Here is a 57671-nt window from a genome sequence, read left to right as displayed (position 1 = left end):
ATTGCGGTGGCCTCGACCGCGGGCCTCAAAGGCTATGGCTATGTCAGCCATTATTGCGCGGCCAAGCACGGGGTCGTAGGCCTGACGCGGGCCTTGGCGCATGAGCTTGGCCCCTCGGGCGTCACCGCCAATGCGATCTGTCCCGGGTTTATCGACACGCCGCTGCTACAGCACTCGCTGGATGCGATTACCGATAAAACCGGCATGTCCCACGATGAAGCGGCCAAAACCCTTTTGGCCGGCAACCCGCAAAGCCGCTTTGTCACCACGCAAGAGGTTGCAGGGGCGGCGCTGTGGCTCTGCTCGGACGCGGCCGCATCCATGAACGGGCACGCCATGGCCCTGTCGGGAGGTGAGATTTGACGAACACGCCCGCCTCAAAAGAACGCCTGCGGCTGTGGCTGCGCCTGATCAAGACCCAGCGCCGGATCGAGGCCGAGCTGCGCGAGCGCCTGCGCACCAGCTTCAACACCACCCTGCCCCGATTTGACGTGATGTCGGCGCTGTATCGCAATCAGGACGGGCTGAAGATGTCGGAACTGTCGCGGATGCTGATGGTGTCGAACGGCAATGTTACCGGGATCGTCGACCGGCTGTGCGATGACGGGCTGATGCAGCGCGAAACGGTACCGGGCGACCGGCGCGCCAACCGGGTGCGCCTGACCACGGCGGGGGTGGATGAGTTTCTGAAACAGGCGGCGGCGCATGAAAGCTGGGTCAGTGAGCTGCTGGGCGGGCTGGATGCGCAGACCAGCGCCCAGATCGGGCTGCTGCTGAACGGCGCGCTGCCTGATGCCGGGGAAGGGGCACAAGATGACTGAAACACCAAAGCACTTTATGCTGAGTTGCGAGAACCGGATCGCCACGATCTGTCTGGACCGCCCCGACCGCAAGAACCCGCTGACTTTCGACAGCTATGCCGAGCTGCGCGACTGGTTCCGCACCCTGCCCTATGGCGACGATGTGGATGTGGTGGTCTTTGGCTCGAACGGTGGCAATTTCTGCTCGGGCGGCGATGTGCATGACATCATCGGCCCGCTGACCCGGATGAGCATGAAGGAATTGCTGGCCTTCACCCGCATGACCGGCGATCTGGTCAAGGCCATCGTGAACTGCGGCAAGCCGGTGATTGCGGCCATCGACGGCGTTTGCGTCGGCGCAGGTGCGATCATCGCCATGTGTTCCGATCTGCGCATCGCGACGCCCGGGGCCAAGACCGCGTTCCTGTTCACCCGCGTCGGGCTGGCGGGCTGCGACATGGGGGCCTGCGCGATCCTGCCCCGGATCATCGGACAGGGCCGCGCGGCGGAACTGCTTTATACCGGGCGATCCATGTCGGCCGAGGAAGGGGCGGCCTGGGGGTTCTTCAACCGTGTGGTGCCCGCATCCGATCTGGCCGATGCCGCGCAGGAGATGGCAGCGCGCATCGCCGCAGGACCCAATTTCGCCCATATGATGACCAAGACCATGCTGGCGCAGGAATGGTCCATGTCCATCGATCAGGCCATCGAGGCCGAGGCGCAGGCGCAGGCAATCTGCATGCAGACCGGCGATTTCAAACGCGCCTATGACGCGTTCGTCGCCAAGGAAAAACCGGTGTTCGAGGGCGATTGATGGCAGATCAAAGCTTCCTCAACTGGCCGTTCTTCGACGACCACCACCGCACCCACGCCGCAGCGCTGAATCGCTGGGCCGACGATGCGCTGGCACAGATCGACCACAGCGACACCGATGCCACCTGCCGCACATTGGTCAGGGCGCTGGGGCAGGATGGCTGGCTGCAGCCCACCGCTGCCATCGGGGATGAGGGTCTGGATGTACGGACCCTGTGCCTCAGCCGCGAGATACTGGCGCGTCACGACGGGCTTGCGGATTTTGCCTTTGCGATGCAGGGGCTGGGGACCGGTGCAATCTCGCTGTTTGGCTCGGCCCAGCAGCAACAGGAATGGCTACCGCTGACGCGCAGCGGGCAGGCGATCTCGGCCTTTGCCCTGACCGAGCCGCAATCGGGTTCGGATGTCGCCAACGCGACCATGACCGCCACCGAGGATGGCGACGCCTACGTGCTGAATGGCGAGAAGACGTGGATCTCGAATGGCGGCATTGCGGATGTCTATACCCTTTTTGCCCGTACCGGAGAGGCCCCCGGCGCGCGCGGGCTCAGCGCTTTTGTGGTCACACCCGATATGCCCGGGTTCGAGGTGGTTGAACGGCTGCACACCATCGCCCCGCATCCGCTGGCGACCCTGCGCTTTACCGATATGCGGGTGCCGAAATCGGCGATGATCGGCGCGCCCGGCCAGGGGTTTCGCATCGCCATGTCGGTGCTGGACGTGTTCCGCTCGACCGTCGCGGCGGCGGCGCTTGGCTTTGCCCGCCGCGCGCTGGACGAGGCGCTGGCACGCGTGACCACCCGCCATATCCAGAACGCACCGCTGTTCGATCTGCAGATGGTGCAAGGCCATGTGGCCGATATGGCGCTGGACGTCGATGCCAGCGCCCTGCTGATCTATCGCGCCGCCTGGACCAAAGACAGCGGCGCACCGCGCGTGACACGCGAGGCGGCGATGGCCAAGCTGTTTTCGACCGATCAGGCGCAGAAGGTGATCGACCGGGCGGTGCAACTGCATGGCGGCGACGGTGTCCGGACCGGTAGCAAGGTTGAGGAATTGTACCGCGACATCCGGGCCTTGCGCATCTACGAAGGGGCCTCGGACGTGCAACGGGTGGTGATCGCACGGCAGACGCTTGGGCAATATCAGGGAGGAGACTGATGGCGCAGTATACCGGACATATCGACACGTTCGCGCAGGATAACCTGCCGGCCCCCGAGGCGCAGCCTGATTTCCTGCTGGACGGGTTCGACTATCCCGCCAGGCTGAACGCCGCTGTCGAGCTGACGGACCGGATGGTCGATCGCGGCTTTGGCGATCACACCGCGCTGATCGGCAACGGACGGCAACGCACTTATAAAGAGCTCAGCGACTGGACCAACCGGCTGGCGCATGTGCTGGTCGAGGATCTGGGCGTGAAGCCCGGCAATCGTGTGCTGATCCGGTCGGCCAACAACCCGGCCATGGTCGCCTGCTGGCTGGCGGCGACCAAGACTGGCGCGGTGGTGGTCAACACCATGCCTATGCTGCGCGCCGGCGAGTTGACGCAGATTGTCGACAAGGCCCAGATCACCCATGCGCTGTGCGACACGCGGCTGATGGATGAGCTGACGAAATGCGCCAAGTCCTCGGAGCATTTGAAATCGGTGGTGGGCTTTGACGGCACCTCGAACCACGACGCCGAACTGGATCGTCTGGCGCTGGAAAAACCGGTGCGCTTCGACACGGTCGAAACGGCGCAGGACGATGTGGCCTTGTTGGGCTTTACCTCGGGCACGACGGGCGATCCCAAGGCCACCATGCACTATCACCGTGATCTGCTGATCATCGCGGATGGCTATGCCAAAGAGGTGCTGGGCGTCACGCCCGAGGATGTGTTCGTGGGCTCTCCGCCGCTGGCCTTCACCTTCGGGCTGGGCGGGCTGGCGATCTTTCCGCTGCGGTTCGGGGCGGCGGCGACCTTGCTGGAGACCGCAACGCCACCCAACATGATCGACATCATCGAGAAATACAAAGCCACCGTCTGCTTCACCGCCCCCACCGCCTATCGCGTGATGATGCGCGCGATGGACGACGGGGCCGACCTGTCCAGCCTGCGCGCCGCCGTCTCGGCGGGTGAGACTCTGCCCGCGCCAGTTTACGAGGAATGGATCGAAAAGACCGGGAAACCGATGCTCGATGGGATCGGTGCGACCGAGATGTTGCATATCTTCGTGTCGAACCGGTTCGACGACCACAAACCGGCCTGCACCGGCAAGCCCGTTACCGGGTATGAGGTACGTATTCTGGACGAAACAGGCACCGAATGCCCGCCGGGACAACCCGGGCGCATGGCCGTGCGCGGCCCGACCGGGTGCCGGTATCTGAACGATGACCGGCAGGCGGGCTATGTGCAGAATGGTTGGAACATCACCGGCGATACCTTTGTGCGCGATGACGAAGGGTACCTGCATTTCGCCGCCCGCAATGACGATATGATCGTCTCGTCCGGCTATAACATCGCCGGACCCGAGGTCGAGGCCGCGCTGCTGTCGCACCCCGCAGTCGCCGAATGCGGGGTGATCGGAGCACCCGACGACATGCGCGGCTCGATTGTCGAGGCCCATGTGGTCCTGTCCCAGGGGCATCAGGCCTGCGATGCGCTGGCCCAACAGCTTCAGGATCACGTCAAGGCAGTGATTGCGCCCTACAAATACCCGCGCTCGATCGTGTTCATCGACCAATTGCCCAAAACCGCAACGGGCAAGATTCAGCGCTTTCGCCTGCGCCCGGCGGGTTGAGGCGAGCGCATGTTCACTTGCCCACAGAAGGTCTTGTTCAAGCATTGCGACCCCGCCGGGATCGTCTTTTACCCGCGCTATTTCGAGATGATGAACGATTGTGTCGAGGCGTTCTTCGCCCATATCGGCCACCCGTTCGAACAAATCCACGGTTCCGGCGCGGTTCCCACCGTGAATATCGAGGCGCGCTTTCCCCGGCCCAGCCGGCATGGCGACCGCCTGACCCTGAACCTGCAGGTGCTGCGGATCGGGACTTCGAGTCTGAAATTGACCATCGACGCCCGCTGCGCAGATGAGCCCCGCATGAGCTTTATCGCGACGCTGGTTCACATCGACGATAAGGGCAAACCTGCCCCTTGGCCCGCCGCGATGCGCAGCGCCCTGACCCCCTGTCTTAAAGACGAGGACTAAATGGCCCATACTGAGATTTTCCCCGACGGCTGGGCTCCGGCCAAAGGCTATGCCAATGGCGTTCTGGCCCGCGACGGGCAGTTGTTTGTCGGCGGCCAAATCGGCTGGAACGCGCAGCAGGTGTTCGAAACCCATGATTTCATCGGCCAAATGGAACAGGCCCTGCGCAACATCGTGGCCGTGGTCGAAAAGGCCGGTGGCCAGATCGAAGACATCACCCGCCTGACATGGTACGTCACCGACAAGCGTGAATATCTGGCCCGCCAGCGCGAAGTCGGGCAGGCCTATCGCCGCGTTCTGGGACGCCACTTCCCTGCGATGACCATGGTTGTCGTCGCCGGTCTGATCGAAGACGAAGCCCTGGTCGAAATCGAAGCCACCGCGATTTTGACGTCATAGGCCGCGCGGCTGTTGCTGAACGGCAGGCTCTGTTCGGGTCAGAAATCAACCTCGACAGCAACCCCCTGCTGCACCGCGATATCCACCACCGCCGAGGCGACCGCGAGGTCCTGAAGGCCGACGCCGGTGCCGTCGAACAGGGTGATTTCATCCTCTGACCTACGGCCCGGATGGTCGCCGTTGATGACCGCGCCGATCTGAGTGACATCACCCTCGGCGATCAACCCGGCGGCGATGGCGTGCTGGCATTCGCCGATGCTGATCGACTGGGCGACCTCATCGGTGAACAGCGTGGCGCGGGTGATTAGGTCGGTACCGACCTCTTGCTTGCCCTTGGTGTCGGTGCCCATGCAGGCCACGTGGGTACCCGCTGAGACGTGATCCGCCATCAGCGTGGGCGCAAAGGACGAGGTGATGGTGACAATCACATCGGCCTCGGTCATTCCCTCAAGCTCGACCGCCTCAAAGGGCAGCCCGGCCTCTTGGGCGACGTTTTCGATATTGGGCAGCATCTCGGGATGCATGTTCCAGCCGATGACCTTGTCGAAATCGCGCTGTTCCAGCGCAGCGCGCAGTTGGAATGTGGCCTGATGGCCCGCGCCGACCATGCCGATCACCTTTGCATCCGCCCGCGCCAGCCGATTGATCGACACCGATGAGGCCGCCGCCGTGCGCAGCGCCGTCAGAAGGTTGCCGCCGACAATGGCCTGGACCCGGCCCGTATCAGGATCGAACAGAAACACCGTCGACTGGTGGTTGATGATGCCCTGTGTCTCAAGGTTGTTCGGCCAGTATCCCCCGGCCTTCAGACCAAGTGTCATCCCGGCCTTGTCAAAGCCGCCCTTGAACCCATACAGCGCATCGGCATGGCCGATGGCTTCGCGTACCACCGGAAAGTTGTAGGCATCGCCCGACGCCATGGCCGCGAAGACCTTTTCAACGGCATCATAGCTTTCGGGCCGCCCCAGCAGCGCGCCGATTTCCTTTTCCGGAACGATGATCATGAACGTGTCTTTCTTGAGGGGAGATTGCGGATATCCGGATCAGTACGCCTTGCCGCGGGCCGAGACCGGCCACAGCGCTTCGACCTTGCCGTTTCGCACGCCCACATACCAGTCGTGCACGTTGGCGGTGGGGTCGCAATGGCCGGGCACCAGCCGCAGCTTATCGCCCACTTTCAACGCGCCGCTGGGATCGGAAATCACCCCATGCTCGTCCGAGCATTTGATGTATTCCACATCGTCGCGCCCATAGATGACGGGCAGGCCGCTATCGACCGATTGCGCCTTGAGGCCCGCATCGCAGATGGCCTTGTCCGCCTTGGCGTGACTCATCACTTGCGTCAGGATGAAGAACGCGTTCTCCCACTCGCCCTGATCGATCCGCTTGCCGTTCTGGTCCAGAATCCGTCCGTAATCGGCATCCATGAAGGCGTAGGAACCACACTGGAGTTCGTTGTAAACGCCCGAGTTTGATTCAAAGTAGTAGGACCCGGTGCCCCCGCCCGAGACCAGCTCGCAGTCGATCCCTTCGGCCTTGAGGCCATCAACCGCGTCCCTGACCATCCCGATGGCAACGTCCAGCTTTTCCTTGCGATCCTCATAGCTGTCCATGTGTTGCATCGCGCCCTGATAGGCCTGAATGCCGGTGAATTTCAGGTTTGGTGCGACCTCGACAGCCTTGGCGATCTCGACCACGGCAGGGGTGGTGGTCACACCGCAGCGACCCGCGCCGCAATCGATTTCCACAAACACTTCCAGCTCGGTGCCATGTTTCACCGCTGCCGCCGACAGGTCGGCCACGTTAGCCGGATCGTCGACGCAGACGATGGTACGCGCGCCCAGTTTGGGCAGGCGGGCCAGACGGTCGATCTTGGCCGGATCGCGCACCTGATTGGATACCAGCACGTCCTTGATGCCGCCACGGGCAAAGACCTCGGCCTCGGACACTTTCTGGCAGCAGACGCCGACCGCGCCGCCCAGTTCCTCTTGCAGCTTGGCCACGTCGACCGATTTGTGCATCTTGCCATGCACCCGGTGGCGCATCCCATGCGCCTTGGCATAATCGCCCATCTTCTTGATGTTACGTTCCAGCGCGTCCAGATCCAGCACCAGACAGGGGGTCTGAATCTCGGCCTCGTCCATGCCAAGCGCGGCGGGGATGTCAAAGCCAACCTCAAGCTCGTCGATGTTCAGGGGTTTGTTCATTGTCTTGTCTCCTTACGCCTGCATCCAGGGAAGTTTATCCAGATCCACGTTGCCGCCGGTGATGATAACGCCCACTCGCTTGCCTTTGAACGCGGCAGGGTTCTTGAGAATGGTTGCCAGCGGCACCGCTGACGAGGGCTCCATCACCACACGCAGATATTTCCATGTGATCTTCATCGCTTCGATGATCTCGGGGTCCGAGGCGGTGAAGATATCGGTCACGTTGTTTGAAACAAAATGCCACGTCAGATCCTTGAGCGGCACCAGCAGACCATCCGCAATCGTCTTGGGTGCGTCATCGGCAATGATATGGCCCGCCTTGAAACTGCGATAGGCATCATCGGCCTGTTCGGGTTCGGCAGCGTAGATCTGCGTCTCGGGGGCAAGATTGGACAGCGTCAGGCAGGTGCCCGACACCATGCCGCCGCCTCCGATGGGCGCAACCACCGCATCCAGACCCCCGGTCTGTTCCAGCAACTCGGCCGAGCAGGTCGCCTGCCCCGCGATCACACGCGGGTCGTTATAGGGATGGACGAAATCGCCCCCGGTTTCGGCCTGCACCCGGGCAAAGGTCTCCTCGCGCGATGAGGTCGAGGGTTCGCACTCCGTGATGATGCCACCATAGCGGCGCACCGTGTCCTTCTTGGCCTGCGGCGCGGTGCGCGGCATCACCACGTTGCACGGAATTCCCCGGAGCATGGCGGCATAAGACAGGCAGGACGCGTGGTTGCCAGAGGAATGGGTCGCCACGCCTTTGGCCGCCTGCTCATCGCTCAGCCCGAAGACCGCGTTGGTGGCACCGCGCACCTTGAAGGCCCCGGGCTCTTGATAATTCTCGCATTTGAAGAACAGATCGGCCCCGGTCAGTTCGTTCAGATAGTCCGAACGCATCACCGGCGTGCGGCGGATGTGGGGCTTGATCCGGTTCTGCGCCGCGCGCATGTCCTCAATGGTGGGTATGATCATCTCGGGCCTCATTCTGCCGCCAGTGCCGGGGCCGCGGTGGTCTGGCGGTAATGCTCCTGCGCGGCGGCAACCCCCGATCCCAGACGGATGCCAAGGCCCAGATCGGCCATGCACATCTCGGCCGTGGCAATGCCGGACAACGCCATCACATCGGTCAGGCTGCCCAGATGGCCGATGCGGAACAGCTTGCCCGCAACCTCGCCCAGACCCACGCCGAAGGCCACGTCATAGACATCCGCCGCATGGGTCACGATGTCGGTGGCGTTGAAGCCCGGCGGCGTCAGGATCGCCGACACCGTGTCCGACTGCACATCCGCCGTCTGCGCGCACAGTTGCAGCCCCCAGGCCTCGACCGCTTTGCGCACGCCCGAGGCAATGCGGTGATGGCGGGCAAAGACATTCTCAAGCCCCTCGTCCAGCAGCATCTGGCAGGCCATGTTCAGCCCGTTCATCAGACCCACTGGCGGGGTGTAAGGATAACCGCTGTTGGCATAGCTGTTGGCCATGTCGCGGATGTCGAAGAACGTCCGCGGCAGCTTGGCGGTTTCAACGGCGGCCAGCGCCTTGGCCGAAAAACCGGTGATCGCCAGACCCGCAGGCAGCATGAACCCCTTTTGCGAGCCGGTGACGGCGATATCCACGCCCCATTCATCAAAGCGGAAATCCATCGACGCAATCGAGCTGACCCCATCCACATAGAGCAACGCCGGATGCCCAGCCGCATCCATCGCCCGGCGCACCGCCGCGATGTCGCTGCACACGCCGGTGGCGGTTTCGTTATGGGTGGCCAGAACCACCTTGATTTCATGCGCGGTGTCGGCGGTCATAATCTCTTCGTACCGATCCGCCGGGATGCCCTGCCCCCACGGGGTTTCAACGATCTGCACGTCCAGCCCATGGCGCTGGCACAGGTCGATCCAGCGATGGCTGAACATGCCGTTGCGCGCCATCAGCACCTTGTCGCCGGGGCTGAGCGTGTTGGAAATCGCAGTCTCCCAGCCGCCGGTGCCGCTGCTGGGGAAGATAAAGACCTCGGCGCTGGTGCTTTTCAGAACCTTGCGCACCCCGTCGCGCGCAGGGTGCAGAATGTCGGCAAATTCGGCCGAGCGATGGTCCATCGTCGGCATATCAACGGCACGGCGCAGCACCTCGGGCATGTTGGTGGGGCCGGGGATGAATACGGGGTTCTGAAAGCGCATATTGGTGTCCTCATGACGGTGACCGGCAAACCCTACGCAAGGGTCCTGAAAAAGAAAATTTTTTTGAAAACTGGTTATTTTTCTGAAAAATCAGTAATTAGTTAATGTTTACAGCGTGTTGTATTTTTCACTATCCAGAAGTGTTTTTCACTATCCAGAAGTGTTTTTCATTATTAGAATTTTTTGAAACCGATCTTGTTGAATCAGAGGGGATCATGGACCGCAAACCAAGGCGTCTGGGACGCCCCAAAAGCTTTAATGCACCCGCCGCAAAGACCACGATTCAGGCGCTGGACCGGGCCGTCGATGTGCTCGAAGCGCTGGCCGGTGCCGATGGGCTGACCCTGACCGAACTAGCGCGGCAGCTGGATCAGTCTCCGGCGACGGTGTACCGGGTTCTGTCCACCCTCGAGGCACGGGAATTTACCGAACTCGACCCGCCGACGCAGTCCTGGCATATCGGGCCACTGGCCTTTCGCTTTGGTTCGGCTTTCCTGCGCCGCAGCGGCATCATCGAGCGCAGCCGCCCGGTGATGCGGACCCTGATGCTGGACACTGGCGAGACCTCGAACCTCGGGATCGAGCGCAAGGGCGAGGTGATGTTTGTCAGCCAGGTCGAAACCAACGAATCCATCCGGGCGTTCTTTCCGCCGGGCACTTCGTCTCCGATGCATGCCTCAGGCATCGGCAAGGCGCTGCTGAGCTGTTACACGCCCGATCAGATCAAGGCCTATATACGCGGGGCCGGTCTGCAGCCATTCACCGACCGCACCATCGCCAGCGCCGAACAGCTTGAGGCCGAACTGACCGCAATTCGCGCCCGGGGTTGGGCACTGGATGATGAGGAACGAACCGAAGGAATGCGCTGCATCGCAGCCCCGATCCGCAATATGTACGGCGAGGCGGTGGCGGGAATCTCGATTTCGGGCCCGACCAACAGGCTGCCCGACGGCAAGGTCGATCAGGTCAGCGCTTCTGTCACCGAGGCAGCACAACAGATTTCCCACAGCATCGGCTTTTCCGGCTGAGGCGCAGCGCATTCGGGCCGCCTTTGAAAAGGTTGGTTTATGTCCGGATTTCTGCTAAGTTTTTTTGGGTAATTTGTAGGCTGCGAGATCAGCATGTTTTATTCTGCAAGGCATTTCTTTTCGTTAGGACGTATCGCCGGTTTGTCGGCGCTCATCCTCTCACATGTGTTGGCGGGTCCGGTTTCCGCGCAGACTTTGTCGGCCCAGGCAGGGCGCGCAGTATCGGTCGACCCGATAGCAGCGGCGAATGATCTGTCGATGCAGAACGCCTATGGACGGGCCCTGTTTCAGTTCCTGCGGTCCAATCCGGGGCACCTAAACGATCAGCAATTCTATGTAAATCTTGTCGCCTATCTGGTCTCGACCAAGCTGGACAATAACTGTCAGGACGCGTTCGCCAATGAATTCGAACGGCGGGATTTCTTTACGCGCTCATTGCAAATGGCACCGCAACTGCAGCAGGTCATCGCGGGTAAGACGATCCCCGAACGCTTTGAAGTCAGCTATCAGATCATCACCGGCGAGTATGACTTTACCACCGGCAGTCTGCCGTTCAGCCGCCTGAAAAGCGTCGGCGAACAGCTGGGGCACTCCATCAGCGCCAATCAGGCGCGGAACTGTGCGGCGCAGATGCTGCAGGGCGCACAGGTCGATACCAACAGCTTCCCCTGGAATTTCAGGGTGGTAAACGAAGCCGGGCAAAACGAAACCCCTGGCTTTCCCTTTGCCAATGCGTTGCAGGTAAATGCCGCCGACGCGCGCACCTTGTTCGAACAGTTTGGCAGACAGCTTTATTCCATCGTCGGCTATCAGGTCCTGGCGGCCAACGATGGCACCCACCGGGTTCAGGTCATCCCGACCGACGCGCAGTTGTTCGGGCTGTCCGACAATGCCGTCGTCCGTGTGCAAACCTTTGCTCACCCCACGCTCAGCCAGCCGACCTATCTGGATGTCGCCAATAATTTGGAGCTGATATCGGAACGTCTGGGTTTGGACAGTGCCGTGACGCTGGAACAGCAGGGTTTTCGTGCAGTTGCCATCGGCACCGCGCAGGGTCGTGGCACCGGCGTGACAGCCGGCAGCACCTACAAGGTAACCGGTTCGGCGGCAGTCGGCGCCACCAGTTTCATCATGCGCATCGCCGCGCCCCAGCTTGATCTTCAGGTGCCCGAACTGCGCCACGTCCCGGGCGCAAAGCGGTACCTCACGTTGTATGGCGAGGTTGATTTCAACAACGTCACGAACACATCCGCGCCTGTCATCGGGCGCGCCGTGGTGCTGCAGGTCAATCCGGACGGGCAGCTGAGCGAAACCAACGCCTACCCCGTTGGAGGCCAATTCACCATCTCACAAGAGCAAGCCGCCGCCCCGGCCGGAAGCGACTGAGCGGCACCCCGGCTGAGACCAACGCGCAAGACTGATGCCCCGTCTGATCAGATATCGCAAATCGCCCCGGAATAGCGCGAAAGGGCCGCCGGTTCGCAGTACCGACGGCCCTTCCTGCTCGACCGCTGCGTTCACTCGATGAACGTGCGCGCCAAACGGTCCCGCAACGGCTGTGCCAAATAGCTCAGCGCGGTGCGTTCACCGGTGTTGACGAACAGATCGGCGGGCATCCCCGGCACCAGTTCCAGCGCGGCGACCTGTTCAGGCTGCGCCTGATCCAGCTTGACCTGCGCCAGATAATAGGGCTCGCCGGTGCGGTCGTCCTCAAGGCTGTCGGCCGAGATATCAGTGATCCTGCCCGTGGCCTCGGGCACCTCACCCTGATCAAAGGCGGACAGGCGCACACGGGTCGACTGACCGACATAGAGCTTCTCGATATCCGCCGTGTTGACCTTGGCCTCGACAATCAGGGGCTGGTCGGCGGGAACGATGTCCAGAATGGGCTCACCCGGGCGCACCACGCCGCCTGCGGTAAAGACCGTCAGGCCAACAACACGACCGCTGACCGGCGCGGTCACGGCCACCCGCTTGCGGCGCTCGGAAGCGCCCACATATTGCGGCTCGAGCGTGGCCAGCAGAGCCTCGACCTGCGCCAATTCGCCCGACACCGCCTCGGCGCGTTGAGTTTCCTGACCGATACTGGCCAGCTTAAGCTCACTGATCTGATTGCGGGCCTGCGCCTCTTGCGTGGTCAGCGAGGCATCGACGCCGGTCAGGCGCTCAATCTCGACCCGGCGATTATTGACCCGGTTGGCGGCCACCAGCCCTTTGGCCTGCAGGGTTTCCAGATTGCCAAGCTCCTCGCGCGTGATCTCCATCTGGCGGGCATTGGCCTGACGCTGCGCCTTCAGCCCCTGAATCTGGTCCTGAAGGTTCGCGATTTGCTGGTCCAGCAGGTTGCGTTCTGCTGCGCGGGTGCGGATTTCGGCGTCGAACAGCAGTTTCTGGGTCAGAAAGGCATCCTCCCATCCCTGACGGTCCATCCGAACGCGCATCATCTCGGCGACGTCCCCGCGCCGGAACTGATCCTCGCCCCTGATCTGTGCCACCAGCCGCGCGCGGCGAACGGTCAGCTCGCCCAACTGGCTTTTGATCACGTCAAGATTGACGTCCAGATCGGTGCTGTCGAGTTCGACCAGAACCTGCCCCGCCTCGACCAGATCGCCGTCGGCCACCAGAATGTCGCGCACGATGCCGCCGTCCAGATGCTCCACCGTTTTGCGGTTGCCTTCGACCACGAACGAGGCCGGAGCCACCACCGCCCCGTCCAGCTTGGACGACGCGGCCCAATAGGCCGTTCCGCCGACGAATCCGGCCACGATCAGACAGCCCAGCAGGACGAAACCCTTGATGCCTGAACCGGCAACCTTCTGTTCAACCCGGTTATAGTCTTCCAGACGCAGGACGCTCTGATCGGGTGCGTTGTAAACTGCAGGTGTCATTGAGCTGCTCCTTTCTGAGCGGGCGGCTGCGTATCGCGCGCCGCGATCTGAGTGTGTTTCTGCGGCGGCAGACCGGTCTGCCGGGGACGCAGCATATCTTCCTTGTTGCCAAAGCCGGTCTGCGCCCCTTTGCTGAGGGTCAGGACCTTGTTCACAGCCTCCAGCGTGCTGGGGCGATGGGTCATGACAAAGGTGATCGCCCCGCGCGCACTGGCACCCCGGATCGCGTTGCGCAGAGCCAGCTCGCCTTGCGCGTCGAGGTCCGAGTTCGGCTCGTCCAGCACCAGAATGAAGGGATCCTTATACAGCGCGCGGGCCAGAGCGATACGCTGACGCTGACCGCCGGACAGGTGAAACCCGTCGCCCAGCTGGGTGTCATAGCCATCGGGCAGGTTGCTGATCAGGCCGTGCACATCGGCGGCCACGGCGGCCTCGAACACCTTGGCATCGTCGACCGAGGTCGAAAAGCGGGCGATGTTTTCGCGGATGGTGCCGTCGAACAGTTGCACGTCCTGCGGCAGATAGCCGATCATGTGGCCCAGATCCTGCGGGTCCCATTTGGCCATGGGCGTGCCGTCCAGCCGGATTGCGCCACGCTGCGGCGTCCAGATACCCGCCAGCATCCGCGCCAAGGTGCTCTTGCCCGAACCGCTGTGACCGATCACGGCCATCACGTCCCCTGCGGACAGCGCAAACTCGATCCCGCCGATGGTCGCGTTGCGCGCCAGCGGTGGCCCGGCCTGCGTGATCATCGTGTTGATCGAGAATTGCGGACGCGGCAGCGCCAGACGTTTGGGCTGCACCGGGAACGCCTCATCCAGCGCCCGCAGGTTCTTGTAGGACCCCCGCGCCGCCAGAAAGCCGCGCCACTGGCCGATCAGTTGATCAATCGGGGCCAGCGCGCGGGCCAGCACGATGGTGGCCGCGATCATCACCCCGGCGGTGGCCTGACCGGTGATGGCCAGCGCCGCGCCAAGGCCCAGCATACCCGACTGCAGCGCCATGCGGATCGTCTTGGACAGAACCGAGAAACTGGCGATACGGTCGGCCACGCGGGTTTTCAGCGTATGTGCATCCTGTTGCAGAGCTGTCCAGCGCCGGGCGAGATCACCATTCATCCCCATGGCGTGGACAAGCTCTGCATTTTGCTCACTTGCGGTGAACAAAGCATCGGACCTGCTGCGCGCGCGGGATGCATCCTGCATGACGCCGGCGGCGCGCGAATTGTTGATCAGGGCCAGAATTGTAAGGGTCAGCGCTCCGGCAAGGCCAAGCGCGCCCAGATAGGGGTGCAGCATGTAAAGCACCGCCAGATAGATCGGAATCCACGGCGCGTCGAAGAATGCGATCAGCGTGGGTCCCGAGATAAAATCGCGCAGACCGGTGATATCTGCGGCCGGGTTGTCTGTGGCGTTCGATTTGCCCTGCAGGCGACGACGGATCGAGGCCTGCAGCAGCGGCGCGCCGATCTTCAGTTCGAACCGCGCGCCCAACCGGTTCAGGATACGTACCCGCATCAGGTCCAGCAGGCCGGTGACGATGAACACGCCTCCCAGCAGCAGCGTCAGGGCGATCAGGGTGTCCATGTTCTGGCTGGTCAGCACGCGGTCATAGACCTGCAGCATATAAAGCGGACCGGCGAGCATAAGGAGGTTGAGAACAAGGCTGAAAAAGCCGATTGCGAAAAAGCCGCCTCTCAGTGAGGCCCAGGCTGTTTTGACGGATGATTTTTTCTGAAACATGACGGTGATCTCTTTTCAGGGTGAATGGGTGGCGACCTGCGCCGCCACCCTTTGGTCTCTTGATCAGGCGACGAAGTCGTCGTCTGTCAGGTCGCTGGCATTGACGCCCGCCAAACGGACCGAGTTGTCCGAGGAGAACGACAGAACCACGTCGGCCCCATCCTGGCTGACGTTCAGCGGGCCCTCGAAGTCACCGAATGCCAACTGGTCGAAGCCAGCCTGGAAGTCCTGAATGACGTCGTTGCCGAAGTCGCCCTCGAAGACGAAGGTGTCGTTGCCTGCGCCACCGATCAGGATGTCATCGCCACCCTCACCGTTCAGCACATCGTCACCCGCCTGACCGTTCAGGGTGTTGGACCCCGAGTTGCCCGACAGAATGTCGTTGCCGCCATTCGGGCTGCCTGCGTTGTTCGAGCCGTTGATGTTCTCGAACCCGAAGACCTGATCCAGCGTAGCCCCATCCGGCGCGTTGACCTGTGCAACACCGTTGCCATCCTCATCGAGGTCCAGAACAACGCCCGGCCCTGCGGTGAACAGCGCGGTATCGATGCCTTCACCACCGATGATGATGTCTGCACCACCGAACGAGTGGATCGCGTCGTTTCCGGCACCGCCGTCGAGGATGTTGAACTCGTTGTTACCAAGCAGCAGATCATTACCGCTGGTGCCGATGACATTCTCGAAGTCATCGATTTCAGCAACGATCACACCGTTCTGGATGATGGCACCGTCCTGCGGACCCTCATCCCCATTGCCAGCCGGGTTCGGGGCAGGACCGCTGAGGTCCAGATCAACGGTGACACCGTTGAAGCCCGACACATCGATGGTGTCGCTGTCACCCGAGCCCACTACCCGTTCGATCGAGCTGAGGATGTCGGTTTCGATCTGGTTGTCGATGACATCGAGGCCCGACACACCGGTGTTGGTCGCAGGATCGATCTCTGCACCGGCATCCACCAGCGTATCGCGAACGATCGGACCATTGTTGCCACGCGGCGCATTGTGCAGGTGGATCGCCGAGGCAACGCCTGGGACCGGTGTCTGCAGGTCAGCTTCGTTCAGGCCAACAACAGACAGGGTGGACGAATAGCTCACCTCGCCCGTGTGCAGGTTCTGCGTGATCACCAGCGTACCGGTTCCGGTCGCGTCGCTGTCAGAAACCGGCCCCGGCTCCTGTGCCGCGTCCAGACCGCCCGACAGTTCGATGGTCCGAATGCCGTTCACCGTCTGGTCGGACACAAGGTTGTCCAACTGCCCGCGAATTTCCCCGCCGGGGAAGTCCGAGGTATGCACGTTGAAGTACAGGTTCCCGGCCAGAGCTTCGGACACGAAGGTTGCGCCATTGTCGACTGCCGTATCCTGAAGCGAGGCACCCGCCTCATCATTCGGGATCAGCACGTCTTCGGTCACAACGCTGAAGCCAGTGTCGCGCACCGCCGTGCCGTTGCCATTGGCATCCAGGCTGACCTTGACCGACACGTCCAGATCCGAGAAATCGGCTGTGTCGAACCCTTCACCCCCTTCGATGAAGTCATTTCCAAGGCCACCGACGATCACGTTGTCACCGTCACCGGTGATCAGAACGTCATCCCCTGCTCCGCCGTTGACGACACCGTTGATCTGACCGAGGTCTACAACGATGTCGTCTCCGGCACCCAGCAACACGTTACCATTTACTACACCTTCGTCATCGTTAACGAATGTCACTGAGCCTGCCTCGGTCGCGTCAATGGCGTTGACCTGACCCGAGATTTCACCTTCGTTGATGATGGCACCCAGAAGTTCGAGCCCACCATCGATGCGGATACCCGCCGCTGCGTCGCTGTCTTCCGACCCCGCGATCACACCGCTGTTCTGCACCAGCCCGGCAAAGCTGGCGTCTTCGACATTGCTGAACAGACGCAGACCGTCGCCAACCTGATTGCCTTCGGTCGCATCGCCGCGACCCTGGAAGGTGCCTTCGTTGAAGATCGCAGCCGAAACCACGTCTCCGTCCACATCACCGGTTTGCAGCGATACTGCCGATCCGTTGTTGCCAAAGCCCGCATCCACCAGACCGGTGTTGGTGAAGGTATAGTTATCGGCGGTGCCATCGGCATAAACTGTGCCGTTGCGCTGATCTCCGGTGCCCAGAATGTCGCCTTCGTTGCGCACATCCAGACCAAAGCCGTCAATGTTCAGCGCGCGGCTATCCGAGGTCACAGTGCCCGTGTTCAGGAACGACCCGCCCGAGTGATCACCCGTGCCGAAGTAAACACCGTTCTGCACACCTGCAATCAGGCCCGAGTTGGTCAGCGTGCCCTTGAAGTTCACGTTGTTGACCACGCGCACACCTGCGACAGTGCCGTTAGCGCCTTCCGACAGGATGGTGCCAGTGTTGGTAATCGTCGCGTCAGTCGTGCCCGAGTTACCTGCATTGCCGACCCGCACACCGTCACCGGCCAGACCAACATTGGCAGCGGCATTGCCACGGCCGATGATGATGCCGTCATTTTCCAGCGTGAAGGTGTTTGCACCGTCCTCGGCCCCGCCGATTTCGGCACCAACGCCCGAACCCTGATTGCCGTCGCCTGCATCGATCAGACCATTGGCCAGGTTGCGGACCGAGAAGTCATCCGCAGTGCCATCGGCATAAACCGTGCCGTTGCGCTGATCATCGGTGCCCAGAATAGTGCCGCCGTTGGTCAGATCAACTCCGGTGCCGTCGATGTTCACCGCGCGGCTGCCCGACTGGATGGTTCCAAAATTCAGCACGTCCAGATCATGCTCGGCCTCACCGATATACAGACCATTGCGCACCCCTTCGATCACACCAGTCGAGGTGTTCAGGATACGGCCCTCAGCCGCTGCGCCGTCGGCGATGCGGATGCCACCGGCGGTGCCCTGATCGCTTTCGGATGAGATCAACCCGCTGTTGACGATGTCGGTTTCCGAAATGGTGCCCTCGGCCCCGTTGTTGATGCGGATACCATCACCGGCGCCTGGTGTGTTCGACGCTTCCTGGCCACGGCCCTGAATGGCCGCGCCGAAGCCGTTGAACAGGGTGTTCGACACCCGATCACCAACCTCATCGCCCACCTGCAACGAGATACCGGCGCCGTTGTTGCCCGCACCCGCGTCGATGGTGCCACCCGAGAAGTTCGAGATGCTGACATCTTCGGCGGTCGAGTTGGTGTAGATCGTGCCATTGCGCTGATCGCCGGTGCCGATGATGTCACCAAAGTTGCGAACGCTGACACCTTCGCCCTGAATATCGACCGCGCGGCTGTCCGAGGAAATCACGCCGCCCCGGAAGTTGTCCAGAGTACCCGAGCTGCCTGCGCCTGCGAACTGAACGCCGTTGAACTCACCCGCGATCTCGCCAAAGTTGCGAATGTCGGCGCTGCCGGTGACCTGAACGCCGGTGGCCAGCGCGTCGGGGCCCGAGTTCGCCTCGATGCTGCCCGAGCGGAAGTTGAAGACCTGCGCGTTTTCACCTTCAACCGAAACGGCTGCCACGGCGTTGTTGGTGGTGATCTGGCCAAAGTTCAGAAGACGCGCGAAATCATTGTCCAGAACAAAAGCCGGCGTATTGTCAACCACTGTGTTCTGGAAGAAGCCGTTGGACAGTGTCTGCCCGTCACGAACGGTTTCCTGCGCCAGTGACGAGGTCGTCAGCAATCTGGCGCGCAGGGATGCGAGAAAATCGGAAAGCATTGGAATCTCCGTGCTTGAGTTAAAACTAGGCGGAGATCCAACCGGGGGGCCGTCTGTCCGCTGTCTCAACAAGGGCGCTTCCGCTGATGTTTTTGAAATTTTTCCTTTGAATAGGGCGCATAACCAACGCGAATACTCACGCAGATCGTGAGGCGAGGGCGGTTTGAAATATTTCTAAATCAATATCTTATCGGTATCGCCCGACCTGCCCGATCCTATTCACTGACACCGTTTCACAAAAAAGTAGGCTCTGGTTATGCAAGTTTGCGGCATTGCAGCAGACAAAAACCAGCCGATTGGGCGGGGGCATCACGTCCCGACCAGCGGCTGCCGTTGTTTCAGCTATGTGTGGAAACCGGTTTGCGCAGGATATCGGCGTTGCGCGAAGCAACAGTGCCGTTCGGGGGCGCATTGCAGATGTGGGCGACCATCGCCTCGATGATCTCGGCGTTGGGATATTGCGGGCGGGTGATCACCCCAAGCTCGCGCATATTGCCCCGGTCGTCGAAGGGGATGAAACTGAGCCCGAAACCATCGCGTTTGAACTGTTCGGCAGCGATTGCGTTGACCATCGTGCAGGCGTCGCTTTGCGCCACATAGCGGCAGACGGTTTCAAACCGCGCGGTCTTTACATCTATGCCGGTTGCTTCGGCCACAGCCTCCGAGGGTTCCGGCAGGTCGCGTTCCAGGTCATAGCCGAACGATATCGGAAACCGGATCAGCTGAGCCGCCGGGACCTCATGCGCCCAGATGCTGGTCTTGCGGCTGAGCGGATGGTCCGACCGGACACCCAGATAAAGCGGCTCAAGCCAGAGCGATGTGAAATCCATCGAGCATTTCGAGTTACGGTAGATATGATCGAAGCTTTTGCGCGCGATGAACGCCATATCGACCGAGCGGTCCTCGACCATCTTGGCCAGCGCAACCGGGTATTCCTCGACAAAGACGATTTTCCGGTCGGTGGCCGCCTGCGCGAACAGATCGCGGAAATAGGACGAAAGATATGCGGCCAGCGTCGGGGTCATCCCCAGACGGACCGGCGGCAGGTCGGTCGTCTGATACCGCTGGGCCAGATCCCCGATGGTATCGACAATCTCGACGATCTGCCCCGCATGTGTGATCAGTTCCTGCCCGAATTCGGTCAGGGCCACCCCGTCCTTGCCGCGTTCGAAGATCGGAACGCCCAGCTCTGCCTCGAGCTTCTTGATCTGGTTCGACAAGGCGGGCTGGCTGACCGCAACCGCCTGCGAGGCGCGGGTAAAGTTCTGATATTCGGCAACGGCGAGGACGTATTGAAGATCTCGTAGGTTCATGCTTTCGGGCGAATGGCGAATGGTGATCCGCCAAGCCTGCGCCGATTTGGGCGGTTAGGCAACGCAGGCGCGCCCAAATCCCGGATTCGTGAAAGGTCGTGTATTGGCCGGGGCCCGGGTGCGATGCCTGCGCCCGGGCCGTCAGCTTTACAGAACCTCGGCGAACAGCTTTCTCACATTGGTTTCGGTAAGTTCGACAGGATTCCCGCCGCAACTCGGGTCCGCAAGGGCCCCCGCCACCAGCCGGTCGATATCCGGGTCGGTGACGCCCAGATCGCCCAGACGTCTTGGAATGCCCAGTTGCGCGTTGAACTGGTCCACGAAGGCGCAGAACCCATCGAAACCGCCCTCGATCCCCAGATACCCGGCGGCCCGGTCAAACCGGTCCCGGATGACCCCGGCGTTCAGTTGCAGAACCGCAGGCATACAGACGGCATTGGTCGTGCCGTGATGCGTGTGATGCATGGCACCGATGGGATGGCTGAGCGCGTGGATCGCCCCCAGCCCCTTTTGAAACGCCGTTGCCCCCATCATCGCGGCGGACATCATATGGGCCCGCGCCTGCAGATCGTCAGGCGTCTTGTAGGCCAGGGGCAGGTTTTCGATCACCAGGCGCATCCCTTCCAGCGCGATGCCCTGGCTCATCGGGTGATAGTGCGGCGACGAGAACGCCTCGACACAATGGGCGAACGCGTCCAGCCCGGTGCCTGCAGTGATCGCCGGTGGCATTCCCACCGTCAGTTCGGGATCGCAGATCACGACCGAGGGCAGGACCTTGGGGTGAAAGATGATCTTCTTCTCGGCGGTCTCAGAATTGGTGATGACGCTGGCGCGCCCGACCTCGGACCCGGTGCCTGCGGTGGTTGGCACCGCGATATTGGGATAGATCGCATCGGCATCTGCCCGCGTCCACCAATCGCCGATATCCTCGAAATCCCAGACCGGGCGGGTTTGACCGGCCATGAAGGCAACCATCTTGCCCAGATCAAGGCCCGACCCGCCGCCAAACGCGATCACGCCGTCATGACCCCCGTCCCGGAAGGCCGCGACACCGGCGGCAAGGTTCTTTTCGTTCGGATTGGGGTCGACCTCGGCAAACAGCGCGCGGCCCATGCCGTGGGCCTCCAGCACATCCAGCGCCTGCGCCGTGATGGGCAGATTGGCAAGACCCCGGTCGGTGACCAGAAGCGGTTTTCTGATCCCGCTGGCGGCACAGGCATCGGCAAGTTCGCTGATGCGGCCTGCGCCAAAGCGGATGGCGGTTGGATAGGACCAATTGGCAGTTGGGCTCATGAGGTGACTTTCTTCAGATGATAGGATTTCGGGCGGGTGAGGTTGTGAAAGCCGATAACCGACAACCCTCCGCCGCGTCCGGTGTTCTTGCAACCCGTCCAGCACAGGCCGGGGTCAAGGTAATCGGCGCGGTTCATGAAGACCGTGCCGGTTTCGATCTGATCCCCGACCCGCGCCGCGCGGTCGGGATCGCTGGTCCAGAGGCTTGCGGTCAGGCCGAAATCGCTGTCATTCATCAGCCGGATCGCCTCGGCATCATCCTTGACGGGCATGATGCCAACCACAGGGCCAAAGCTTTCGTCCCGCATCACCCGCATGTCATGGGTCACGTTGGTCAGGATCTGCGGACTTAGATAAGCGCCGCCGTCATCGGTGGCAAAGGGTTCGACATGGGGCGTGGCCCCATCGGCCACGGCCTCGGCTATCTGGGCGCGCACCTCGTCGGCAAAGCGCTTATGCGCCATCGGGCCAAGGGTTGTGCCGGGGTCCAGCGGGTCGCCCAGAGTGTAACCTTTGACAATCGCCACGGCCTTGTCGACAAACGCCTCGAACAGGGTTTCGTGCACATAGATGCGTTCGATCCCGCAACAGCACTGGCCGGAATTGAACATCGCGCCATCGATCAGCGTATCGACCGCAGCATCAAGATCGGCATCCTCCATGACATAGCCCGGGTCCTTGCCGCCAAGTTCCAGCCCCAGACCGGTGAACGTGCCCGCCGCCGCGCGCTCCATCGCGGCACCGCCGCCGACCGAGCCGGTGAAGTTGATGAAGTCAAAGCTGTTGGCCGCAATCAGGTCGGCGGTGGCGTCGTGGTCCAGAAAGACGTTCTGGAACACATCCTCGGGCACACCGGCGCTGTGGAACGCGCGGGCCATGCGTTCCCCCACCAAAAGCGTCTGGGTGGCGTGTTTCAGCACCACCGCATTGCCGGCAATCAGCGCAGGCGCAACGGTGTTGATCGCGGTCATATAGGGGTAGTTCCATGGCGCCACCACAAAGACGACGCCATAGGGAATGCGCCTGATATAGCGTTTGAAGGTCGCATCCTCGCCAACGGCGATATCGGCAAGCCCTTCCGCCGCGATCGAGGCCATATGACTGGCGCGTTCCTCGAACCCGCCAAACTCGCCGCCGTATCGCACGGGTCGGCCCATCATACGGGCCAGTTCGGGCACGATCTCGTCATTCATCGCGCCGATGGCCGCGACCCCGGCCATCACCAGATCAATCCGGTCCTGCAGGGGCCGCGCCGCCCATGCCGACTGAGCGGCGCGCGCGCGGCCCACCGCCGCCTTCGCCGCCTCGGGTGACAGGGTTTCGCGCGTGGCAAAGACGCTGCCGTCGACGGGTGAGATACAGGTTAGTGTGCTCATGCTTTTTCGAACCCCCGTGCAATCTCGTAATCTGTGACGACCCGGTTGAATTCCTCGATCTCCCACTCGGTGGCGCGGGCGTAATGGGTCACGGTTTCATCGCCGAACGCCGCGCGCAGCATATCCGACGACAACAGCGCGTCGCGCGCATCGCGCAGGGTGCGCGGAATATGGTTGGCCTCGTCATTATCATAAGCGTCGCCCTTGAACGGCTCGGGAAGCGGCAGCTTCTCCTCGATGCCTTTCAGCCCAGCAGCCAGCAGAGCGGCCAGTGCAAGATAGGGGTTCATATCCGCGCCGGGGGTACGGCATTCGACCCGCACGCCCCTTGTGCCATCGCCGCAAAGCCGGAATGCCGCCGTGCGGTTGTCGACCGACCACACCGTCTGTGTCGGCGCAAAGCTGCCTTTAGCAAAGCGTTTATAGCTGTTGATATACGGGGCCAGAAACACCGTGATATCCGCGGCGTATTTCAGCAGCCCGGCCATGTAGTGATCCATCAGTTCAGACTTGGCCAGCGGGGCGGCGGCGTCGTGAAACGCGTTGTCGCCATCCTTCCACAGCGACTGGTGCACATGGGCCGCCGACCCGACGCGGTCCTGATGCCATTTGGGCAGGAAGGACGCGGCATAGCCCGCCTGATGCGCGATCTCTTTGATGCCGTGCTTGGCAATCGTGTGGTGATCCGCCGTCGCCAGAGCGTCGGCATATTTGATGTTCAGCTCTTCCTGCCCGGCCTCAGCCTCGCCCTTGGAGCCCTCAACCGGGATGCCCATCGCCCGCAGGTGATTGCGGATGGGGCGCATGACCGGTTCTTCCTTCGAGGTCTGGAAGATGTGGTAGTCCTCGTTGTAGCGGCTGATCGGCTTCAGATCGAAACCGTTTGCTGCGATCTCGTCATGTGTGCCCTGAAACAGAAAGAATTCGAGCTCGGTCGCCATGATCGGGGTCAGGCCAAGCGCTGCGGCGCGGGCGATCTGGCGTTTCAGCACCTCGCGCGGCGCAAAGGGTACGGGTGAATGGGTGTGGTGATCCAGCACATCGCACAGCACCATAGCCGTACCGTCCAGCCAGGGCACCGGGCGCACCGTACTCAGGTCGGGTTTCATGACATAGTCGCCATAACCCGCCGACCATGAGGTCGAGGCATAACCGTCCGGCGTCGCCATCTCGAGATCGGTGGCCAGCAGGTAGTTGCAGCAATGGGTTTCACCATCGGCCATTTCCAGAAACGCCTCGGCATGAAAGCGTTTGCCCATCAGGCGCCCCTGCATGTCGACGATGCAGGTCAGCACCGTGTCGATCTCACCCGCGGCGATCTGCGATTTCAGCTCATCGAATGTCATCATGCGGACCCATTCCTTCTGATTGCATACGCACCCCCGGAGACGAACCCCGGAGGCGCGGTCTTTTTGTTTAGCCGTAGCGGTAGGGCCGCCCGGCCTTTTGCATATCGGCGTTATACTGGCGGAAGATTTCCACGACTTTCGCCTGAACCGGGCCTTCTGCGGCGATCTCGTCCCAGAACGCGACGGCAGCGGTCTCAACCTGTGCCCATTCCTCGTCGGGGATCGTGGTCAGCTCCAGCTTGGTGCCGTTGACCCGCAGATTGGCCTCGCCGCCCCAATACCACCACTGGCGGTAATAATGCGACTGATCACAGCAGACGCGGAACAGCGTTTGCAGATCCTCGGGCAGCTCATTCCAGCGGTCCATGTTGGCAAAGAACGACCCGGCCCACGCGCCCGAAACATTGTTGGTCAGGAAATAGTTCGTCACATCGGCCCAACCGACCGTGTAATCCTCGGTGATGCCGGACCAGGCGATGCCGTCAAGCTCGCCGGTCTGCACGGCAACCTCGATGTCTTCCCAAGGCAGCGATACCGGCACAACACCGAACTGGCTGAGGAACCGGCCCGCCGTCGGGAAGGTAAAGATGCGCTTGCCCTTCATGTCTTCCAGCGAACGGATCGGATCCTTGGTGGCGAAATGGCAGGGATCCCAGGCCCCGGCGCTGATGTGCTTGACGCCCACCGCCGAATACTGTTCGTCCCAGATCTCGTTCAGGCCGTACTGGTTGAACAGCACCGGCACATCCAGCGAATAGCGCGAGGCGAAGGGGAAGTAGCCGCCAAAGACGGTCACATCCGTGGGCGAGGCCATCGAGTCGTCATCGGACTGCACCGCATCGATCGTGCCCTGTTGCATGGCGCGGAACAACTCTCCGGTCGGGACCAGCTGATCGGCGTAGAACAGCTCGATCTGCATCCGGTCGCCGGCGATCTTGTTGAACATCTCGATCGCCGGGTCGATCACATGCGCGGCCAGCGCCGGGCCCGCATAGGTCTGCATCCGCCACTTGATCGTGGACTGCGCCAATGCTGGCGTAGCCAGCGGCGCTGCGGCCGCGCCAGCGGCGGCTGTCGTTAGGAACTTGCGTCTTGTTGTCATGACTTCTCTCCTTGTTGACATGCCTCCTGCAGGAGGTCTTGGTTAATTTCCGTAAACATATTCCGGCAGCCACAGGGCGATCTGCGGGAAGACCATAATGGTTGCCAGCGCGATGAGCATCACGCCCACAAAAGGGATGATCGAGCGATAGATGTCGCGCAGCGTGACCTCGGGCGGGGCCATCGCGCGCATAAGAAACAGGTTATATCCGAAAGGAGGGGTCATATAGGCAATTTGCGTGGTGATCGTGTAAAGGACCCCGTACCAGATCAGGTCAAAGCCCAGCTCTCCCACCAGCGGGACATACAGGGGCGCCACGATGACCAGCATGGCGGTGTCATCCAGAAAGGTGCCCATCACGACAAAGCTCAGCTGCATCAGGATCAGGATGACCCAGGGCGACAGGCCAAGTTGCTCGGTGAACAGGTTGTCGATGGCCTTGACCGCGCCCAGTCCGTCGAACACCGCACCGAACCCCAGCGCCGCAAGGATGATCCACATGAACATGCACGAGATCACCAGCGTGTGCTTGGTGCAGGTGTGAAAGATGGCCCAGGTCATGCGCCGTTTGAGGATCGAGGCAGCCAGCGCAGTCAGCGCCCCGATGGCCGAGCTTTCCACCAGCGAGGTCCAGCCGTTCACGAAGGGCACCATCATCGCCGCGAAAATCACCAAAGGCAGCGCCCCGGCCCACAACAACTGCCGCTTTTCCTGCGGCGTCACCTGATCCAGATCGTCGGCCACCGGCCCCAGTGCGGGGTTTATGCGGCAACGCAGCCAGATATAGAAGACAAACATCGCGGCCATCATCAGCCCCGGCAGGATACCAGCCAGCCAGAGCTGCCCAACCGGCTGCCGCGCGATCATCGCATACAGAACCAGCACCACCGAGGGCGGGACGAGGATGCCCAGCGACGACCCCGCCTGAATCACCCCGGTCACCATCTGCTTGTCATATCCCCGGCGCAGCAGTTCGGGCAGCGCGATCGTGGCCCCGATGGCCATCCCCGCCACCGACAGGCCGTTCATCGCCGAGATCAGCACCATCAAACCGATGGTGCCCATCGCCAGACCGCCATTCACATTGCCGAACCAGACATGGAACATGCGATACATATCATCGGCCAGTTTGCTTTCGCTGAGGACATAGCCCATGAAGATAAACATCGGCAGCGTCAGCAGCGGATACCATTTCATCAGCTTCATCGCCGCCGAGAACGGAATATCCTGCCCACCGGTTCCCCACAGCGCCAGCGCCGCGATGGCGGCGATGGCTCCGATCGCGCCAAAGACCCGCTGTCCGGTGAACAGCATCAGCATCATGGCCGCGAACATGAAAAGGGCGATGTGTTCCTGGCTCACGTCCGGGCCTCCGCAATGTCGCGGCCGGTGGCGCGGGCGATGTCCTTGATCAGTTCCGACAGGGCCTGCAACAGCATCAGGAACAGGCCAAGGATCATGATCGCCTTGATCGGCCAGACATAAGGACGCCACGCGGTCGAGGACCGCTCCATCCGGCCGACCTCTTCGCTGCCGGTGATCAGCCCGGCGAAGAATTCGAACGGTGCGGTGCCCCAATAACCAAGGGAATAGGCGGTCGAGCCAATCGCGCCATAAAGCAGGACCCCCAGATAGAAGATCAGAAACAGCACGGTGATCGTGTCAATCGTCGCTTTTCGGCGCAGCGACCAGTTGCCATAGAACAGGTCCATCCGCACATGACCGCCCGCCAGAACCGCATAGGGCCCGCCCAGCATATAATAGGCCACCATCGCAAACTGCGCCATCTCGAGCGTCCAAAGCGAGGGCAGGAAAAAGGTCTTGGACACCGACGACCACAGCAGAATGCCCATCAGGCCAAAGATCCCGTACATCACGATCAGGCCGATCACGCGGTTCAACCCGTCGATCAGACGGCAATAGGCCAGCAGAACCGTCAAGACGCCTCCTCCCGCTGACCGAAGCTTTCCCAAGTGCGCCCGATCCAGTCCGAAAGGTAGGTTGCCATCGCCTCCTGATCGGCGGCGGTTGCAATCAGGTCGTTGCGAATTTCGATCATCACATTGCACAGACCGTTCTGCGCGCCATGCAGATCAAGCGTATGCGCCACTCCGTCGCGCGCGGCGTAGGGTTCGTTCAGACGTATGTGATAGGGGGCATCCGCCGGTGCCGTTTCGAGCATGGCCCGGGCAAAGCGCGTATCCTCGCCGTGCAGGATGCCAATCTCAACCTCGCGCGGGACACCGTGAAAGACCGGTGTGAAGCTGTGGATCGTGACCATCAGAGTCAGCGTGCCGCGATGGGTCGCGATCTGCTCAGATAGCGCCCGGGCGAAGGGGGCATAGACACTGGCAACCCGTTGCGCGCGCGCATCTGCGGTCAGATCCCGATTTCCGGGGATCTCAAATATCTCGCTACGCTCGGGAATTGCGCTGGCCGCCTCGGGCGGGCGATTGCAGTCGTAAACCAGCCGGGACACTGTCCCCTCGACCAGAACTGAGGAAAGACGCCCGGCCATGGCCCGGGCCACGCCAAGCGCACCGGGGTCCCACGCAACATGACTATGCGCGACCTCTTCCGTCACGCCCAGATTGTTCAGTTCAGCCGGGATGTGACGGGATGCATGTTCGCACACGATCAGCACCGAGGGCGTGGGCGAGGCAACAGTCACCTTATAAGGATCGCCGAAACTCATCCGCTGGTCTTCCGCCCCCGATTCCACATCTGCAGTCACAGGAAAAGAATTGACAAGGCGATGTCACCTGTCAATAATTTTTCGTACAAAATTGTTCGGGGCTTCCCGATACGTCCAGATTTTGACACTCATGCCGACGGGGCGCGGGATATGACCGTTTCAGACAAGCTGATGATGCACCGCGACCAGATGACGCCGTCCGAACGGCAACTGGCCAACACCTTGCTGGACGACTATCCGATTGTCGGGCTGGGCAGCATCACCGAACTGGCACAGGCGGCATCTGTTTCGACCACGACGGTGGCGCGGATGCTGCAGAAGACCGGGTTTGACGGCTTCCCGCAGTTTCAAGCCGCCCTGCGGTCCGAGCTGAAAGAGATGATCTCGGACCCGGTGTCCAAGCGGAACCACTGGCAAAACGATCTGCCGGACGAGCACATTCTGAACCGCTATTCCCATCAGGCGCTCGAAAACCAGCGCCGCAGTCTGGACGAGGTCAGCCCCGACGACTTTGACAGCCTGTGCAGAATGTTGAGCGACCAGAACCGGACCATCTTTATTGCCGGCGGGCGGATTACGGGGACGCTGGCGCGGTACCTGTTTCTCCACCTTCAGATGATCCGGCCCAATGTCAGGCTGGTCGCCGATGGCGGGGCGTGGCCGCATGATCTGCTGGACGTGCGGGACGGAGACGTGGTGATCGCGCTGGATGTGCGCCGCTATGAAAATACCACGTTGCAGATGACCCAGATGTGCCGCGACAAAGGGGCCAAGGTCGTTCTGTTCACGGATCAGTGGCGCTCGCCCATCCACCGCATCGCGGCGCTGACATTCACCGCGCGGATCGCGGTGCCGTCGGCCTGGGACAGCTGTTCGCCCCTTTTGCTGCTGATCGAATGCACTATCGCCGCCTTGCAAGAGACGATGTGGGACACGGTAGAAGCCCGCATGGAAGCGCTGGAGGACGCCTTCGATCAGACCAAGCTGTTCCGTAAGTTCACCTGAGGCGTTCCGACGGCCCCGGGTCAGGCATAAAGGTTCAGACCCGTGCCATCAAAAACCAGCGGCGATTTGCAATGTACCCGCAGCGGAACCTGATCGCCCGGTCTGGCCTTCACCTGCCCCGACAACTGAACCGTGGCCGCCTGACCATCAGGCAGGCGCGTATACAGCAACGTGGTGTCGCCAAGTTGCTCGACCACCTCGACCTTCGGCGACAGGCTGGGGTTTTCGGCGTCCAGCTCAAAGAAATCTGGCCGCAACCCGATCTCGACCGGAATGCCGCCCGTTTTGTCAGGCAGCGGCAACGTAACCGACGTGTCCGAGAACTGTACGGTCAGCCCCTGCGCCCCGAACTCGTACCCATCCAGCCGCACGAAGATCGCGGGTGGCTGCCCCAGAAACCCGGCCACGAACTTGTTGCGTGGACGGTTGAACAGGTCCAGCGGGCTGCCGATCTGCTCGATGACGCCCTCGTTCATGACCACGATCCGGTCGGCCAGCGTCATCGCCTCAACCTGATCATGGGTCACATAGATCATCGTGGCATCGAGCTGATTGTGCAGCCGCGCCAGTTCGACCCGCATCTCGACCCGCAGGGCGGCATCCAGATTGGACAGAGGTTCGTCGAACAGGAAAATCTTGGGATCGCGCACGATGGCGCGCCCGATGGCCACGCGCTGGCGCTGACCACCCGACAGGGCCTTGGGCTTGCGGTTCAGATAGCTTTCGATCTTCAGAACCTTGGCGGCGGCCAGTACCTTTTCCTTGATCTCGGCCTTGGGGCGTTTGGCGATTTTCATGCCAAAGCCGATATTCTCGGCCACTGTCATATGCGGATAGAGCGCATAGGACTGGAACACCATCGCCACGTCGCGTTCCTTAGGCAGCAATCCGGTGACCGACCGCCCGTCGATTTTCAGATCGCCCGAGGTGACTTTTTCCAGCCCAGCTATCGTGCGCATCAGGGTGGATTTGCCACAGCCCGAGGGGCCGACGAGCACAATGAACTCGCCCGGCTCAACACTCAGGTTGATGTCTTTCAGCGCGTGGAAGTCGCCATAGTGCTTGTCCAGAGAAATAGCTTCGAAAGCGGTCACTTGGGTCGGTCCTTACTTCACGGCGCCCATGGTCATGCCCGCGATCATCTTCTCGGACAGGATGGCATAGACAAGGATGGTGGGGATGATGACGATGGTCACACCGGCAAACAGGCCGGGCCAGTCGCTGGTGTATTGCATCGCGTTCTGCAGCGAATAGAGGCCCAGCGGCAGGGTCCGGTTCTCGGGGCTGTTCAGGATCACCAGCGACAATTGGTATTCATTCCACAGCCAGATGAAGTTCAGGATCGCCGCTGTCGCCACGCCCGGCATCGCCATCGGCAGCATCACATAGCGGAAGGTCTGAAAATCGCTGCACCCGTCCAGCAGGGATGCGGCCTCAAGCTCGGACGGGAGCGAGGCAAAGAACCCGGTCAGCAGGTAGACGGTGAAGGGGATCGAGATCGCCACGAACACGATGGTCAGACCGGTCAGACTGTCGGACAGGCGCAGCCATGCGAGGATGCCGAAGATCGGGATGAACAGCATCGGGATCGGGATGCCCATGCCAATGACAAACAGGTTGGTCAGCGCCTCGCGGCCGCGGAACTTTGCTCGGCTGAGCACATAGGCCGCCGGGGTCGAGACCACGAGGATCAGCAGCACCGACAGGCAGACGATGACGACCGAGTTCGAAAAGAACTCGCCCAGACGTCCGACATTCCATGCGGTCTCGAAGTTTTCCCAGCGCAGTTCCGCAGGGGGCTTGAGGCCGGATCGCAGCACCTCGCGCTTGGATTTGAAGGCGCTCATCACCACCCAAAGGATGGCGGCGACGGTGAAGGCGACCCAGGCCCAGATGGCAATGTAGGCAGGCAGGCGGCGCAGAAGGGTCATGGCTCAGAACTCCAACTGATCGCGGCGCATCAGGCGGCGGACAAGGACAATCAGCGAAAACGCCAGCACCAGCATCACCACGCCGATCGCGGTGGCATAGCCCAGCTGATAGATCGGATCACGCTGACCGAAGCCCATGATGTAAAGGTAGATCCCCAGCGTATAAAGCTGCTGCGGCACCTGCAGAAAGCCGAACGCAAAGGGAAACTCGAACATCTTCACCGCGTTGATGATCCAGATGACAAAGGAAATGGTCATCACGTCCCAGATCATCGGCACGGTGATGTACCAGAACTTGTGCCACAGGCTTGCGCCCTCCAGATCGGCGGCCTCGTACATATCGGGCGGGATTTTATCGACGCCCGCCAGCAGCAGGATCAGGAAAAACCCGGTGAACACCCAGACCAGCGCGGCCAGCATCGCCCAGAATATGTTGTCGGGCGAGGTCCAGAGCGTGCGGCCCATCTCATCCAGACCAACAGCCTTGAGCGATGAATTCAGCAGCCCATAACGCGGGTTGTAGATATAGGCCCACATCGCCGACAGAGCGACGACCGAGACTACGTTGGGCAGGAAGAACACCAGCCGGAACAGCTTTTTGCCCCAGATGCCCGAGTTGATCAGGATGGTGTAGAGGAAGGCCAGAAAGAAGACGAAAAACCCGCCGACAAACAGCAAAGCCAGCGTGTTGCGGAAGCTCAGCCAGAATGTCGGATCGTTCCACAGGCGGCGATAGTTGCCAAGGCCGATGAACTTGGCCTCGGTCCCGAAACCCGACCATTCGAACAGGCTGAAGTAGAAGGTGAAACCGGTGGGGATCAGGAAAAAGCAAAGATAAACGATCAGAGCGGGCGCTACGAAGAACCCGATAAGTCTCTTGCCGATCATATGCTCCACCCTGTCCTTTGATTGACCGGCCCCGGTGTCAGGGCCGGTCAGATGCTGAAATCAGCGGTTTTCCCAATAGCCTTTGGTTTGTTCGACCATACCGTCGATGAACTCATCAACGGTGATCTGGCCTAGGAACACCTTGTTGTGCATCGCCTCATAGATGTTGCTGGAATAATCCGCATAGGCAACCTTGAGGCCCAGGTTTTCGGACAGCAGGCTAGTCGCATTGGCCACCGCCTCGCGGCTGTCTGCGATCACGTCGGCCCATTCGACCGAGGCATTGGCCACACCGATCAGCGCGTCGTCCGCCATCTTTTGCTGCGCCGATTTGCTGAGCGCGAATTTGATGAAATCCTGCGCCGCTTCGGCATCTTCGGCACCTTCGGGGATGGCAAAGCTGACCGCGTAGATGATGGTGTCGTTCACGTCACCCTTCCCGCCCTCGACCATGGGGAAGTTCATCGCGCCCCATTCAAAGCCCTCTTCCACCTGATCGGCCAGTTCGATGGGCAGCCACGATCCAACCAGTTCGGTCGCGGTTTCGCCAAAGGCCAGCGTCTGCTGACCGGCGGGCCACTGATAGCCTTTGCTTTCCTCGGGGATCAGGCCATCGGCCCACAAGGCGGCCTCAAGCTCCAGCGCCTGACGCACAGCGGGGTCGCGCCATGTTTCACCGGTCTTGTCCTCAGCCGCTTTCAGCACGAAATCAGGGCCTGCGATGCGCGCCAGCAGGTAGTTGAACCAGTTGATGTTGTAGAACGCGATGTCGCTTTCCACCGCAATCGCGTTCACACCGCTGGCCTGAACCGCCTTCATCGCGTCCACATATTGCGCCCAGGTAGAGGGGGTCTCGGTCACACCGGCGTCGCGCAGTTGGGCTGCGTTGTAGAATATCTGATAGGTATAGAAGGCGTAAGGCATCTGCCCGACCGAGCCGTTTAGCTCGGCATTAGCCAGCAACGCGGGGTAGATCGCCGCACCCACCGTGCCGCCATCGGGGGATTCTGCCGCGACCAGACCGTCCAGCGCAACCGCCGCGCCCTGCCCGACCAGACCGCCGTTCAAACCATCCATGTCCGCATCCATCAGGTCGATGCTTGTGCCGCCGGCCAGCGCGTTCCGCACGGTTGTCTGGTTCTGGCGTCCATTCCAGACAACATTGAAGGTCACATCCGGGTTGGCCGCGCTATACTCATCCATCAGCGCCTTCAGAACCTGCGCCTGCGGCTCGGGCTCGTTCCAGAACGACCAATAGGTGATTTCGGTTTCCGCAAACGCCACGCTGGCGGTCAGGCTGGCGATCAGGCTCAAGCCGGAAAGTTTGATGTGAGACACAAGAATTCCTCCCTCAAGGTTGCGCCAGAGACGGCGATTTCGAATCAGACCTTACGACCCGAAATGTAGTTTTGCAACATTTCTTGAGTTTTACCCACTTTTATGGCCCAGAATTGGGAGTTGTTTTCTTTCTGAGTTCCAGTAATGTAGTTTTGCTGATATCTCGCAGAGCATGAAGGACACGCATTTGGCTGACAAGGCTGACATTCTGAACCAGATCGAAGGCGACCTGCCGGAATTGTCGCGCGCCCTGCGCAATGTGGCAGAGTTCCTGCTGGCCAATCCCACCCAGTTCATCCGCCAGCCTCTGCGCGAATTGTCAGAAACCATCGGCGTGAGCGAGCCCAGCCTGATCCGGTTTGGCCGCCGCTACGGCTTCAAGGGCCTGCCCGATCTGCGCATCGCCGTCGCCATGGCCACCGCCGCCGGAGAGGGCGGCAACAGCGCCGAGTTCGAGCCGACCATCCGCGACAAGGAAGTCGTCAACAAACGGGCCAAGCGCGCCGTGGCTGCCCTGGCGGCCGAGTTGATCGCTGACGACCACTCGATCCTGCTGGATTCGGGGTCGACAGTGCAGTTCATGGCCGAACATCTGCGCGAGGCACCGGCCAAGATCCTGATGACCACGGGCCTGAACCTGATGCTGGCCTTGCACGAATGCCCACAGCACGAACTGATGCTGACCGGGGGTGTCCTGCGCCAGAACGCCATGTCGCTCAGCGGGCGGCTGGTTGAAACCACGCTCGAGACGATGTCTTTCGACACGGTGCTGATGGGGGCCGACCGGATCGATCCCGCCTTCGGCCTGTCGACCTTCAGCGAAGACGAAGCGCATCTGAACCGCGCCATGATCCGCGCCAGCCGCCGGGTGATCGTGCTGGCCGACGCCAGCAAGTTCGGCCCAACCAAACTGCACCGCATCTGCGATCTGTCCCAGGTGGACGCCATCGTCTCGGACAGCTCGATGCCGGCTGACATGCAACAGGACCTGCGCAGCAGGAATGTCAGGCTTTACCTCGCCGACATTCCCGAAGCTGCGGCAACACCATCAAAAGAACGGACGTAATTCATGAGCGCGAAGATCTGGGCAACCGAAACGGAAATTGCCGCACAGCCGGACATCTGGCAGGCCTGGTCGCACATTCTGCCCGGTATTGCGGCGGATATCTCGGGCTGGATCGCGGCGCGCAAGCCGGATGTGATCTGGCTGACGGGGGCGGGAACCTCGGCCTTTATCGGCGATGCGCTGAGCGTCTATTTGGACGGGCTGCTGGGCATCCCGGTCCGCGCCGTGCCCTCGACCGATCTGGTGGCGCGCCCGGCGGATTATCTGAAACCGGGGCTGCGCCCGCTGGTCGTGTCCTTTGGCCGGTCCGGCAACAGTTCCGAGACCTTGGGCACGCTGGACCTGCTGGACCGGGACTGCCCGGCGGCGGACCGGTTGAACATCACCTGCAACGCCGATAGCGCGCTGGCCACACGCGCCCATCCGGGACCGGGTGAGCAAAAGGTGATCGTGCTGCCCGACGCCTGCCACGATCAGGGTTTTGCGATGACCTCCAGCTATACCACGATGCTGCTAACCGCGCTGGCCTGTTTGTCAGGTGCAGAAGAGACCGCGATTTCCGCCAACCTCACCACTCTTGCCGACGCCGCGCGCGGTCTGCTGCAAGACGCGCCGGACCTGCCGCGCCCGGCGCGCGCGGTGTTTTTGGGCTCGGGGCCGTATCTGGGCACCGCGCGGGAATCCGCGCTGAAGGTTCTGGAACTGGCTGCGGGTCAGGTGGTGACGGCCTGGGACAGCACGCTGGGCTTCCGGCACGGCCCCAAGGCGATCACCGATGACGAAACGACCGTGTTCGTGTTCCTGTCCTCGGACCCGCTGACCCGTAAGTATGACGACGACATCGTGGCCGAACTGCGCAGCCAGTTCCCCGCCACACGCACCCTCAGCATCGGCGATCCCACTCACGGAGCCGTCCCGGACCTGAGCCTGTCCACAGGCCTGCCGGATGTCTGGAACACCGGACTTTATGTTCTGGTGGCGCAGATGCTGTCGGTCGCGTGGTCCAAGTCGCTGGGGCTGAACGTGGATAACCCGTTCGAAGGCGGCAACCTCAGCCGGGTGGTCAGCCATGTCCGCCTCTATGTCTGAGCCGGCCTGCGGCGGCCTCGATCTTGGCGGCACCAAGATCGAGGCGACGCTGTTTGATGGCGACCTGAACCCGCTGGCCTCGCGCCGTGTCGCCACGCCCCGGGACAGTTACGCCGATCTGCTCGACGCGCTTGGGGCCGAGGTCGCGTGGCTGCGATCCGAAGCGCAGCACGCCGACCTTCCCGTAGGCGTCGGTATTCCGGGTCTGATCGACCCGGTCACCGGCCATTCGGTCACCGCCAACCTGCCCGCCAACGGCAAACCGCTGGGTACCGACCTGAAGGCCCGCAGCGGCGGCACGATCCGGCTGGCCAATGACTGCAAGTGTTTTGCTTTGTCCGAGGCGATCGGCGGTGCCGGAGACGGCCACCACACGGTCTTTGGCCTGATCCTCGGCACCGGTCTTGGCGGCGGCGTTGTGGTCGACGGCAGGTTGCTGCCCGGTCCGAACGCGCTGGCGGGCGAGATCGGCCACGCCGCGCTACCCGCCCCGCTGGTGGCGCAATACGGCCTGCCGCTCCTGCCTTGCGGCTGCGGGCGGCAGGGGTGTTTCGAAACCTACCTGTCCGGCGCGGGCATGGAGCGGTTGTCGGACACACTCACGGGCCAGCGCCGCACCGCCCCGCAGATTGTCGCCGCCACCCTGCAAAACGACGCCGACGCGCAACGGGTCTTTGAGGTCTGGCTGCACATCGCCGGAGAACTTCTGCATAGCCTGCAACTGCATATCGACCCCGATTGCATTGTGTTGGGCGGCGGGCTCAGCAAGATCGACGGGCTGGACCGCAAACTCTCTCGGGCGCTGGCGTCCTCGGCGTTGCCGGGCCTGCGCGCACCCGACATCCGCAAACCCAAATTCGGCGACAGCAGCGGCACCCGCGGGGCGGCTCTGCTGGTCTGCCCAGTCCCCGGAAGGACCTGACCCCATGAGCTTTTTCTCGGACCTGAATGCGCGCAACCGGGCCGGAACGCCGGTTGCCATAGCCTCGGTCTGTTCGGCACAGCCCGACGTTTTGCGAGCCGCGCTGCTGATGGCACAAGACATGCAGCGCCCCATTCTGATCGAGGCGACCAGCAATCAGGTCAACCAGTTCGGTGGCTATACGGGGATGCAGCCCGCCGATTTCATCGCCTTTGTAAACGGCATCGCGCAGCAAACCGGGACCGACCCCGCCCTGATCCATTTCGGAGGCGATCACCTTGGCCCACAGGTCTGGCGCAGCGAACCCGCCGACAGCGCGATGGCCAAAGCCGAGGATCTGATGCGCGCCTATGTCCAGGCCGGGTTCACCAAGATCCACCTCGACTGTTCCGAAGGCTGCGCTGGTGAGCCCGCGCAGGTCGACGAACAGACCTCGGCCGACCGCGCCGCCCGTCTGGCCGCGATATGCCAAGCAGCCGCGCCCGATCCCCAGCGCCTGAGTTATGTGATCGGTACCGAGGTCCCCCCGCCCGGTGGTGCCCGCGCCGATGAAGAGGGTCAGGGCGTCACCCCAAGCGATCCCGCCCATGCCCGCAAGACCCTGCAGACCCACCTTGCAGCCTTTCAGGCGGCAGGCGCGGCACAGGCCTGGGCGCGCGTGATCGGGCTGGTCGTCCAGCCAGGACTGGAATTTGCACCGACCCATATCGACCATTTCGACCGCAGCGCGCCCGATCACCTGTCTCAGGCCCTGACGGACGTGCCGCATATCTGCTTCGAGGCTCATTCGACCGACTACCAAAACCCCGCCGTCTATCCCGATCTGGCAGCCCGGCATTTCAGCGTGCTGAAGGTCGGCCCCGCGCTGACCTTTGCTTATCGTCAGGCGTTGTATGCGCTGGATCATCTGCGGGACCTTCTGGGCAAGGATGGCACCCCGCTGATGCCGCAGATGGAACAGATCATGCTGGATCAGCCCGGATATTGGCAAAAGCACTATGTCGGCACCCCGGAAGACCTGCGCCTGCAACGCCATTTCGGCTATGCCGATCGCATCCGGTACTACTGGCCCGACCCCAAGGCCCGGCAGGCCGTATCAGGCCTGCTCGACACGCTCGGCCCCGACTGCCCGCCTGCGCCGGTTCTGGAGCAGTGCTTTGCCCCCGAGGTCATCGCCCGTGCCACTGATCTGCAAAGCCGCGGCAACGACTGGTCCCGCGCGCTGATTGTCGCCCAGATCCAACAGGCCCTGCGGCCCTATTTCTTCTGAACCTGCATGGTGCGCTATCTTCACCCCAAGGCCCTGTTCGACGGGCAAAAACTGTCAACCGACACCGTTCTTGTTACCGAGGATGACACGGTCACCGATATCCAACCCCTGAACGCGGTGCCTACCGGCGCAGCCATCGAGCCCATCGACGGCGTCCTCAGCCCCGGCCTGTTCGATGTACAGGTCAATGGCGGCGGTGGCGTGATGCTCAACAATACCCCGACCCGCGAGGGCGTACGCCGGATCGCGCAGGCCCACAACGCGGCCGGAACGGCATTTCTGCTGCCCACGGTGATCACCGACAGCCCCGAGGTCATGGCACGCGCCGCACAGGCCGTGACCGAAGAGCTGGGCCGGAACGGCGTTCTGGGCATCCATATCGAAGGGCCGCATATCAGCCCCACCCACAAAGGCACGCACAACCCCGCTTTCATCCGCCCGTTCGACGACGCAACCATGTCAGTGCTGGAAGGCCTGAGGCACGCCAATGTTCCTGTGTTGCTGACACTGGCCCCGGAAACCGTCGCGCCCGGCCTGATCGCGCGGCTCAGCGCGATGGGCGTCATCGTCTCGGCCGGGCACAGCGCCGCAACCGCCGAACAGACCCGCCGCGCGCTGGCCGAGGGCTTGCGCTGTTTCACGCATCTGTTCAACGGGATGCCGCAGATGACCTCGCGCGCGCCAATGTTGACCGGCGCGGCGATCAACAGCGATGTCTGGTGTGGCATCATCGCCGACGGCCATCATATCAAGGATGAGATGGTCGCCCTTGCGACCCGCGCCCGCCCCGTGCCGGACCGGATGATTCTGGTGTCGGACGCGATGTCCACCGTTGGCGGCCCGGATCACTTCGAACTCTATGGCGAGGTCATCCGCGTCAACGAGGGCCGCCTTGTCAATGCGCAGGGCTCTTTGGCCGGGGCGCATATCACGCTGGCGGACTCGGTACAGCGCATGATTGGCAGCGTTGGCATCCCCGCCGCTCAGGCTTTGCGCATGGCAACCACAAATCCGTTCGAAATGATGCAGTTGGATGCGCCCGGGATCATCGACAGCAAGGTTGACGGTCTTGGGCATATAGCTGGCTGAAATCTACTGCCCGCTATATGCCTTACCTGATCTGACGCGCCACAAGTTGACCTCGTCGCCAGCGCCTCAGATCAAAGGTGTCGCAAGACTGCGGGATGCCAATCCGATCAGTTGCCGGTGCCGCTGGTCGACACCAACGACGTTGACGTCCCGAACCCGCCTTGCCCCGGGGGCGCCGGCTGGGTCTGGTTCGCAACCTGATTGGTCTGAGGCACTTGCTGCGCCGTCCCCGAATAGATGTCGAGGCTGCTTTGCGGGGCCTGCTGTACCACCTGCTGTTGCGGCGCGGCACCGCCCGCGGCAAACAGGCTGGTACTTCCACCGCCCTGCGGGACCACTGGCTGCGGTGCTTGCTGCTGCGGCGCCGTAGGCGCGAACAGGTTCTGTTGGGTATTCACCGGAGTACCCTGCTGCGGTACAACCGGCTGCTGCTGAGGGGCTCCGAACACCGGGGCCTGCTGGCCAGCCGCCGGAGCGCCAAATGCTTGCTGCGGCGCAGGTGCTGACCCAAACTGACCCTGTCCGGTCTGCTGGGCTGAGGCGCCAAAGGCCTGAACCGGGGCCTGCCCAGCCGGGGCACCAAACTGATTGGGCTGCTGCGCACCGTACCCCGCCTGAGCCGGAGGCTGTGCGCCAAAGGGTTGGACGCCGCTCTGCACACTTGCTTCCTGATACAGATACTGGGGCGACTGCAATCCCGCAGCGTTGCGGGCCATGACCAGCCCCTGCACCGGTGTCACCGAGGCCGGACCCAGGCCTTGCCGCGCCAGAAACGCGTTCATCGCGCCGCGCGTTCCGGGCCCGTTCGAACCGTCAATGCGCCCATGATAATAGCCCAGTGTCTGCAGGCCCTGCTGTAGCATGAAAACCTCATCACGGTTCAACTCGCGCCGGGCGAAAACCGCCTGCGAGCCCGGGACCTGGCTCAGCAGCGTAACATATTGCGGTCGGGTCAGTTGGCCGGTCTGCGGCTCGCCGAGCGAGGCCTGAAACTGACGGATAACGGCGCGGCTATTGCGCCCCAGAACGCCATCGACTGTTCCGATATTGTAACCAAGGTCCCGAAACGCGCTTTGAATCTGGATGCGTTCGGCCCGGGTATATTGCCCATTCAGGCTTGACGCAGACGCCGCACCGCCCGAGGTGGACTTGCGGGTGGTCTGCTGCCCCTGCCGTTTCGCTTTTTGGTTTTCCGAGATGCCCTTATACAAAAGCGCTCCAGCCACGCCACCGATGATAAGATCCGCAGCATCCGCCGACACTTTCGCAGGAACCGACACGGCCATAGACGCCGCAACAAATACAACAATGGATTGTTTTTTCATAACAAAGCCCCCAAGGCAGCTGTGAAAGAACTGAATTTTATTGAATGCTGAGTAGCATAGCCCTTTGGGCACTTTACGTCCACGCGAAACTCAAGAAGTAGATTCTCGCATTCGGCGATTTAGCGGTTTCAGCGGCTGGCTTGCGGCACACCAATAACCATAAAAAACATAGACTTACGCCATCAACCGTTCTGGAAGAAAAACGACAATTTGCGGCTGACGCCGCCGGGCGGCGGCGGAAATGGGGCGGCGGCGCGAACCTGTCTTTTGGCGGCGCTGTCGATCTGGGCCGAGCCCGAACTGTCGGTGATCTCAACCCAGGCCAGTGTCCCGTCCGGGTTGATCTCGAAGAAGACGCGCGCAAAGCCGCGGACCGGTACAAAGATCGAAGGGGATCGGTTGAGGTGCACAAGGACCTGCCCGGCATAATTGGTGACGTTCGAGTTCCCCGGTCGGCGCCCGCCGGATTGCTGAGAGCGGTTGCTTTGGGTGAAGGCATCCCGGCCCTCGCGCTGGAAGGTGGTCAGCGGGGATTCGATGACCTGCTGCGGAAAGCGAAGGTCTGCAAAATCCTCGGCCCCGCCCGGGTCGGCCTCAGGCTGGCGGGTGGGAAGGCGGGGCCGGATGGATGTGGTCACGGCTTGCTCGGAGTCGGTGGGCGCGACCTCCTCCGACGGGTCCAGCGCCGCAACGACCGGCGGCGCCGGCGCTTCGGCCTCAGGGGGGGCTGTATCGGTGGCGGGCTCGCCCCGGGGCGTCTCGACCACCTCGTCGGTTGCCACCGGCTGCGCGTCTTCTGCATCCGCGCGCGTGGCTTCATCGTTGTCGGCAGGCGGGGTGGGCTGTGCCTCGACCGGCTCGACCGTGTCGGGGCGGACCGGCGCGGCCTCGCCGAAATCGGGTGCAAAGACCCGTTGCGGGTCCTCGGACGCGACAAGCGCCTGACTGGTGGGGATTTCGGCCGCTTCCGGTTCGGGGGTTTCTGCGGGTTCGGGCTCTGGCGGTTCCTCGGCTACTTCGGCGAGGTCCTCGAAGCTGCTGCTCAGATCGACCGCCTCAGAGGCGCGCTGCTGGGCCGGGGTCGCGGTGGGTTCGGATGCGGTCATGCTCAGGCCCAGAATGTGCAGGATCAGCGACACGATAACGGCCACCACCGCAACACCGATCGACCCCCGGATCATCGCAGCGCCCGTTCGGTGACCAGAAAGACCGACCCCGCACCGTGGCGGCGCAGCGCCCCCGTCACCTCGATCAATCGGGGGCCGGACGCGTCGCGGTCCGGCACGATCCGCACCGGGCCGGGCCCATGACCGGCCATGAAGGTCTCAGGATCGGTTTCCACCCCACGAAAGCTGAGCGTCCCGTCCCGGTGCAACACCAGCGCATCCGGCGGCTCGCGCCCTTCAAGCCCTGCGGTGTCCACAAGCTCCAGCTCTGGGTCCAGCGGCGGGGCCACCGTGCCCGCGATCAGAAAGAAGATCAGCATCAGAAAGACAATGTTGACCAAAGCAATCGTTGAATCGCGCCTGCGGCGGGCTGGGGGGCGGCGGATCATCGGCCTACTCCAGCACCAGAACGCTCAGCCCGTCGCGCCCGCGCAACCGCACCAGCACATCCGTCAACCGCTGCGCAGTGACATCGTCGTCAAGGCTGACCAGCACCTGCCCGGTCTCGAGTTCCGGCACCAGATCATCCAGCGTGACCGGCGCGCCATTCAATGCCAGCCGGTCGGACCCGAGTTGCAGGAAGAACCGATCGGACGGCTCGGACGGTGTGGTTCCACCGGCGGCGGCATGGCTTAGCTCGATCTCGCCAAAGGTCGAGAATGTCGAGGACAGCATGAAAAACAACAGCAACAGAAAGATCACGTCGACAAGCGGGGTCATCGACATCTGGCGTCGGACAAAGGGTGCCGCGTTACGCATGTTCGGGCATGGTGCGGTCCGCCCCCTCCGCCAGTTGACCGGGCACCAGAATTGTCCTCAACGCCTTGTCGGCAAAGACCCGTTCCCGCGCGGTGCGGCTTTCGAACCAGGACAGCACCATCGAGGTAGGCATCGCCACCGCCAGCCCGACCGCCGTGGTGACCAGCGCCACCCAGATCCCGCCCGCCAGCAGCGACGGGTCGACGGCGGTCCCGGCCTGCTGCAGGCTCTGAAACGCCTCGATCATACCCAGTACGGTGCCGAACAGCCCCAGCAGCGGTGCAAGCTGCGCCACCGTGTCCAGTAAACGGAACCCTCGTTCGAGCCCCGCAAGCGCCAGCCCCGCCTCGGCATCCAGCCGGTCATCCAGCCCCGGCAGGCCCGGCGCATCCATCGCCGCACTGACCAGCGGTGCAAGATAGCTGCGGCTTTTGGCAAGCCGCGCCCGCGCCTTCTGATGATCACCGGCATCCCATGCCGCAAGCGCCTGCAACAGCACCCGGTGCCGCCCGACACCCGACACCGCGAACTGCCAAAGCTTGTAAAGCGTAACCGCCAGCGTCAGCACCGACATCACGATCAGGATCGCCACTACCGGCCCGCCCAGGGCCACGATCTGGCGTATAGGCTCCAGCAAGGTCATCCCAAAAGCTCCACATCCGAGCGGCTGCGCAGCGACAGGCCATCGGCGCATATATCGCTTTCAGCCCCGTCCACCACGCAGGAATGCGCACCATTGATCAGCGCCCGGCCCACCGCGCTACAATCCTGCCCCGGCAGATCGAACTGCCGAACCCGGGGCCTGTCCGGCGGCAGGTCGCGGAAATCGAACAAAGACAGGCTGACCACGCCGCCCGACGTGTCGAAGATCACGGTCTCGAACACCGCTTTCTCGATCGCGGTCCCGGTTCCGTTCTGCACCAGAAAGGTCAACCGGCAGGCGTTGCCAGTGTCCTGAAGGGTGTTGAGTTCCAACGTCAGGCCCGTCGGTTCGTCAGCGGCCTGTGCCAGCGCCAGGGCAGGGAAGATGCAGGCAAATGCAACGGCTTGGGCAAGGCGGCGAAAGGGCATGGGCAGGCTCCGGATTGCGCAGCGTGGGATTGAAAATCTGCGGTTCTGCCTTTGTCTTATCCAATCCAACCTGCGCACGAAAGAGCCGCTGGCGCGATTGTGTTGTCGGGTCCGGCGGGCACAGACGGCACGCCGTCGCCCGCCCTATCAGCGTGCGATACCCGACGGCGCGCATCCCGCCCAGGATTTGAAGGCGCGCGAGAAGTTGGCAACCTCGCTGTATCCCAGCCGGTGGGCGATCTCGGTCACACCGAGGTCGGTCTCGCGCAGCAGGCTGAGCGCGCGGCGGTACCGGACCCGGGCCAGCACATCGCGGAAGGAATGGCCCGCGACCATCAGACGACGCTGCAGGCTGCGGGTGCTCAGGTTCATGCGGCGGGCGACGGAATCCAGTTCAGGCGGGCCGTCCAGCATGTCCAGCAAGACGCAAGCCTCGACCGCGATCATGAAATCATTCGCCTCGGCCGCGGTCCGCGCCTGCACATCGGCCCAGCACAACGTCCGGTCAGATCGAAGCGTCCGGGGCCGCACGGTGTCAAGCTCGGCGGTGGTCAGGGGCAACGACAGCGCCGAGCGGCCATAGAGCGGCTGGCTTTGCACCAGATCGGCAAAGCCGGGGCCATGCCCCCGGTCGGGGTAGTCGATCTCGATCCAGCGGGGACGCCAGTCGGGGCCCAGGTATCGCTGCACGAAATCCAGCATCAACGGTACGTTATGATCGCTATGGGCAGCGTAGGCCGCCGTCTTGTCCCGTGGCACGTGATAGCGCATGATCCCGCCGCTGCGCATTTCGATCAGTGTCACCGATGGGCCGTTCTGAAACAACGTGATCGCCCGGGCCAGACGCCGGAGGCCAAGGCGTAAGGTACTGGCCTGGCTTGAATATTCAAACCATGCGCCGATCTCGCGGCCCGTCATCTCAAGGCCGATCTGCAGGCCAAACAGCGGGTGGTCGGTCAACCGCTCGGCTTCGACAAACAGCGCAATCATCGAGGTCATCGGAATGCGCAACGACCGATCGTTCAGCAGCTCGATGGGAAGATCGGCCCGGGCAAAGGCGCGCTCGACCGCCGCCGGACCGGCGCTGTCCTGCAGCCGTTCCGGCAATCCGCCCATTCCGGCAGCCGTGGTTGTGACAAACCCGTTCAACGGCACGTTCCCCCCGGACCCCAACGTAAGCCATTTACCTCGTTAGACAATGTTGCCGAAACTTGGGCGGTTGCAAGCAAACTTTGACCTCCCTCTGGCGTGAAATGACAAGAAGCCTCCCGCGTCCGGCGTTATGCTTTTCTCTGAATATGAGTTATGATCAAGCGGCCCGACGGTTTCGGGCCTTTCGGGGGGCGAAGCCATATTCATATCACAATAAATTCTGCCCCCGGCACATTAGATTCAGGGAGATCGACTTTGCCTCTATTAAATCAGCTTTTGAAACGGGCTGCGGGTCCGCTTGGCGGAGGCGCGCTTGCCCTCGCCGCGCTTGGCAGCCCTGTCCTTGCGCAAGACAGCGCCGCGACCGACACGCCGAATTTCCTCGTCATTTGGGGTGACGACATCGGCTATTGGAACATCAGCGCCTATAATCAGGGGATGATGGGGTACGAGACCCCCAATATCGACCGCATCGCCAACGAAGGGATGCTGTTCACCCACGGCTATGGCGAACAATCCTGCACCGCGGGGCGCGCGGCCTTTGTCACCGGCCAGTCGGGGTTCCGCACCGGCCTGCTGAAGGTGGGTCTGCCGGGTGCCAAGGAAGGTATGTCGCCCAAAGACCCCAGCATTGCCGAATATATGCGTTCCAAGGGGTACATGACCGGCCAGTATGGCAAGAACCATCTGGGCGATCTGGATGAACACCTGCCCACCAATCACGGGTTCGATGAGTTCTTCGGCAATCTCTATCACCTGAATGCCGAGGAAGAGCCGGAAAACGAGGACTATCCCAAAGACCCCGCCTTCCGCGAACAGTTCGGCCCGCGTGGCGTGATCCGGTCATCGGTGGATGGCTCGGTCGAGGATACCGGCCCGCTGACCCGCAAGCGGATGGAAACCATCGACGAAGAGGTCACCGCCGGCGCGCTCGACTTCATGCAGCGCGCGGTGGATCAGGGCAAGCCGTTCTTCCTGTGGTACAACACCACGCGGATGCACATCCACACGCATCTGAAAGAGGAAAGCCAGGGCGTGACCGGTCTGGGCGTTTATCCCGACGGCATGGTCGAACATGACGGCATGGTCGGTCAGATGCTGGACAAGCTGGACGAGCTGGGCATCGCCGACAACACCGTCGTAATGTACTCCACCGATAACGGGGCCGAGGTGTTCTCGTGGCCCGATGGCGGCACCACGCCGTTCCGGGGCGAAAAGAACGACAACTGGGAAGGCGGCTATCGCGTTCCGATGATGATCAAATGGCCCGGCGTGATCGAGCCCGGTCGCAAGTCCAATCAGGTCATCAGCCATCTGGACTGGTTCCCGACCTTCATGTCCGCCCTCGGCGATCCCGACATGAAAGAGCGGATGCTGACCGAAGCCCCCTTTGGCGAGGAAAACGAGCCCGTCCATCTGGATGGCTATGACTTCATGCCCTACTTCCGGGGCGATGAAGAGACCGGGCCGCGGCGCGAGTTCATCTATTTCTCGGATGGCGGCGATCTGGTGAACCTGCGCTATAACCGCTGGAAAGTGGTCTTTGCCGAACAGCGCGCCCATGGCTTCGATGTCTGGCAGGAACCGCTGACCTTCCTGCGTCTGCCTAAGATTCTCGACCTGTATTCCGACCCGTTCGAGCGGGCGCAAGACGAATCCATCGGCTATTCCCGCTGGCGTCTGGATCGCACCTATCTGCTGGTGCCCGCGCAGGCCATCGTGGCGCAGTTCCTCGGCACATTCCAAGACTACCCGCCACGTCAGGAACCGGCCAGCTTCTCGATCGATCAGGTTCTGCGCAGCCTGCAAACAGCCGGCAGCCAGTAACGGCCCTGACCGCACAAAACTCCATGGCGCGGAGCGATACCGCGCCATTTTCACACCAAAAGAGATTTCTCATGAAACGCTATGTTCTTGCCGTGGCGGCCCTGTCGCTTCTTCCTATTGCCGCTCTGGCCGATCCGCTGGCATCGTGGAACGACACCGCCACCAAGGCCGCCATTATCGACTTTGTCGAACGGGTGAGCGATCCGAACTCGCCCGATTTCGTCCCCGAAGAGGCCCGCATCGCGACCTTTGACAATGATGGCACGCTTTGGGGAGAACAGCCGCTGTATTTCCAACTGATCTACGCGCTGGACCGGTTGCAGGAAAAGGCCGAGGCTGATCCCTCGATCCTGACCTCTGATCTTCTAAGGGCCGCCGCGGCGGGCGATATAGCCGCCGTTGCCGCCGGGGGCGAGGCCGGGTTGATGGAGATCCTGAATGTATCCCATTCGGGCCTGTCGGTGGACGCGTTTCAGGCCGATGTTGCCGACTGGATCACCGCCGCCCGGCACCCGGACACCAACCGGCCCTATAACGAGATGATCTATGCCCCCATGTTGGAGCTGCTGGATTACCTCGAGGCCGAAGGGTTCCAGACCTGGATCGTCTCGGGCGGTGGCCTGCATTTCATGCGCGCCTTCGCCAGCGAGACGTACGGCATCCCGATCAACCGCATCGTAGGCTCGGTCACGCCCACCAGCTATGAGGTCGTGGATGGCGTTCCCTTGGTCATGAAAGGCCCCGGCATCGCCTTTGTCGATGACAAGGCGGGCAAACCTGTGGGAATCGACTCGCATATCGGGCGGCGTCCGATCTTTGTGGGCGGCAACTCGGACGGCGATTTCCAGATGCTGGAATATGCCACCGCAGGCGACGGCCCGGCGCTTGGCGTGATCGTGCATCATACGGATGCCGACCGCGAATACGCCTATGACCGCGACAGCCATATCGGCAAGCTGGTGCGCGGGCTGGATGAGGCAGACGCCCGCGGCTGGGTCATCATCGACATGAAAGAGGATTGGGCGAAGGTATGGCCGGAATGAACGACACCCCCAACCCCCGGGCGCATATAGACGCCCTGCGCGAACGCATGGGTCAGGCAATCATCGGCCAGCGCGACGTCATCGAACGTCTGCTGATCGGCCTGCTGGCCAATGGCAACCTGTTGGTCGAGGGTCTGCCGGGGCTGGCCAAGACCCGCGCGATCAAGGCGATGGCGAAGAACCTGGAAAGCGATTTCAGTCGCATCCAGTTCACGCCCGACCTGCTGCCCTCGGACGTCACCGGCACGGATGTCTATTACCAGACCGACAAGGGCGGTGAGTTCCGGTTCGAGGCCGGGCCGATCTTTGCCAATATCGTGCTGGCCGACGAAATCAACCGCGCCCCCGCCAAGGTGCAGGCCGCCCTGCTTGAGGCAATGGAGGAACGGCAGGTTACCGTGGGCGGCACCACGCATAAGATGGCGCCCCTGTTCATGGTCATGGCCACCCAGAACCCGGTCGAACAGGAAGGCACCTACGCCCTGCCCGAGGCACAGCTGGACCGGTTTCTGATGCATGTGCTGATCACCTACCCTCCGGTCGAGGATGAGGTCGAGGTCGTCCGCCTGGTCCGCGCCGAAGAGATCGCCGCCCAGAGCAAGGCCAAGGGAGGCGAAAAACCTGCGCCCATCCCGCAACAGGCCATCTTTGACGCCCGGTCCGAGATCGGAGCCATCCATGTCTCGGACGCCATCGACCGCTATTTCGCCGATCTGGTGCAGGCCACCCGCACGCCCGAGGCCTATGGCGACGACTTGCGCCGCTGGATCGAGGTCGGCGCAAGCCCCCGCGCCTCGATCGCGCTGGACAAATGCAGCCGCACCCATGCCTGGCTGAACGGGCGCGATTATGTCGACCCCGAGGATGTCCGCGCCATCACGCCGGACGTGCTGCGGCACCGGCTGGGGCTGACCTACGAGGCCCATGGCGAAGGGATCAGCGCCGATCAGGTGATTGCCGAGATCCTGATGCAGGTCGCCTTGCCGTGAGGCGCAGATGTTGAACCGAAACGCATCCCTCAGGCTGGGGCGCGTCAAGCCCCGGCCCGCCGCAACCGACGACCCACGCGTGTGGGTCGATATCGCGCATCTGCGGGCGCTTGAGACGCGCGCCAAGGCGCTGCGATTTCTGCCGCGCCAGCCTGCGCGCTCGGTACTGAATGGCCGCCACGCCTCGCGCCTGCGCGGGCGCGGGCTGAATTTCGAGGAACTGCGCGGATACCTGCCCGGTGACGACATCCGCGCGATTGACTGGAAAGTCACCGCCCGCGCCGGTGAGCCCTATATCCGCGTCATGACCGAGGAACGCGACCGTCCGACGCTGATCGTGGTGGATCAGCGCATGTCGATGTTCTTCGGCTCGGTCCTGAACATGAAATCCGTCACCGCGGCCGAGGCGGCGGCCCTGTCCGCCTATCGGATTTTCGATCAGGGCGACCGGGTCGGCGGCATCGTCTTCACCGACGACAAGATCGCCGAGATCAAACCCGCGCGCAGCCGGGCGACGCTGTCGCGCTTTATCGCCATTTTGGCCGAGGCGAACGGGCAATTGCACGCCGAGGCCCCCGAGACCGATCCGATCCGCCTGACCGACGTGCTGCGCGCCGTCGCTCGGATCGCACCGCGCGACCATCTGATCGTGGTGCTCAGCGATTTCGACGTGATTGATGATGAAACCGAACGGCTGGTTTCAGGGCTGTCACGGCGCAACGACCTGATCTTGGGGCTGGTCACCGATCCCTTCGCCAAGGACCTGCCGCGCGATCTGTCGTTGATCATCTCGGACGGCGCGTTGCAGGCTGAAATCAAAACGTCCGACTCGAAACAGCACGCAGCACTGACCGAGTTTGCCAGCGCCCGCGTGGCGCGGGTTCTGGACTGGCAGCGCCGGTTTGGCGTGCCGGTCCTGCCGCTGACAGCGGCCGAGGAAACCCTGCCGCAAATCCGGCATTTGATGGGGCTGGGATGAACGAGACCGAGGTCCCCACCAACACGTCGCTTGTCGACCTGCTGGATCAGCTGGTGGTGCCCGACCCTCCGCCGCCTGTGTCGATGATGCCGCAGACCGCAGGATGGGCGATTGCCGGCGCGCTGCTGCTGGTCCTGCTGGCCTACGGCCTATGGCGCATGGTTGTCCGATACCGTGCGAACGCCTATCGCCGTGCAGCTTTGGCGGAACTGACACAGGCCGGTGATGATCCCGCGCAGGTCGCTGCCATCCTGCGCCGCACCGCGCTGGCCGCCTATGACCGGCGTAGGGTTGCAGGGTTGCAGGGACCAGATTGGATCGCCTTTCTGGAACGCACCGAAGGTGCACCGTGGGACGACGCCCTGCGCCCACATTTGTTGACCGCGCCTTATCGCGGCGCGACCGGGGTCGCCCCCGATCTGACCGCGCGCGTCGCCCGTTGGATCAAGGCGCATAAGCGCGAGGCGGCCTCATGATCCAACTCGCGTTTCCATGGGCCTTTTTACTTCTGCCGTTGCCGCTGTTGATCTGGCGGTTCGTCCCGCCGCACCGGGAGCGCGTGACCGCGCTGCGGGTTCCGTTCTTCCGTCAGGTCTCGCACGCGCTGGGGCAGGAACCGCGCGCAGGATCGGTGGTTTTGTCCCGGACGCGAGTGCAGATGGTCGCGGCAGTTCTCTGCTGGGTGCTGATCGTGATCGCGCTGGCCGGACCGGAGCGAGTGGGCCGCCCGGTCGAGATCGAGAAATCCGCCCGCGACATGATCCTTGCCATCGACGTCTCGGGCTCGATGGACACGGTAGATTTCACCGATGCCGAAGGTCAGAAACAGCAACGTTTCGCCGCCGTTCAGGATGTGGTGCGCGATTTCGTCGAGGGGCGCGAAGGGGATCGGGTGGCGTTGATCGTCTTTGGCTCCAAGGCGTATCTGCAGGCCCCGCTGACCGAGGATCTGCAAACCATCACCGATCTGCTGGACCGCACACAGGTTGGCATGGCCGGGCCGCATACGGCGCTTGGCGATTCCATTGGGCTGGCGATCCACACGTTTGAGGCCAGCGAGATCGACGAGCGCGTTCTGATCCTGCTGTCAGACGGCAGCGACACCGCCAGCCGCATGGACCCGGTCAACGCCGCCGAAATCGCGAAAGACAACCGCGTGACCATCATGACCATCGGCGTCGGCGACCCCGAAGCCTCGGGCGAGGACAAGGTGGACATCAAAACCCTTGAGGACATCGCCCGCCGCACCGGCGGTCAGTATTTCTTTGCCGCCGACCAGACCGCGCTGACCGCGATCTACGCCCGGATCGACGAGCAAAGCCCGCGTCAGGTCGAAACCCTGTCCTACCGCCCACGTCAATCGCTAGCATGGATACCACTGGGACTGGCCGCGCTGCTGGGTTGCGCCGCGATGGGGTGGCTGTCACTCGGCCATCGAGGTCGGAGGGCGCAGGCATGAGCGATTTGATGCTGGCCCTGTCGGTGTTTCACTTCCTGCGGCCCCTCTGGCTGTTGCTGGTGCCGGTGATTGTGGCTCTGTGGTGGCTGAGCCGGCGGCGACGGTCCGGTCGCAACACGGCGGCGCAGGGCATCGCGCCGCATCTGCAAACGGCGATGGAGGTCGGCCGCAATCAGGCCCGCCGCATTCGCCCTATTGATGGTGTTGTGCTGACCTTGCTGTTGCTGGTGATGGCGGGGGCAGGGCCGACATGGTCGCGGCAACCGAACCCGCTGGTGGCGCAATCCGCGCCGGTGGTGGTCGTGTTGAAAGTCACCAAGTCGATGGAGACGACCGATCTCGCCCCCAGCCGTCTGGAACGCGGCAAGCAGAAAATCCGTGATTTCCTAGACCTGCGCGCGGGCGCGCGGTCGGGGCTGGTGGCCTATGCGGGCACCGCGCATGTGGTGGTGCCGATGACCGAGGATGCCTCGATCATCCAACCCTACCTCGAAGGGCTTTCCCCGGACGTGATGCCAAAGGAGGGTGCAGATTTCGCGCTGGCCCTGAACCGTGCGCAAAGTCTGCTGGACGGCGAAGGCGGCGGCGCACTGTTGCTGGTGGCTGATGGACTTGATCCAGCGGACGTACCTGCTGTGGAAAGCGCCCCGATGCCGGTGGCGGTTCTGTCGATGCTGCCCGACGGCACGCACGACCGGGGGCTGGATGCGCTCGGCAATCGGGTGATCGGGGTGCAGCCCGACGATAGCGACATCCGGCGGCTCGACCGCACGCTGAACGCTGCTTACCGGCAGAGCTTGCTGGAAAACTCAGACGACCCGTGGCTGGATCGAGGACCTTTGCTTGCGTGGCCCGCAGCGCTGTTGCTGCTGCTGTGGTTCCGGCGGGGCTGGACGATGCACTGGGGCACGGCGGTCTTGGCGCTGATGCTGATGTCCCCGGTTCAGACGCGGGCCGAAGGGCTGGCCGACTGGTTCTGGACCCCCGACCAGCAGGGTCAGCGCGCCTATGATCGCAAAGATTACACCCGCGCCTCGGATCTATTCACCGACCCGCTGTGGCGTGGCTGGGCGATGTACCGGGCCGGGCGCTATGCCGAGGCGGTACAGGTGCTGGACCGGGTGGAAACCGCGCAGGCGGCCATGATTCAAGGTCTGGCGAACATCCGCAACCGGGCCTATCGCGACGGGATGAGGTCATTCGAAACCGCCCTGACCCGCGATCCGGATTACCCCGGTGCTGCCGAAAATCTGCAAACCGCCAAACAGATCGTCGCCTATGTCGAGGCCGCGCAAGAGGCGCAGGACACGCAGGACCAGACCGAACTGCGCCCCGATGATGTCACCTATGACAACGAGGAGAACAAAGGCCAGGAGCTGCAGGTCGATCTGCCGCAGGAAGACGCCGCCGCCGGGCTGCAAAGCGCCGAGCAATGGATGAATTCGGTCGACACCGAGACCGGCGGTTTCCTAAAAAGCCGCTTTCTGCTGGAAGCTGCGCAAGCGCCCGCGGAGGAGGACCAATGAGACCGATACACGCTCTGGTCGTCCTTTGCATCTCAATCTGGCCTTTGGGCGCGGTGGCGCAGGACCCGTTCCCCGGCTTCAGATCCAATGCCGAGATCAAGGCCGAGGAAGAGGCCCGCACCGGCACCGAAGCTGCACCCGACACGCCCATCGTTCGCGCCGAGATGTCAGCGACGGACATAGTACCCGGTCAGGCGCTGGACTTGCGCGTAACCATTCTGGTGCCGACCTACATGCCTAAGCCTCCGGTGTTTCCGGTGTTGGACCAACCGAACCTGATGATCTCGGTGCCTGAGGGCGGTTCGGGGCCCGTGACCGAGCGGGTGGGCAGCAGCAACTGGTCGGGCGTCAGCCGGCGCTACACCGTGACGCCCTTGACCGCCGGGCAATTCCAAATCCCGCCGCTTGAGGTCGGCATCACATGGGCCGACCCCGAGACCAACGCGCCCATCGAAACGACATTGCCCCTCACGGCGCAGAGCTTTATCGCGACGGTGCCACCGGGGGCCGAAGGGCTTGATCCCTTCATAGCTGCCCAGGCCCTCAGCCTGACGCAAACCATCGAAGGGGGTGCCGAAGCCCTGAAACCCGGCGACAGCCTGACCCGCACGATCACCGCCGAGATCGCCGGGGCCAGCGCCATCTTGCTGCCCGCGCTGACCCCCCCCGCCGCACTGACCGGGCTTGCGGCCTATCCCGACAGCCCCTCGGTGCAGGACAGCGGCGACCGGGGGCAGATCTCCGGAACACGCACGGAACGCACGGTGTACGTGGCCGAAAGCGGCGGCCAGGGCAGCCTGCCTGCGGTCGAATTGCGCTGGTTCAACACCGAAACGGGGCAAATCGAGACCGCAACGACCGAGCCCCTACCCTATGCCATCGACGGCCCCCTCCTGTCGCGCGGCGGGGATCGTCGCAACCTGATCTATGCGGGGCTTGCCGTGCTTCTCGGGACGCTGATCGCCATCTGGATGACCCACCACAGCGCCCGCAAACGTAACGCGACCCAGCCGCAACCGACCGAGGCCAGCCTGTTCCGCGATCTGATGCACACGGTCAAAGCCCACGACCTGCACCGCCTTCACGGCGCGCTGGACCGGTGGGCGGCCATGACGAAAGGCCCCGACCCAAGACGGCACGCGGATGTGCAACTGGCGCTCACAAATATCGGTGCCGCCGCCTATGGCCCGCGAGACGGCGATCCCGCGCCTGCATGGGCGGCGCTTGCAAAAGCCTTGTCCGCAGCGCGCCGGACAGGCACCCTGACCCACGCGGCGCATCACCTGCCCGCGCTGAACCCGACCGGCCCCGCCTGACCGACCAAAGGACCCAAATGCGCCTGCTCACCTTCGCCACGCTTGCCCATGCAGGCCTCGCCACCGCAGCTTTGGCCCAGACGACCGGCTATGTCGGCTCGGACAGCTGCACCGATTGCCACCGCGCCGAGGCCGAGGCCTGGCAAGGCTCGCACCACGCCAAGGCCTGGACCGAGGCCAACCCTGACACCATCCGCGCCGATTTCGACGGCACCGAATTCACGTTGGACGACATGACAGCGCGGATTCGGATCGAGACCGACGGTACCCACCATGTCTCTGTGACCGAGCGCGACGGTGAGACGACCGACTACCCTGTGCATTCCGTTGTCGGCGTCGAACCCCTGCAGCAATACCTGCTGGAAACCGAGTCCGGCCGACTGCAGAGCTTCGACGTGGTCTGGGATACGGAAAAGGGCGAATGGTTCCACCTGTATCCCGATCAGAACGTGCCGCCCTCGGACGCGCTGCATTGGACGGGGCCTTACAAAAGCTGGAACGCGCGCTGTGGCGTGTGCCACGCCACCGGGTACGAGGCGGGCTATGACCCGGCCTCAGACACCTACCAGACCACTCAGGCCGAGATCGGCGTCGGCTGCGAGGCCTGCCATGGCCGCGGTCAGGATCATCTGGATTGGACCGAGGGTGGTGGCGACGCCCCCTTGAACTACGGGTTCTCGGCTGACCTGTCGACACCGCAAGGGCTGATCCAGCAATGCGCCGGCTGCCATTCCCGGCGCGAGGCGTTCTTTGACAGCAGCCCCGCACCGGGCACCCCCTATCACGACGCCTATAACCTGTCGCTGCTGCGACCCGGCCTTTACCACCCCGACGGCCAGATCCGAGACGAGGTCTATGTCTACGGCTCGTTCCTGCAATCGAAGATGTATGACAAGGGCGTCACCTGTTCGGATTGCCACGACGCCCATACCGCCGAGGTGAAGGCCGAGGGCAACGCCGTCTGCACCCAATGTCACAACCCCGGCGGCAATCCGCGCTTTCCCAGCCTGCCGCTGACCGAATTCGACAGCCCCGCCCATCACCACCACCCGGAAGGCAGCGCCGGGGCGCAATGTAAATCCTGTCACATGACCGAGCAGGTCTATATGGGCAATGACTGGCGCGCCGATCATTCCTTCCGCATCCCCCGCCCCGACCTGAACGCCGAGACCGGCGCACCGGATGCCTGCACCAGCTGCCACACCGATCAGAGCGCGGACTGGGCCGCAGCACAGCTGCGCGACTGGTTCCCCGACAGCACCAATCGCGGGCCGCATTTCGGGCAGGTTCTGGCGCGGGCGCAGACCAACCCCGCGCTGGCCTCGGACGATCTGGTAGAGCTGGCCCGCAGTGTCAGCAGCCCTGGGCTGATCCGAGCGACCGCCATCTGGCTGATCGGCCAGACCGGCGACCCTGAACAGATCGGGCGTATCTCGGATCTGGTCAATGCGGCCGACCCCGTAATCCGATCCGCCACCGTCGAAGCCATGCGCAGCCTGCCCGGGCACGAACGCGTACAGCAGGTGTTGCCCATGCTGGACGACCCCAACCGCAATGTCCGGATCGCGGCGGCGCGCGGGCTCTATAATGCGCCCATCGCGCATCTGCCCGACAAGATAGCGGCCTCGTTCCGCTCGGCAATTGGCGAGTGGCAGGGTGCAATGGCCGCGCGGCTGGATTTCCCCGAGACGCATCTGCAACTGGGCGGCTTTGCGCTGACCACCCGCAACCTGCCCGCCGCAGATCGCGCCTTTGCCCGCGCCGTCGAACTAGACCCCAAGCTGGTCGACGCCTGGATCATGCGCATCCGCATCGCAGCGGTGTCCGGGCAGAGGGAAAAGGTCGACGAACTCATCACGGCGGCGAGTCGCGCCAACCCCGGAGACCTTGCGCTGGACAGTTTGATTGCAGAACTGACCGGCACCGAACTGAACCTGCTGCCCCCGCCAGCGGCCCCGGATCAGTAGGAGGGCCTGCCGTCTTTCATGCACAGCATAGCCGAGGGCCAGATCCCCGTCTTCGGCAAAACCTCACCGCGCCAGCGCCAGGATCACGATCCCGACCGCTACGGTAATCGCCGCGGCAAGCCTGTTGGATTTCGGGCCTTCTCCGAACCACATAACGCCGATGATCGACGCGAAGATAACCGAACTTTCACGTAGCGCGGACACCACCCCCAAGGGCGCAATGGTCTTGGCGTACAAGACCAACCCATAAGCAAGCCCCGAGATAACACCCCCCACCAGGCCGGCCCAGACATAACGCCTTGGCAAAACAACAAGCCGCTGCCAGCGGGTGGTGAAAATAAATGCGGCGACAAATATCTCGGCAACAAATAATAGCGCGATATAGCCCAGCGTGTTCTCGGACAGTCTTATGCCAATGCCATCGACAATCGAATAAGACGCAATCATCAGACCGGTGCCGAGCGCAGCTGCGATCGCGACCCAATTGGTGTGTTTGCCCAACCCGGCAAGGGCCAGAAATCCGATACCGACCGAGATACACAGAATTCCAATCCATGCACCGGTCGACAGAAACTCTTTGGCGAAGAAGATCGCACCCAGCGCGACCAGAATCGGCGTTATTCCGCGTGAGATCGGATATACCACCGAAAGATCGCCATGCTTGTAGGCCGCGTTCAGAAACCAGTAATACCCCCAATGGATCAGGGTCGAGGCGACGATGAACGGAACTGCCGCCCAGACCGGCAAGCCCAGGAACGGCAATGCAAACAGCGCTGGTACGGCATGGCCCAGCGACACCAGCCCCAAAACGATGGCCTTATCGGGCGCGCCTTTGACAATGGCGTTCCACGACGCGTGAAGAAGCGCCGCCGTCAGAACGATCAGCGCAATCGAGAGCGTCAAGCTTGGGCCTTTATCGCCGCAATGACGATGTCCAGCGCCCGATCCAGATCATCCCGCGAGATGGTCAGCGGCGGCGACAGCGTCAGCACGCAGCCCTGACTGATCTTGAAGCTTACCCCCGCGTTCAGGCAGTCATAGTAAATGCGTTCGGCGCAGGCATTGTCTGCCTCGCGCGTGCTGCGGCTTTTGACGATCTCGACGCCGAACATCAGGCCGCGTCCACGGATATCGCCCGCGATCTCCACCTGAGCAAGTTCATTTTCGAGCCGCCCCATCGCGTGGGCACCCAGTTCAGCAGAGTGATCGACCAGCCCCTCATCTTCGATGATCTGGATCGTGGTCAGCGCTGCGCGCGCGGTCACGGGGTTCTTTTCGTGGGTGTAATGCCCGATGGCAAAGTCTCCGCATACGTCCAGATCGCGGCGCGCGACGCAAGCCGCGATGGGCAGGATGCCTCCGCCAAGGGCTTTGCCCAAGGTCACGATGTCCGGCACGATCTCATCATGCTCAAAGGCGAACATCTTGCCTGTCTTGCCCAGACCGGTGGGGATCTCATCCATGATCAGCAGCGCACCGTGCCGGTTGCAAGCCTCACGCACCGATTTCCAGAACCCCGCCGGGGGCACATAAGGCACCGCGCGCATGGGTTCCGCGATCACGGCGGCCACGTCGCCCTCGCGCTCTAACGCGAACTCAACCATCTTGGCGCAGGCCAAGCCGCAGGTTTCGGGCCCAGCGTGGTTATACGGGCAGCGATAGCAGGCGAAGGGCGCGACATGCTCGGCCCCCGGCATCAAAGGCCCGGCGATATGGCTGCGGAATGTGGCCTCTCCGCCCACCGAGGCCGCGCCAAAGCCCGCCCCGTGAAACGCATCCCAAAAGCTGACGGTCTTGAACCGGCCCGTAGCGGCGCGCGCGATCTTCAGCGCCACCTCATTGGCGTCTGACCCACCGGTGGTGAACAGCGTCTTGCCCAGATCACCGGGAGCTATCTCAGCCAGCTTCTCAGCCAGTTCCACCGCCGGATCATTGGTGAAGCGACGCGGCGCAAAGGGCAGTTCATCCAGCTGCGCCTTGATCGCCTCGACAAGACGCGGGTGACCATAGCCGATGTGATGGACCGAGTTGCCATGGAAATCCATGTAACGGCGGCCGTCCATATCTTCGATCCAGATGCCTTCAGCCTTGGCGATGGTGCTGACACAAGGGCTGGACAGGCTTTGATGTAAAAACACGTCTGAATCCCGTTTCAGCAGCGGCGCAGAGCGTGGGCCAATCGACGACTTCAACCACGATTTGCGCGCATCCGAGGTGTTGGACTCGCCTTCGGTGTGGGTGATGCTGACTGACATGTGATCCTCGATTCTGGCTTGCATCCGCTGAAATCAAAAGCGCGAGGCCCTTCTTTCGGGCCCCGCGAGTTGGGGAGAAATTCAGGTTTCTCTTATGTCCTCACCTTGGCCATGGCAGGGAGTATGTTTTGACGTTAGTGAAGAACTTGATGGCTTCGATGACGCCTTCCTTGACGCCGTTG

52 protein-coding genes (1 of these 52 running past the window's edge) are annotated in these 57671 nt (G+C 62.5%); 24 read left to right on the top strand and 28 right to left on the bottom strand.

Annotated elements, in window-relative coordinates:
* The 7 genes in view from ACR1XV_RS13585 to ACR1XV_RS13555 are tightly spaced (at most 9 nt apart) and all read left to right on the top strand, a layout consistent with a single transcriptional unit that may run on beyond the window.
* Positions 1-363, top strand: the final stretch of a protein-coding gene (locus ACR1XV_RS13585) for an SDR family NAD(P)-dependent oxidoreductase (RefSeq protein ID WP_480532181.1). Its footprint begins 393 nt before the window's first position; 363 of the gene's 756 nt are visible here — the last part of the coding sequence; its start codon lies off the left edge, out of view; it ends in the stop codon at positions 361-363.
* Entirely contained in the window at positions 360-821 is a 462-nt protein-coding gene (locus tag ACR1XV_RS13580; protein WP_480532179.1) for a MarR family winged helix-turn-helix transcriptional regulator, read from the top strand. Before ACR1XV_RS13585 ends, ACR1XV_RS13580 begins: the two co-directional genes overlap by 4 nt.
* Positions 814-1614, top strand: a complete 801-nt coding sequence (locus ACR1XV_RS13575; protein ID WP_480532177.1) for an enoyl-CoA hydratase family protein — start codon at positions 814-816, stop codon at positions 1612-1614. Before ACR1XV_RS13580 ends, ACR1XV_RS13575 begins: the two co-directional genes overlap by 8 nt.
* Positions 1614-2774 (top strand): acyl-CoA dehydrogenase family protein, encoded by a 1161-nt coding sequence (locus tag ACR1XV_RS13570; RefSeq protein ID WP_480532175.1) that lies wholly within the window; start codon positions 1614-1616, stop codon positions 2772-2774. Before ACR1XV_RS13575 ends, ACR1XV_RS13570 begins: the two co-directional genes overlap by 1 nt.
* On the top strand, positions 2774-4393 hold the full coding sequence (locus ACR1XV_RS13565; RefSeq protein WP_480532173.1) for an AMP-binding protein: 1620 nt from the start codon (positions 2774-2776) through the stop codon (positions 4391-4393). The genes ACR1XV_RS13570 and ACR1XV_RS13565 overlap by 1 nt, the downstream gene beginning before the upstream one ends.
* A 9-nt stretch (positions 4394-4402) precedes the next feature.
* Positions 4403-4804, top strand: a complete 402-nt coding sequence (locus ACR1XV_RS13560; protein ID WP_480532171.1) for an acyl-CoA thioesterase — start codon at positions 4403-4405, stop codon at positions 4802-4804.
* Positions 4805-5203 (top strand): RidA family protein, encoded by a 399-nt coding sequence (locus ACR1XV_RS13555; RefSeq protein WP_480532169.1) that lies wholly within the window; start codon positions 4805-4807, stop codon positions 5201-5203.
* A gap of 38 nt (positions 5204-5241) precedes the next feature.
* On the opposite strand, the gene bhcD is transcribed toward ACR1XV_RS13555, so the two are convergent.
* Genes bhcD through bhcA form a run of 4 tightly spaced genes read right to left on the bottom strand, consistent with a single transcriptional unit; the run spans position 5242 to position 9575 of the window.
* Positions 5242-6207 (bottom strand): iminosuccinate reductase BhcD, encoded by a 966-nt coding sequence (bhcD, locus tag ACR1XV_RS13550; RefSeq protein ID WP_480532167.1) that lies wholly within the window; start codon positions 6205-6207, stop codon positions 5242-5244.
* A 39-nt stretch (positions 6208-6246) separates the two neighbouring features.
* Positions 6247-7410 (bottom strand): 3-hydroxy-D-aspartate aldolase BhcC, encoded by a 1164-nt coding sequence (bhcC, locus tag ACR1XV_RS13545; RefSeq protein WP_480532165.1) that lies wholly within the window; start codon positions 7408-7410, stop codon positions 6247-6249.
* 12 nt (positions 7411-7422) lie between these two features.
* A complete protein-coding gene (bhcB, locus tag ACR1XV_RS13540; RefSeq protein WP_480532163.1) occupies positions 7423-8376 on the bottom strand; it encodes a beta-hydroxyaspartate dehydratase BhcB in 954 nt (317 codons plus the stop codon).
* An 8-nt stretch (positions 8377-8384) separates the two neighbouring features.
* Complete coding sequence (gene bhcA, locus ACR1XV_RS13535; protein ID WP_480532161.1) at positions 8385-9575, bottom strand: L-aspartate--glyoxylate aminotransferase BhcA; 1191 nt, start codon at positions 9573-9575, stop codon at positions 8385-8387.
* A 215-nt stretch (positions 9576-9790) separates the two neighbouring features.
* Between bhcA and bhcR the strand changes: the two genes are divergently transcribed.
* The gene (gene bhcR / locus ACR1XV_RS13530) at positions 9791-10603 is read left to right on the top strand and encodes an HTH-type transcriptional regulator BhcR (protein WP_480532159.1); all 813 of its coding nucleotides are present in this window, start codon (positions 9791-9793) and stop codon (positions 10601-10603) included.
* A gap of 258 nt (positions 10604-10861) precedes the next feature.
* Entirely contained in the window at positions 10862-11989 is a 1128-nt protein-coding gene (locus tag ACR1XV_RS13525) for a hypothetical protein (protein ID WP_480532157.1), read from the top strand.
* Positions 11990-12120: 131 nt separating this feature from the next.
* Here the strand turns inward: ACR1XV_RS13525 and ACR1XV_RS13520 are convergent, their stop codons facing one another.
* From ACR1XV_RS13520 to ACR1XV_RS13470, 11 genes are all read right to left on the bottom strand, one after another.
* On the bottom strand, positions 12121-13491 hold the full coding sequence (locus tag ACR1XV_RS13520) for an HlyD family type I secretion periplasmic adaptor subunit (protein WP_480532155.1): 1371 nt from the start codon (positions 13489-13491) through the stop codon (positions 12121-12123).
* Entirely contained in the window at positions 13488-15233 is a 1746-nt protein-coding gene (locus ACR1XV_RS13515; RefSeq protein ID WP_480532153.1) for a type I secretion system permease/ATPase, read from the bottom strand. The genes ACR1XV_RS13520 and ACR1XV_RS13515 overlap by 4 nt, the downstream gene beginning before the upstream one ends.
* Before the next feature lie 63 nt (positions 15234-15296).
* Entirely contained in the window at positions 15297-18929 is a 3633-nt protein-coding gene (locus ACR1XV_RS13510; RefSeq protein ID WP_480532151.1) for a CHRD domain-containing protein, read from the bottom strand.
* A gap of 338 nt (positions 18930-19267) precedes the next feature.
* A complete protein-coding gene (locus tag ACR1XV_RS13505) occupies positions 19268-20242 on the bottom strand; it encodes a LysR family transcriptional regulator (RefSeq protein WP_480532149.1) in 975 nt (324 codons plus the stop codon).
* 147 nt (positions 20243-20389) lie between these two features.
* A complete protein-coding gene (locus ACR1XV_RS13500; protein WP_480532147.1) occupies positions 20390-21535 on the bottom strand; it encodes an iron-containing alcohol dehydrogenase in 1146 nt (381 codons plus the stop codon).
* Positions 21532-22911: an aldehyde dehydrogenase family protein gene (locus ACR1XV_RS13495; RefSeq protein ID WP_480532145.1), complete on the bottom strand. Its 1380-nt coding sequence runs from the start codon at positions 22909-22911 to the stop codon at positions 21532-21534. The genes ACR1XV_RS13500 and ACR1XV_RS13495 overlap by 4 nt, the downstream gene beginning before the upstream one ends.
* Positions 22908-24257 (bottom strand): glutamine synthetase family protein, encoded by a 1350-nt coding sequence (locus ACR1XV_RS13490; RefSeq protein WP_480532538.1) that lies wholly within the window; start codon positions 24255-24257, stop codon positions 22908-22910. Before ACR1XV_RS13490 ends, ACR1XV_RS13495 begins: the two co-directional genes overlap by 4 nt.
* 70 nt (positions 24258-24327) lie before the next feature.
* On the bottom strand, positions 24328-25362 hold the full coding sequence (locus ACR1XV_RS13485) for a TRAP transporter substrate-binding protein (protein WP_480532143.1): 1035 nt from the start codon (positions 25360-25362) through the stop codon (positions 24328-24330).
* A gap of 42 nt (positions 25363-25404) precedes the next feature.
* Positions 25405-26724, bottom strand: coding sequence for a TRAP transporter large permease (locus tag ACR1XV_RS13480; RefSeq protein WP_480532141.1), 1320 nt, complete (start codon positions 26722-26724; stop codon positions 25405-25407).
* Positions 26721-27302 (bottom strand): TRAP transporter small permease subunit, encoded by a 582-nt coding sequence (locus tag ACR1XV_RS13475; protein WP_480532139.1) that lies wholly within the window; start codon positions 27300-27302, stop codon positions 26721-26723. Before ACR1XV_RS13475 ends, ACR1XV_RS13480 begins: the two co-directional genes overlap by 4 nt.
* The gene (locus ACR1XV_RS13470; protein ID WP_480532137.1) at positions 27299-28057 is read right to left on the bottom strand and encodes an N-formylglutamate amidohydrolase; all 759 of its coding nucleotides are present in this window, start codon (positions 28055-28057) and stop codon (positions 27299-27301) included. Before ACR1XV_RS13470 ends, ACR1XV_RS13475 begins: the two co-directional genes overlap by 4 nt.
* A 150-nt stretch (positions 28058-28207) precedes the next feature.
* On the opposite strand from ACR1XV_RS13470, the gene ACR1XV_RS13465 reads away from it, so the two are divergent.
* Positions 28208-29062, top strand: coding sequence for a MurR/RpiR family transcriptional regulator (locus tag ACR1XV_RS13465; protein ID WP_480532135.1), 855 nt, complete (start codon positions 28208-28210; stop codon positions 29060-29062).
* Positions 29063-29082: 20 nt separating this feature from the next.
* On the opposite strand, the gene ACR1XV_RS13460 is transcribed toward ACR1XV_RS13465, so the two are convergent.
* Genes ACR1XV_RS13460 through ACR1XV_RS13445 form a run of 4 tightly spaced genes read right to left on the bottom strand, consistent with a single transcriptional unit; the run spans position 29083 to position 33219 of the window.
* Positions 29083-30156 (bottom strand): ABC transporter ATP-binding protein, encoded by a 1074-nt coding sequence (locus ACR1XV_RS13460; RefSeq protein ID WP_480532133.1) that lies wholly within the window; start codon positions 30154-30156, stop codon positions 29083-29085.
* A 12-nt stretch (positions 30157-30168) separates the two neighbouring features.
* Positions 30169-30993, bottom strand: coding sequence for a carbohydrate ABC transporter permease (locus ACR1XV_RS13455; RefSeq protein ID WP_480532131.1), 825 nt, complete (start codon positions 30991-30993; stop codon positions 30169-30171).
* A gap of 3 nt (positions 30994-30996) precedes the next feature.
* Positions 30997-31881 (bottom strand): carbohydrate ABC transporter permease, encoded by an 885-nt coding sequence (locus tag ACR1XV_RS13450; RefSeq protein ID WP_480532129.1) that lies wholly within the window; start codon positions 31879-31881, stop codon positions 30997-30999.
* A gap of 60 nt (positions 31882-31941) precedes the next feature.
* Complete coding sequence (locus ACR1XV_RS13445) at positions 31942-33219, bottom strand: ABC transporter substrate-binding protein (RefSeq protein ID WP_480532127.1); 1278 nt, start codon at positions 33217-33219, stop codon at positions 31942-31944.
* Positions 33220-33406: 187 nt separating this feature from the next.
* On the opposite strand from ACR1XV_RS13445, the gene ACR1XV_RS13440 reads away from it, so the two are divergent.
* From ACR1XV_RS13440 to ACR1XV_RS13420, 5 genes are read left to right on the top strand one after another with little or no spacing between them, the layout of a single operon-like run.
* Positions 33407-34285 carry a transcriptional regulator gene (locus ACR1XV_RS13440; RefSeq protein ID WP_480532125.1) on the top strand — a complete coding sequence of 293 codons (879 nt, stop codon included), beginning with the start codon at positions 33407-33409 and terminating at the stop codon, positions 34283-34285.
* A 3-nt stretch (positions 34286-34288) separates the two neighbouring features.
* Entirely contained in the window at positions 34289-35374 is a 1086-nt protein-coding gene (locus tag ACR1XV_RS13435; RefSeq protein ID WP_480532123.1) for an SIS domain-containing protein, read from the top strand.
* A complete protein-coding gene (locus ACR1XV_RS13430) occupies positions 35355-36296 on the top strand; it encodes an ROK family protein (protein ID WP_480532121.1) in 942 nt (313 codons plus the stop codon). The genes ACR1XV_RS13435 and ACR1XV_RS13430 overlap by 20 nt, the downstream gene beginning before the upstream one ends.
* A gap of 4 nt (positions 36297-36300) precedes the next feature.
* Entirely contained in the window at positions 36301-37566 is a 1266-nt protein-coding gene (locus ACR1XV_RS13425) for a class II D-tagatose-bisphosphate aldolase non-catalytic subunit (protein WP_480532119.1), read from the top strand.
* A 6-nt stretch (positions 37567-37572) separates the two neighbouring features.
* A complete protein-coding gene (locus ACR1XV_RS13420; RefSeq protein ID WP_480532117.1) occupies positions 37573-38655 on the top strand; it encodes an N-acetylglucosamine-6-phosphate deacetylase in 1083 nt (360 codons plus the stop codon).
* Positions 38656-38762: 107 nt separating this feature from the next.
* Here the strand turns inward: ACR1XV_RS13420 and ACR1XV_RS13415 are convergent, their stop codons facing one another.
* The 7 genes from ACR1XV_RS13415 to ACR1XV_RS13385 all read right to left on the bottom strand — a co-directional run bounded on the left by ACR1XV_RS13415 (position 38763) and on the right by ACR1XV_RS13385 (position 44125).
* A complete protein-coding gene (locus ACR1XV_RS13415; RefSeq protein ID WP_480532115.1) occupies positions 38763-39980 on the bottom strand; it encodes a peptidoglycan-binding domain-containing protein in 1218 nt (405 codons plus the stop codon).
* A 182-nt stretch (positions 39981-40162) separates the two neighbouring features.
* Positions 40163-41161 (bottom strand): energy transducer TonB, encoded by a 999-nt coding sequence (locus ACR1XV_RS13410; protein WP_480532113.1) that lies wholly within the window; start codon positions 41159-41161, stop codon positions 40163-40165.
* Positions 41158-41535, bottom strand: coding sequence for an ExbD/TolR family protein (locus tag ACR1XV_RS13405; RefSeq protein WP_480532111.1), 378 nt, complete (start codon positions 41533-41535; stop codon positions 41158-41160). The genes ACR1XV_RS13410 and ACR1XV_RS13405 overlap by 4 nt, the downstream gene beginning before the upstream one ends.
* A gap of 4 nt (positions 41536-41539) precedes the next feature.
* The gene (locus ACR1XV_RS13400) at positions 41540-41872 is read right to left on the bottom strand and encodes an ExbD/TolR family protein (RefSeq protein ID WP_480532109.1); all 333 of its coding nucleotides are present in this window, start codon (positions 41870-41872) and stop codon (positions 41540-41542) included.
* Between the two features lie 25 nt (positions 41873-41897).
* Positions 41898-42548 carry a MotA/TolQ/ExbB proton channel family protein gene (locus ACR1XV_RS13395; protein ID WP_480532107.1) on the bottom strand — a complete coding sequence of 217 codons (651 nt, stop codon included), beginning with the start codon at positions 42546-42548 and terminating at the stop codon, positions 41898-41900.
* Positions 42545-42976, bottom strand: a complete 432-nt coding sequence (locus ACR1XV_RS13390; RefSeq protein WP_480532105.1) for a hypothetical protein — start codon at positions 42974-42976, stop codon at positions 42545-42547. Before ACR1XV_RS13390 ends, ACR1XV_RS13395 begins: the two co-directional genes overlap by 4 nt.
* Positions 42977-43123: 147 nt before the next feature.
* Positions 43124-44125, bottom strand: a complete 1002-nt coding sequence (locus ACR1XV_RS13385) for a helix-turn-helix domain-containing protein (RefSeq protein ID WP_480532103.1) — start codon at positions 44123-44125, stop codon at positions 43124-43126.
* A gap of 258 nt (positions 44126-44383) precedes the next feature.
* On the opposite strand from ACR1XV_RS13385, the gene ACR1XV_RS13380 reads away from it, so the two are divergent.
* The 9 genes from ACR1XV_RS13380 (at position 44384) to ACR1XV_RS13340 (ending at position 55234) form a co-directional block, all read left to right on the top strand.
* Entirely contained in the window at positions 44384-45955 is a 1572-nt protein-coding gene (locus ACR1XV_RS13380) for an arylsulfatase (RefSeq protein WP_480532101.1), read from the top strand.
* A gap of 71 nt (positions 45956-46026) precedes the next feature.
* On the top strand, positions 46027-46998 hold the full coding sequence (locus ACR1XV_RS13375; protein WP_480532100.1) for an HAD family hydrolase: 972 nt from the start codon (positions 46027-46029) through the stop codon (positions 46996-46998).
* A complete protein-coding gene (locus ACR1XV_RS13370) occupies positions 46986-47987 on the top strand; it encodes an AAA family ATPase (protein ID WP_480532098.1) in 1002 nt (333 codons plus the stop codon). Before ACR1XV_RS13375 ends, ACR1XV_RS13370 begins: the two co-directional genes overlap by 13 nt.
* Positions 47988-47994: 7 nt before the next feature.
* Positions 47995-48966 carry a DUF58 domain-containing protein gene (locus ACR1XV_RS13365; RefSeq protein WP_480532096.1) on the top strand — a complete coding sequence of 324 codons (972 nt, stop codon included), beginning with the start codon at positions 47995-47997 and terminating at the stop codon, positions 48964-48966.
* Complete coding sequence (locus ACR1XV_RS13360) at positions 48963-49442, top strand: DUF4381 domain-containing protein (protein WP_480532094.1); 480 nt, start codon at positions 48963-48965, stop codon at positions 49440-49442. Before ACR1XV_RS13365 ends, ACR1XV_RS13360 begins: the two co-directional genes overlap by 4 nt.
* On the top strand, positions 49439-50425 hold the full coding sequence (locus ACR1XV_RS13355) for a VWA domain-containing protein (protein WP_480532092.1): 987 nt from the start codon (positions 49439-49441) through the stop codon (positions 50423-50425). Before ACR1XV_RS13360 ends, ACR1XV_RS13355 begins: the two co-directional genes overlap by 4 nt.
* Positions 50422-51951 carry a VWA domain-containing protein gene (locus tag ACR1XV_RS13350; protein ID WP_480532090.1) on the top strand — a complete coding sequence of 510 codons (1530 nt, stop codon included), beginning with the start codon at positions 50422-50424 and terminating at the stop codon, positions 51949-51951. The genes ACR1XV_RS13355 and ACR1XV_RS13350 overlap by 4 nt, the downstream gene beginning before the upstream one ends.
* The gene (locus ACR1XV_RS13345) at positions 51948-53267 is read left to right on the top strand and encodes a hypothetical protein (protein ID WP_480532088.1); all 1320 of its coding nucleotides are present in this window, start codon (positions 51948-51950) and stop codon (positions 53265-53267) included. Before ACR1XV_RS13350 ends, ACR1XV_RS13345 begins: the two co-directional genes overlap by 4 nt.
* 17 nt (positions 53268-53284) lie before the next feature.
* Entirely contained in the window at positions 53285-55234 is a 1950-nt protein-coding gene (locus tag ACR1XV_RS13340) for a multiheme c-type cytochrome (RefSeq protein ID WP_480532086.1), read from the top strand.
* 63 nt (positions 55235-55297) lie between these two features.
* Here the strand turns inward: ACR1XV_RS13340 and ACR1XV_RS13335 are convergent, their stop codons facing one another.
* Both ACR1XV_RS13335 and pbfA read right to left on the bottom strand, forming a co-directional pair.
* Positions 55298-56137: an EamA family transporter gene (locus ACR1XV_RS13335; protein ID WP_480532084.1), complete on the bottom strand. Its 840-nt coding sequence runs from the start codon at positions 56135-56137 to the stop codon at positions 55298-55300.
* Entirely contained in the window at positions 56134-57489 is a 1356-nt protein-coding gene (gene pbfA / locus ACR1XV_RS13330) for a (R)-1-hydroxy-2-aminoethylphosphonate ammonia-lyase (RefSeq protein ID WP_480532082.1), read from the bottom strand. The genes ACR1XV_RS13335 and pbfA overlap by 4 nt, the downstream gene beginning before the upstream one ends.
* Positions 57490-57671 lie beyond the last annotated feature (182 nt).

It is taken from the genome of Ruegeria sp. AD2(2025), assembly GCF_056542385.1.
The sequence above is the reverse complement of the archived record's forward strand: the minus strand, read 5'-3'. Positions and strand labels throughout refer to the sequence as shown.

What these genes read in the sequence shown, in the direction of transcription:
- ACR1XV_RS13340 (WP_480532086.1), top strand. Translation starts at nt 53,285, where the DNA reads ATGCGCCTGCTCACCTTCGCCACGCTTGCCCATGCAGGCCTCGCCACC.
- bhcC (WP_480532165.1), bottom strand. Translation starts at nt 7,410, where the DNA reads ATGAACAAACCCCTGAACATCGACGAGCTTGAGGTTGGCTTTGACATC.
- ACR1XV_RS13500 (WP_480532147.1), bottom strand. Translation starts at nt 21,535, where the DNA reads ATGAGCCCAACTGCCAATTGGTCCTATCCAACCGCCATCCGCTTTGGC.
- ACR1XV_RS13355 (WP_480532092.1), top strand. Translation starts at nt 49,439, where the DNA reads ATGATCCAACTCGCGTTTCCATGGGCCTTTTTACTTCTGCCGTTGCCG.
- ACR1XV_RS13510 (WP_480532151.1), bottom strand. Translation starts at nt 18,929, where the DNA reads ATGCTTTCCGATTTTCTCGCATCCCTGCGCGCCAGATTGCTGACGACC.
- bhcA (WP_480532161.1), bottom strand. Translation starts at nt 9,575, where the DNA reads ATGCGCTTTCAGAACCCCGTATTCATCCCCGGCCCCACCAACATGCCC.
- ACR1XV_RS13435 (WP_480532123.1), top strand. Translation starts at nt 34,289, where the DNA reads ATGAGCGCGAAGATCTGGGCAACCGAAACGGAAATTGCCGCACAGCCG.
- ACR1XV_RS13565 (WP_480532173.1), top strand. Translation starts at nt 2,774, where the DNA reads ATGGCGCAGTATACCGGACATATCGACACGTTCGCGCAGGATAACCTG.
- ACR1XV_RS13495 (WP_480532145.1), bottom strand. Translation starts at nt 22,911, where the DNA reads ATGAGCACACTAACCTGTATCTCACCCGTCGACGGCAGCGTCTTTGCC.
- ACR1XV_RS13515 (WP_480532153.1), bottom strand. Translation starts at nt 15,233, where the DNA reads ATGTTTCAGAAAAAATCATCCGTCAAAACAGCCTGGGCCTCACTGAGA.
- ACR1XV_RS13560 (WP_480532171.1), top strand. Translation starts at nt 4,403, where the DNA reads ATGTTCACTTGCCCACAGAAGGTCTTGTTCAAGCATTGCGACCCCGCC.
- ACR1XV_RS13365 (WP_480532096.1), top strand. Translation starts at nt 47,995, where the DNA reads ATGTTGAACCGAAACGCATCCCTCAGGCTGGGGCGCGTCAAGCCCCGG.
- ACR1XV_RS13400 (WP_480532109.1), bottom strand. Translation starts at nt 41,872, where the DNA reads ATGTCGATGACCCCGCTTGTCGACGTGATCTTTCTGTTGCTGTTGTTT.
- ACR1XV_RS13430 (WP_480532121.1), top strand. Translation starts at nt 35,355, where the DNA reads ATGTCCGCCTCTATGTCTGAGCCGGCCTGCGGCGGCCTCGATCTTGGC.
- ACR1XV_RS13470 (WP_480532137.1), bottom strand. Translation starts at nt 28,057, where the DNA reads ATGAGTTTCGGCGATCCTTATAAGGTGACTGTTGCCTCGCCCACGCCC.
- ACR1XV_RS13395 (WP_480532107.1), bottom strand. Translation starts at nt 42,548, where the DNA reads ATGACCTTGCTGGAGCCTATACGCCAGATCGTGGCCCTGGGCGGGCCG.
- ACR1XV_RS13525 (WP_480532157.1), top strand. Translation starts at nt 10,862, where the DNA reads ATGCAGAACGCCTATGGACGGGCCCTGTTTCAGTTCCTGCGGTCCAAT.
- ACR1XV_RS13415 (WP_480532115.1), bottom strand. Translation starts at nt 39,980, where the DNA reads ATGAAAAAACAATCCATTGTTGTATTTGTTGCGGCGTCTATGGCCGTG.
- ACR1XV_RS13505 (WP_480532149.1), bottom strand. Translation starts at nt 20,242, where the DNA reads ATGAACCTACGAGATCTTCAATACGTCCTCGCCGTTGCCGAATATCAG.
- ACR1XV_RS13455 (WP_480532131.1), bottom strand. Translation starts at nt 30,993, where the DNA reads ATGACCCTTCTGCGCCGCCTGCCTGCCTACATTGCCATCTGGGCCTGG.
- ACR1XV_RS13375 (WP_480532100.1), top strand. Translation starts at nt 46,027, where the DNA reads ATGAAACGCTATGTTCTTGCCGTGGCGGCCCTGTCGCTTCTTCCTATT.
- ACR1XV_RS13425 (WP_480532119.1), top strand. Translation starts at nt 36,301, where the DNA reads ATGAGCTTTTTCTCGGACCTGAATGCGCGCAACCGGGCCGGAACGCCG.
- ACR1XV_RS13520 (WP_480532155.1), bottom strand. Translation starts at nt 13,491, where the DNA reads ATGACACCTGCAGTTTACAACGCACCCGATCAGAGCGTCCTGCGTCTG.
- pbfA (WP_480532082.1), bottom strand. Translation starts at nt 57,489, where the DNA reads ATGTCAGTCAGCATCACCCACACCGAAGGCGAGTCCAACACCTCGGAT.
- bhcB (WP_480532163.1), bottom strand. Translation starts at nt 8,376, where the DNA reads ATGATCATACCCACCATTGAGGACATGCGCGCGGCGCAGAACCGGATC.
- ACR1XV_RS13345 (WP_480532088.1), top strand. Translation starts at nt 51,948, where the DNA reads ATGAGACCGATACACGCTCTGGTCGTCCTTTGCATCTCAATCTGGCCT.
- ACR1XV_RS13490 (WP_480532538.1), bottom strand. Translation starts at nt 24,257, where the DNA reads ATGACATTCGATGAGCTGAAATCGCAGATCGCCGCGGGTGAGATCGAC.
- ACR1XV_RS13410 (WP_480532113.1), bottom strand. Translation starts at nt 41,161, where the DNA reads ATGATCCGGGGGTCGATCGGTGTTGCGGTGGTGGCCGTTATCGTGTCG.
- ACR1XV_RS13405 (WP_480532111.1), bottom strand. Translation starts at nt 41,535, where the DNA reads ATGATCCGCCGCCCCCCAGCCCGCCGCAGGCGCGATTCAACGATTGCT.
- ACR1XV_RS13465 (WP_480532135.1), top strand. Translation starts at nt 28,208, where the DNA reads ATGACCGTTTCAGACAAGCTGATGATGCACCGCGACCAGATGACGCCG.
- ACR1XV_RS13350 (WP_480532090.1), top strand. Translation starts at nt 50,422, where the DNA reads ATGAGCGATTTGATGCTGGCCCTGTCGGTGTTTCACTTCCTGCGGCCC.
- bhcD (WP_480532167.1), bottom strand. Translation starts at nt 6,207, where the DNA reads ATGATCATCGTTCCGGAAAAGGAAATCGGCGCGCTGCTGGGGCGGCCC.
- ACR1XV_RS13420 (WP_480532117.1), top strand. Translation starts at nt 37,573, where the DNA reads ATGGTGCGCTATCTTCACCCCAAGGCCCTGTTCGACGGGCAAAAACTG.
- ACR1XV_RS13360 (WP_480532094.1), top strand. Translation starts at nt 48,963, where the DNA reads ATGAACGAGACCGAGGTCCCCACCAACACGTCGCTTGTCGACCTGCTG.
- ACR1XV_RS13370 (WP_480532098.1), top strand. Translation starts at nt 46,986, where the DNA reads ATGGCCGGAATGAACGACACCCCCAACCCCCGGGCGCATATAGACGCC.
- ACR1XV_RS13450 (WP_480532129.1), bottom strand. Translation starts at nt 31,881, where the DNA reads ATGATCGGCAAGAGACTTATCGGGTTCTTCGTAGCGCCCGCTCTGATC.
- ACR1XV_RS13570 (WP_480532175.1), top strand. Translation starts at nt 1,614, where the DNA reads ATGGCAGATCAAAGCTTCCTCAACTGGCCGTTCTTCGACGACCACCAC.
- bhcR (WP_480532159.1), top strand. Translation starts at nt 9,791, where the DNA reads ATGGACCGCAAACCAAGGCGTCTGGGACGCCCCAAAAGCTTTAATGCA.
- ACR1XV_RS13485 (WP_480532143.1), bottom strand. Translation starts at nt 25,362, where the DNA reads ATGACAACAAGACGCAAGTTCCTAACGACAGCCGCCGCTGGCGCGGCC.
- ACR1XV_RS13575 (WP_480532177.1), top strand. Translation starts at nt 814, where the DNA reads ATGACTGAAACACCAAAGCACTTTATGCTGAGTTGCGAGAACCGGATC.
- ACR1XV_RS13555 (WP_480532169.1), top strand. Translation starts at nt 4,805, where the DNA reads ATGGCCCATACTGAGATTTTCCCCGACGGCTGGGCTCCGGCCAAAGGC.
- ACR1XV_RS13390 (WP_480532105.1), bottom strand. Translation starts at nt 42,976, where the DNA reads ATGCCCTTTCGCCGCCTTGCCCAAGCCGTTGCATTTGCCTGCATCTTC.